57 protein-coding genes and 1 tRNA gene (2 of these 58 running past the window's edge) are annotated in these 55,474 nt (G+C 71.3%); 37 read left to right on the top strand and 21 right to left on the bottom strand.

All coding sequences use genetic code 11. From position 1 onward, the window contains the following. The 3 genes from mfd to ACFC1W_RS00560 form a co-directional block, all read left to right on the top strand. Window positions 1-1,039: the final stretch of a transcription-repair coupling factor gene (mfd, locus tag ACFC1W_RS00570; protein WP_375987450.1), read on the top strand. Its footprint begins 2,585 nt before the window's first position; only the last 1,039 of its 3,624 coding nucleotides appear in the window; its start codon lies beyond the left edge, outside the window; its stop codon occupies window positions 1,037-1,039. A gap of 96 nt (window positions 1,040-1,135) precedes the next feature. Then, the gene (locus tag ACFC1W_RS00565; protein ID WP_375987448.1) at window positions 1,136-2,827 is read left to right on the top strand and encodes an MFS transporter; all 1,692 of its coding nucleotides are present in this window, start codon (window positions 1,136-1,138) and stop codon (window positions 2,825-2,827) included. A gap of 46 nt (window positions 2,828-2,873) precedes the next feature. After that, window positions 2,874-3,581 (top strand): DUF2652 domain-containing protein, encoded by a 708-nt coding sequence (locus tag ACFC1W_RS00560; protein ID WP_375987446.1) that lies wholly within the window; start codon window positions 2,874-2,876, stop codon window positions 3,579-3,581. Between the two features lie 55 nt (window positions 3,582-3,636). Here the strand turns inward: ACFC1W_RS00560 and gdhA are convergent, their stop codons facing one another. After that, on the bottom strand, window positions 3,637-4,995 hold the full coding sequence (gdhA, locus tag ACFC1W_RS00555) for an NADP-specific glutamate dehydrogenase (RefSeq protein WP_375987444.1): 1,359 nt from the start codon (window positions 4,993-4,995) through the stop codon (window positions 3,637-3,639). A 221-nt stretch (window positions 4,996-5,216) separates the two neighbouring features. Between gdhA and ACFC1W_RS00550 the strand changes: the two genes are divergently transcribed. Further along, window positions 5,217-5,816 (top strand): gamma carbonic anhydrase family protein, encoded by a 600-nt coding sequence (locus tag ACFC1W_RS00550; protein WP_241113225.1) that lies wholly within the window; start codon window positions 5,217-5,219, stop codon window positions 5,814-5,816. A 60-nt stretch (window positions 5,817-5,876) separates the two neighbouring features. Here ACFC1W_RS00550 and ACFC1W_RS00545 read toward each other — a convergent pair whose 3' ends face one another. Together ACFC1W_RS00545 and ACFC1W_RS00540 are read right to left on the bottom strand one after the other, a co-directional pair. Next, window positions 5,877-6,047, bottom strand: coding sequence for a hypothetical protein (locus ACFC1W_RS00545; protein WP_375987442.1), 171 nt, complete (start codon window positions 6,045-6,047; stop codon window positions 5,877-5,879). 49 nt (window positions 6,048-6,096) lie between these two features. Next, window positions 6,097-8,769, bottom strand: a complete 2,673-nt coding sequence (locus ACFC1W_RS00540) for a phosphoenolpyruvate carboxylase (protein WP_375987440.1) — start codon at window positions 8,767-8,769, stop codon at window positions 6,097-6,099. Between the two features lie 163 nt (window positions 8,770-8,932). Here ACFC1W_RS00540 and ACFC1W_RS00535 point away from each other — a divergent pair, with 163 nt between their 5' ends. From ACFC1W_RS00535 to hisS, 3 genes are all read left to right on the top strand, one after another. Next, window positions 8,933-10,126: a Na+/H+ antiporter NhaA gene (locus ACFC1W_RS00535; protein ID WP_375987439.1), complete on the top strand. Its 1,194-nt coding sequence runs from the start codon at window positions 8,933-8,935 to the stop codon at window positions 10,124-10,126. Further along, window positions 10,123-10,776, top strand: coding sequence for a MazG family protein (locus ACFC1W_RS00530; RefSeq protein ID WP_375987437.1), 654 nt, complete (start codon window positions 10,123-10,125; stop codon window positions 10,774-10,776). The genes ACFC1W_RS00535 and ACFC1W_RS00530 overlap by 4 nt, the downstream gene beginning before the upstream one ends. 186 nt (window positions 10,777-10,962) lie before the next feature. Further along, window positions 10,963-12,234, top strand: a complete 1,272-nt coding sequence (gene hisS, locus ACFC1W_RS00525) for a histidine--tRNA ligase (protein ID WP_375991347.1) — start codon at window positions 10,963-10,965, stop codon at window positions 12,232-12,234. Here hisS and ACFC1W_RS00520 read toward each other — a convergent pair. Both ACFC1W_RS00520 and ACFC1W_RS00515 read right to left on the bottom strand, forming a co-directional pair. Continuing rightward, window positions 12,218-13,471 (bottom strand): APC family permease, encoded by a 1,254-nt coding sequence (locus ACFC1W_RS00520; RefSeq protein WP_375987435.1) that lies wholly within the window; start codon window positions 13,469-13,471, stop codon window positions 12,218-12,220. The genes hisS and ACFC1W_RS00520 overlap by 17 nt on opposite strands. 40 nt (window positions 13,472-13,511) lie before the next feature. Continuing rightward, complete coding sequence (locus ACFC1W_RS00515; RefSeq protein ID WP_375987433.1) at window positions 13,512-13,985, bottom strand: DUF4442 domain-containing protein; 474 nt, start codon at window positions 13,983-13,985, stop codon at window positions 13,512-13,514. A gap of 109 nt (window positions 13,986-14,094) precedes the next feature. On the opposite strand from ACFC1W_RS00515, the gene ACFC1W_RS00510 reads away from it, so the two are divergent. The 14 genes from ACFC1W_RS00510 to ACFC1W_RS00445 all read left to right on the top strand — a co-directional run bounded on the left by ACFC1W_RS00510 (window position 14,095) and on the right by ACFC1W_RS00445 (window position 26,883). After that, window positions 14,095-14,442: a GntR family transcriptional regulator gene (locus ACFC1W_RS00510; protein ID WP_375987431.1), complete on the top strand. Its 348-nt coding sequence runs from the start codon at window positions 14,095-14,097 to the stop codon at window positions 14,440-14,442. Then, window positions 14,439-15,461: a DUF1648 domain-containing protein gene (locus tag ACFC1W_RS00505; RefSeq protein WP_375987429.1), complete on the top strand. Its 1,023-nt coding sequence runs from the start codon at window positions 14,439-14,441 to the stop codon at window positions 15,459-15,461. Before ACFC1W_RS00510 ends, ACFC1W_RS00505 begins: the two co-directional genes overlap by 4 nt. A gap of 32 nt (window positions 15,462-15,493) precedes the next feature. Further along, window positions 15,494-16,162 (top strand): O-methyltransferase, encoded by a 669-nt coding sequence (locus ACFC1W_RS00500; protein WP_375987427.1) that lies wholly within the window; start codon window positions 15,494-15,496, stop codon window positions 16,160-16,162. A 123-nt stretch (window positions 16,163-16,285) separates the two neighbouring features. Beyond that, complete coding sequence (eno, locus tag ACFC1W_RS00495) at window positions 16,286-17,566, top strand: phosphopyruvate hydratase (RefSeq protein WP_375987425.1); 1,281 nt, start codon at window positions 16,286-16,288, stop codon at window positions 17,564-17,566. 22 nt (window positions 17,567-17,588) lie between these two features. After that, complete coding sequence (locus tag ACFC1W_RS00490) at window positions 17,589-18,125, top strand: septum formation initiator family protein (protein WP_375987423.1); 537 nt, start codon at window positions 17,589-17,591, stop codon at window positions 18,123-18,125. 86 nt (window positions 18,126-18,211) lie between these two features. Beyond that, the gene (locus tag ACFC1W_RS00485; RefSeq protein ID WP_375987421.1) at window positions 18,212-18,730 is read left to right on the top strand and encodes a DUF501 domain-containing protein; all 519 of its coding nucleotides are present in this window, start codon (window positions 18,212-18,214) and stop codon (window positions 18,728-18,730) included. After that, the gene (locus ACFC1W_RS00480) at window positions 18,727-20,010 is read left to right on the top strand and encodes a S8 family serine peptidase (protein WP_375987419.1); all 1,284 of its coding nucleotides are present in this window, start codon (window positions 18,727-18,729) and stop codon (window positions 20,008-20,010) included. Before ACFC1W_RS00485 ends, ACFC1W_RS00480 begins: the two co-directional genes overlap by 4 nt. A gap of 32 nt (window positions 20,011-20,042) precedes the next feature. After that, window positions 20,043-21,494, top strand: a complete 1,452-nt coding sequence (locus tag ACFC1W_RS00475; RefSeq protein ID WP_375991344.1) for an NAD(P)/FAD-dependent oxidoreductase — start codon at window positions 20,043-20,045, stop codon at window positions 21,492-21,494. 53 nt (window positions 21,495-21,547) lie between these two features. Next, window positions 21,548-21,621, top strand: a tRNA-Leu gene (locus ACFC1W_RS00470). 1 nt (window position 21,622) lies between these two features. Further along, window positions 21,623-22,480 carry a serine hydrolase gene (locus ACFC1W_RS00465; protein WP_375987417.1) on the top strand — a complete coding sequence of 286 codons (858 nt, stop codon included), beginning with the start codon at window positions 21,623-21,625 and terminating at the stop codon, window positions 22,478-22,480. A 36-nt stretch (window positions 22,481-22,516) separates the two neighbouring features. Further along, window positions 22,517-23,746 (top strand): alanine racemase, encoded by a 1,230-nt coding sequence (locus ACFC1W_RS00460; RefSeq protein ID WP_375991342.1) that lies wholly within the window; start codon window positions 22,517-22,519, stop codon window positions 23,744-23,746. Further along, window positions 23,743-25,056, top strand: a complete 1,314-nt coding sequence (locus ACFC1W_RS00455; protein WP_375987415.1) for a D-arabinono-1,4-lactone oxidase — start codon at window positions 23,743-23,745, stop codon at window positions 25,054-25,056. The genes ACFC1W_RS00460 and ACFC1W_RS00455 overlap by 4 nt, the downstream gene beginning before the upstream one ends. Window positions 25,057-25,139: 83 nt before the next feature. Beyond that, the gene (locus ACFC1W_RS00450; protein ID WP_191767297.1) at window positions 25,140-25,709 is read left to right on the top strand and encodes a LemA family protein; all 570 of its coding nucleotides are present in this window, start codon (window positions 25,140-25,142) and stop codon (window positions 25,707-25,709) included. Between the two features lie 76 nt (window positions 25,710-25,785). Further along, window positions 25,786-26,883: a DNA glycosylase AlkZ-like family protein gene (locus tag ACFC1W_RS00445; RefSeq protein ID WP_375987413.1), complete on the top strand. Its 1,098-nt coding sequence runs from the start codon at window positions 25,786-25,788 to the stop codon at window positions 26,881-26,883. Here ACFC1W_RS00445 and ACFC1W_RS00440 read toward each other — a convergent pair whose 3' ends face one another. Both ACFC1W_RS00440 and ACFC1W_RS00435 read right to left on the bottom strand, forming a co-directional pair. Further along, entirely contained in the window at window positions 26,884-27,819 is a 936-nt protein-coding gene (locus ACFC1W_RS00440; protein WP_375987411.1) for a hypothetical protein, read from the bottom strand. Window positions 27,820-27,828: 9 nt separating this feature from the next. Continuing rightward, window positions 27,829-29,106: a winged helix-turn-helix domain-containing protein gene (locus tag ACFC1W_RS00435; RefSeq protein ID WP_375987409.1), complete on the bottom strand. Its 1,278-nt coding sequence runs from the start codon at window positions 29,104-29,106 to the stop codon at window positions 27,829-27,831. A gap of 104 nt (window positions 29,107-29,210) precedes the next feature. On the opposite strand from ACFC1W_RS00435, the gene ACFC1W_RS00430 reads away from it, so the two are divergent. Together ACFC1W_RS00430 and ilvA are read left to right on the top strand one after the other, a co-directional pair. Next, complete coding sequence (locus ACFC1W_RS00430) at window positions 29,211-30,401, top strand: AI-2E family transporter (RefSeq protein WP_241113206.1); 1,191 nt, start codon at window positions 29,211-29,213, stop codon at window positions 30,399-30,401. Between the two features lie 26 nt (window positions 30,402-30,427). Then, the gene (ilvA, locus tag ACFC1W_RS00425) at window positions 30,428-31,654 is read left to right on the top strand and encodes a threonine ammonia-lyase (protein ID WP_375991339.1); all 1,227 of its coding nucleotides are present in this window, start codon (window positions 30,428-30,430) and stop codon (window positions 31,652-31,654) included. Between the two features lie 8 nt (window positions 31,655-31,662). Here ilvA and greA read toward each other — a convergent pair whose 3' ends face one another. Together greA and ACFC1W_RS00415 are read right to left on the bottom strand one after the other, a co-directional pair. Next, entirely contained in the window at window positions 31,663-32,154 is a 492-nt protein-coding gene (greA, locus tag ACFC1W_RS00420; RefSeq protein ID WP_375987406.1) for a transcription elongation factor GreA, read from the bottom strand. 89 nt (window positions 32,155-32,243) lie between these two features. Further along, window positions 32,244-32,636: a DUF4307 domain-containing protein gene (locus tag ACFC1W_RS00415; RefSeq protein ID WP_375987404.1), complete on the bottom strand. Its 393-nt coding sequence runs from the start codon at window positions 32,634-32,636 to the stop codon at window positions 32,244-32,246. Between the two features lie 104 nt (window positions 32,637-32,740). Here ACFC1W_RS00415 and ACFC1W_RS00410 point away from each other — a divergent pair, with 104 nt between their 5' ends. Continuing rightward, window positions 32,741-33,046 carry a hypothetical protein gene (locus tag ACFC1W_RS00410; protein ID WP_375987402.1) on the top strand — a complete coding sequence of 102 codons (306 nt, stop codon included), beginning with the start codon at window positions 32,741-32,743 and terminating at the stop codon, window positions 33,044-33,046. 55 nt (window positions 33,047-33,101) lie between these two features. Here ACFC1W_RS00410 and ACFC1W_RS00405 read toward each other — a convergent pair whose 3' ends face one another. After that, a complete protein-coding gene (locus tag ACFC1W_RS00405) occupies window positions 33,102-33,845 on the bottom strand; it encodes a hemolysin III family protein (RefSeq protein WP_375987401.1) in 744 nt (247 codons plus the stop codon). Window positions 33,846-33,957: 112 nt separating this feature from the next. Here ACFC1W_RS00405 and ACFC1W_RS00400 point away from each other — a divergent pair, with 112 nt between their 5' ends. The 4 genes from ACFC1W_RS00400 (at window position 33,958) to ACFC1W_RS00385 (ending at window position 38,430) form a co-directional block, all read left to right on the top strand. Beyond that, window positions 33,958-34,743, top strand: a complete 786-nt coding sequence (locus ACFC1W_RS00400; protein WP_375987399.1) for an isoprenyl transferase — start codon at window positions 33,958-33,960, stop codon at window positions 34,741-34,743. Window positions 34,744-34,799: 56 nt separating this feature from the next. Further along, window positions 34,800-35,921 (top strand): aminotransferase class V-fold PLP-dependent enzyme, encoded by a 1,122-nt coding sequence (locus ACFC1W_RS00395; RefSeq protein ID WP_375987397.1) that lies wholly within the window; start codon window positions 34,800-34,802, stop codon window positions 35,919-35,921. Window positions 35,922-36,124: 203 nt separating this feature from the next. Next, window positions 36,125-37,480, top strand: a complete 1,356-nt coding sequence (locus tag ACFC1W_RS00390; protein ID WP_375987395.1) for a PhoH family protein — start codon at window positions 36,125-36,127, stop codon at window positions 37,478-37,480. A gap of 170 nt (window positions 37,481-37,650) precedes the next feature. After that, window positions 37,651-38,430, top strand: a complete 780-nt coding sequence (locus ACFC1W_RS00385) for a hypothetical protein (RefSeq protein ID WP_375987393.1) — start codon at window positions 37,651-37,653, stop codon at window positions 38,428-38,430. A 78-nt stretch (window positions 38,431-38,508) separates the two neighbouring features. Here the strand turns inward: ACFC1W_RS00385 and ACFC1W_RS00380 are convergent, their stop codons facing one another. From ACFC1W_RS00380 to xseA, 7 genes are read right to left on the bottom strand one after another with little or no spacing between them, the layout of a single operon-like run. Beyond that, a complete protein-coding gene (locus tag ACFC1W_RS00380; RefSeq protein ID WP_375987391.1) occupies window positions 38,509-39,165 on the bottom strand; it encodes a response regulator transcription factor in 657 nt (218 codons plus the stop codon). Continuing rightward, window positions 39,162-40,682 carry an ATP-binding protein gene (locus tag ACFC1W_RS00375; RefSeq protein ID WP_375987390.1) on the bottom strand — a complete coding sequence of 507 codons (1,521 nt, stop codon included), beginning with the start codon at window positions 40,680-40,682 and terminating at the stop codon, window positions 39,162-39,164. The genes ACFC1W_RS00380 and ACFC1W_RS00375 overlap by 4 nt, the downstream gene beginning before the upstream one ends. A gap of 47 nt (window positions 40,683-40,729) precedes the next feature. Continuing rightward, a complete protein-coding gene (locus tag ACFC1W_RS00370) occupies window positions 40,730-42,124 on the bottom strand; it encodes a class II fumarate hydratase (protein ID WP_375987388.1) in 1,395 nt (464 codons plus the stop codon). A gap of 32 nt (window positions 42,125-42,156) precedes the next feature. Continuing rightward, window positions 42,157-42,771: a carbonic anhydrase gene (locus tag ACFC1W_RS00365; RefSeq protein ID WP_375991337.1), complete on the bottom strand. Its 615-nt coding sequence runs from the start codon at window positions 42,769-42,771 to the stop codon at window positions 42,157-42,159. Between the two features lie 32 nt (window positions 42,772-42,803). Next, on the bottom strand, window positions 42,804-43,439 hold the full coding sequence (locus ACFC1W_RS00360; RefSeq protein WP_375987387.1) for a DUF4245 family protein: 636 nt from the start codon (window positions 43,437-43,439) through the stop codon (window positions 42,804-42,806). Next, window positions 43,439-43,681, bottom strand: a complete 243-nt coding sequence (locus ACFC1W_RS00355) for an exodeoxyribonuclease VII small subunit (RefSeq protein WP_375987385.1) — start codon at window positions 43,679-43,681, stop codon at window positions 43,439-43,441. Before ACFC1W_RS00355 ends, ACFC1W_RS00360 begins: the two co-directional genes overlap by 1 nt. Before the next feature lie 10 nt (window positions 43,682-43,691). Then, a complete protein-coding gene (gene xseA / locus ACFC1W_RS00350; protein ID WP_375987383.1) occupies window positions 43,692-45,017 on the bottom strand; it encodes an exodeoxyribonuclease VII large subunit in 1,326 nt (441 codons plus the stop codon). 105 nt (window positions 45,018-45,122) lie between these two features. On the opposite strand from xseA, the gene ACFC1W_RS00345 reads away from it, so the two are divergent. The 4 genes from ACFC1W_RS00345 to ACFC1W_RS00330 all read left to right on the top strand — a co-directional run bounded on the left by ACFC1W_RS00345 (window position 45,123) and on the right by ACFC1W_RS00330 (window position 48,034). After that, window positions 45,123-46,163 (top strand): 4-hydroxy-3-methylbut-2-enyl diphosphate reductase, encoded by a 1,041-nt coding sequence (locus ACFC1W_RS00345; RefSeq protein WP_375991334.1) that lies wholly within the window; start codon window positions 45,123-45,125, stop codon window positions 46,161-46,163. Continuing rightward, a complete protein-coding gene (locus ACFC1W_RS00340; protein ID WP_375987381.1) occupies window positions 46,160-46,735 on the top strand; it encodes a DUF6264 family protein in 576 nt (191 codons plus the stop codon). Before ACFC1W_RS00345 ends, ACFC1W_RS00340 begins: the two co-directional genes overlap by 4 nt. 67 nt (window positions 46,736-46,802) lie before the next feature. Further along, window positions 46,803-47,309, top strand: a complete 507-nt coding sequence (locus tag ACFC1W_RS00335) for a sigma-70 family RNA polymerase sigma factor (RefSeq protein ID WP_375987379.1) — start codon at window positions 46,803-46,805, stop codon at window positions 47,307-47,309. Further along, window positions 47,306-48,034 (top strand): anti-sigma factor family protein, encoded by a 729-nt coding sequence (locus ACFC1W_RS00330; RefSeq protein WP_375987377.1) that lies wholly within the window; start codon window positions 47,306-47,308, stop codon window positions 48,032-48,034. The genes ACFC1W_RS00335 and ACFC1W_RS00330 overlap by 4 nt, the downstream gene beginning before the upstream one ends. Window positions 48,035-48,115: 81 nt before the next feature. Here the strand turns inward: ACFC1W_RS00330 and fbaA are convergent, their stop codons facing one another. Then, on the bottom strand, window positions 48,116-49,147 hold the full coding sequence (fbaA, locus tag ACFC1W_RS00325) for a class II fructose-bisphosphate aldolase (RefSeq protein WP_241113188.1): 1,032 nt from the start codon (window positions 49,145-49,147) through the stop codon (window positions 48,116-48,118). 189 nt (window positions 49,148-49,336) lie between these two features. Here fbaA and glpX point away from each other — a divergent pair, with 189 nt between their 5' ends. Both glpX and ACFC1W_RS00315 read left to right on the top strand, forming a co-directional pair. Further along, window positions 49,337-50,326, top strand: coding sequence for a class II fructose-bisphosphatase (glpX, locus tag ACFC1W_RS00320; RefSeq protein ID WP_375987374.1), 990 nt, complete (start codon window positions 49,337-49,339; stop codon window positions 50,324-50,326). A gap of 143 nt (window positions 50,327-50,469) precedes the next feature. Further along, complete coding sequence (locus ACFC1W_RS00315) at window positions 50,470-50,691, top strand: UDP-N-acetylmuramyl pentapeptide phosphotransferase (protein ID WP_375987372.1); 222 nt, start codon at window positions 50,470-50,472, stop codon at window positions 50,689-50,691. Window positions 50,692-50,697: 6 nt separating this feature from the next. Here ACFC1W_RS00315 and ACFC1W_RS00310 read toward each other — a convergent pair whose 3' ends face one another. Then, window positions 50,698-52,023, bottom strand: coding sequence for a DNA recombination protein RmuC (locus ACFC1W_RS00310; protein WP_375987370.1), 1,326 nt, complete (start codon window positions 52,021-52,023; stop codon window positions 50,698-50,700). 48 nt (window positions 52,024-52,071) lie between these two features. After that, window positions 52,072-52,674, bottom strand: coding sequence for a 3'-5' exonuclease (locus ACFC1W_RS00305; protein ID WP_375987368.1), 603 nt, complete (start codon window positions 52,672-52,674; stop codon window positions 52,072-52,074). An 82-nt stretch (window positions 52,675-52,756) separates the two neighbouring features. Here ACFC1W_RS00305 and ACFC1W_RS00300 point away from each other — a divergent pair, with 82 nt between their 5' ends. Both ACFC1W_RS00300 and ACFC1W_RS00295 read left to right on the top strand, forming a co-directional pair. Next, window positions 52,757-53,524, top strand: a complete 768-nt coding sequence (locus ACFC1W_RS00300) for a class I SAM-dependent methyltransferase (RefSeq protein ID WP_375987366.1) — start codon at window positions 52,757-52,759, stop codon at window positions 53,522-53,524. A gap of 51 nt (window positions 53,525-53,575) precedes the next feature. Next, window positions 53,576-54,214 (top strand): dihydrofolate reductase family protein, encoded by a 639-nt coding sequence (locus ACFC1W_RS00295; RefSeq protein WP_375987364.1) that lies wholly within the window; start codon window positions 53,576-53,578, stop codon window positions 54,212-54,214. A 47-nt stretch (window positions 54,215-54,261) separates the two neighbouring features. Here ACFC1W_RS00295 and ACFC1W_RS00290 read toward each other — a convergent pair whose 3' ends face one another. Continuing rightward, entirely contained in the window at window positions 54,262-54,918 is a 657-nt protein-coding gene (locus tag ACFC1W_RS00290) for an SAM-dependent methyltransferase (protein ID WP_375987362.1), read from the bottom strand. Between the two features lie 92 nt (window positions 54,919-55,010). On the opposite strand from ACFC1W_RS00290, the gene ychF reads away from it, so the two are divergent. Continuing rightward, window positions 55,011-55,474, top strand: the 5' portion of a protein-coding gene (ychF, locus tag ACFC1W_RS00285) for a redox-regulated ATPase YchF (RefSeq protein WP_375987360.1). Its footprint extends 610 nt past the window's final position; only the first 464 of its 1,074 coding nucleotides appear in the window; it begins with the start codon at window positions 55,011-55,013; its stop codon lies off the right edge, out of view.

Raw genomic sequence — 55,474 nt, 5'->3', positions numbered from 1 at the left:
CCACAATCGCGTGCAGTCGATCCAGCGGGTGGCGTCCGAGCTCGCCGAGCTCGTGCCCGAGGCGCGCATCGCCGTGGCGCACGGTCAGATGGGCGAGCACGCACTGGAAGAGGTGGTCGACGCCTTCTGGGAGCGGCGGTTCGACGTGCTCGTGTGCACCACGATCGTCGAGACCGGTCTCGACATCTCCAACGCGAACACGATCATCATCGACCGCGCCGACAAGTACGGACTGTCGCAGCTCCACCAGCTGCGGGGCCGGGTGGGCCGGGCGCGCGAGCGCGCGTACGCGTACTTCCTGTACGACGAGCTCAAGCCGCTGTCCGAGACGGCGGCCGACCGGCTCGAGACGATCGCCGTGAACAACGACCTCGGCAGCGGCATGCAGGTGGCGCTGAAAGACCTCGAGATCCGCGGCGCCGGCAACCTGCTGGGCGCGGAGCAGGCCGGCCACATCGCCGGGGTGGGCTTCGATCTGTACCTGCGGATGATCGGCGAGGCGGTCTCCGCATTCCGCGGCGATGACGTCGAGGGCCCCGCCGAGCTCCGGCTCGAGCTGCCGGTGCAGGCTCGCATCCCCGAGTCGTACATCGACAGCGAGCGGCTGCGCCTCGAGGCGTACCAGAAGCTGTCGGCCGCGGCATCCCTCTCCGCCAAAGACGACGCGATCGACCTCGTCGTCGAAGAGCTCACCGACCGCTACGGTGAGCCGCCCGCCGACGTCGAAGGACTCCTCGCCGTCGCGCGTCTGCGGCGCCGCGCCGCGCGGGCCGGTCTCGCCGACGTCGTCGCGATGGGTCCCAACCTGCGGATCGCGCCGGCGAACCTGCCCGACTCGATGCGTGTACGGCTCCAGCGGCTCCACCCGAAGGCCAAGCTCCTGCAGGGCGGCGAGGCACTGGTCGTGCCCCTGCCGACCGCCGGAGGGGAGCGTGTCGCCGACGCCGACCTCATCGCGTGGGTGGGCCGGCTGCTCGACCAGCTGTGGCCGGTGCCGCAGGCGGCCGAGACGTCCGCCGCGGCGGAGGCATCCGGCTGACGCGGCTGCCCGCGTGCCCGCGGTTCGCGGCGGTGGCCGTCGGGGTGCCATGGATCCCTCCTGTGAGGGATGGGCTGCAGGCCCTATAGTCGCCGCATGGGTCCTGGGGCAGGCCGAACCAGGCTCGGTGAGGCCGCCGCGGCCTTCTCGAGCAATTGGCGCAACCCGAACCTGCGCCGCGCCCAGTTGAGCTTCCTCGGCGCATGGACGGCGGAATGGGCGTTCACCGTCGCACTCGGGGTCGTCGCGTACGACCATGGCGGCGCTCTCGCGCTGGGCCTCGTCGGGCTGCTGCGGATGCTGCCGTCCGCGCTGCTCGCGCCGCTGCTGTCCCCGTTCGCCGACCGCGGGCGGCGGGAGCGGGTGCTCGTGGTGGTGTCCACGGTGCGCGGCATCGCCACCGCCGTCGCGGCGGTGATGGTCGCGCTGTCGGGCCCGGTCATCGTCGTGTACGTGCTCGCGGCGCTCTCGACGATCGCCGCGACCCTCTTCCGGCCCGCGCACTCCGCGCTGCTGCCCACGCTGTGCCGCACCGGCCACGAACTGGCCAGCGCCAACGTGGTCCGGGGACTGCTCGATTCCGTCGCCACGCTCGTGGGGCCGCTCCTGGCCGCCGTGCTGCTCGCGGTCGCTGACGTGTCCGTCGTGTTCACCGTCGCGGCGGCCGCCTCGTTCTGGGCGGCGCTGCTGCTCGCGCGTGTCCGGTATGCCGCTCCGCCGCGGCCCGCGGCGCGACCGCGTCCCGATCTGATGAAGGAGGCGGTCGAGGGCATCCGCGCCGTCATGCAGAGTCGCGATCTGCTGCTCATCCTGGGGCTGGCGGCTGCCCAGTCCCTGACCCGCGGGGCGCTGACGGTGTTCTCGGTGGTGGTGGCCATCGAGCTGCTCGGCACCGGCGATCCCGGGGTCGGGGCGCTCATGGCGGCGGTGGGCGTGGGCGCGGTCCTGGGGTCGCTGGGCGCGTCGTTCCTCGTCGGGACCGGTCGGCTGGGGGGATGGTTCGCCGTCGGGGTCGCCCTGTGGGGGCTGCCCATCGCGCTCATCGGAGTCTTCCCGCAGGAGGCTGCAGCGCTGGGCCTGCTCGCGTTCGTGGGCGTCGGCAACGCGCTGATCGACGTGGCCGGGTTCACGCTGATCGCCCGGCTGGCTCCCGACGCGGTCCTGGCGCGTGTCTTCGGGGTGCTGGAGAGTCTCGTCGCCGTCTCCATCGGCGTCGGAGCGATCCTCGCATCGGCCGTGATCGCGTGGTTCGGCGTCGAGGTCGCGCTCGTGTCCATCGGGCTGCTCTGCCCGATCCTCGCTCTGGCGTCGTGGTGGCGGCTTCGGCGGATGGACGGTGCCGTCGGCGCACTGGATGACGAGGTGGCGCTGCTGCGTCGCGTCCCGATGTTCCGCCCCTTGCCGCTTCCCACGATCGAGCAGCTGGCCCGCGGCCTGGAACCCGTCTCGGTGCCCGCCGGCGAGACCGTGGTCGCCCAGGGAGACATCGGCGACCACTACTACGTGATCGAGTCCGGCCAGGCCGAGGTGCTCGGCGACGGCAGGATCGTCGCAGAGCTCGGGCCGGGCGACGGCTTCGGCGAGATCGCGCTGCTGCGCCGCACGCGGCGCACAGCGACCGTGCTCGCACGGAGTGCGCTCCGGTTGCAGGCGCTCGGCGCGGACCGCTTCGTCTCGATCGTCCTCGGGTACCTGCCGAGCGCGGAGGCTGCGGCGGCGGGCGTGGACGATCAGCTCGGGCGCTTCGCGCCCCGTGAGCCGTCCGATGAGCCGCCGGCCTCATCGTGACAGCCCCGGTCGTTGAGATGCGCAGGCCCGGATGGGAGGGTGAGGCATGACCTCCGCCCGTGCCGCTCTGCTGATCGCCGACATCGGCGGCTACACCGCCTACATGAGCTCGCATCGCATGACCCTGGCGCATGCCGAGGTCAATACGGCCAGGATGCTCGACAGGATGATCAGCGCCGCGCCGGGGTTCGACCTCGTCGAGATCGAGGGGGATGCCGCGTTCCTGTCGCGCAGGGTCGACGGGCGCGACCCCGATACGACGGTGACGGATGTGCTGCGCACGGCGGCCGCGATGCACCGCGCATTCCACGTCGAGCGCCACTATGTCGCGACGAACCTCTGTCCGTGCGGTGGCTGCAAGCAGGTGGGGGAGCTGAAGCTCAAGTTCGTGGCGCACGTGGGGGAGGTGGCGACGCAGACGATCCGCGGGAGGGACAAGCTCGTCGGCATCGACGTGATCCTGGTGCACCGCTTGCTGAAGAACTCGGTCCCGATCCCCGAGTACGTCCTGATGTCGGAGGCTCTGTATCTGACGGATGCGGGGGCACTGCCGGATTCGCTGGGCGAGATCACCCCCGACCTGGAGGGGATCGGGACGGTCCGCGCCTACTTCGCCGATATGGCGCAGCTCGACGGGGAGCTGCCGCCCCTGCCGGACCCCTCATGGCGCGGTCGCCTGGGCAGCACGCTCACCGCGGTGCGCGAGGGACTCCCGTACATGCTCGGCCGCAAGAAGCCGCGACGGCAGCGGTGAGCCGCTCGCGCGGCGGCGCGCACGGGCGGCGGCGCGCACGGGCGAACGCAGCGCGTCAGATGACGCCCTGGGCGAGCATCGCATGCGCGACGCGCGTGAATCCCGCCGCGTTCGCGCCCACGACGTAGTCACCGGGGCGGTCATAGCGCTCCGAGGCGGCGAACGCAGCGTCGTGCACGTCGGCCATGATCGAGCGCAGCTTCTCCTCGCTGTGCGCGAAGCTCCAGCGCTGCCGCGCCGCGTTCTGGCTCATCTCGAGCGCCGACGTCGCCACACCGCCGGCGTTCGCGGCCTTTCCGGGACCGAACAGCACCCCCGACTCCCGGAACGCCGCAACGGCGCCGGGGGTCGACGGCATGTTCGCGCCCTCCGCGACGGCGCGCACGCCGTTGCCGATGAGTGCCGAGGCATCGAGCTCATCGAGCTCGTTCTGGGTGGCCGAGGGCAGGGCGACGTCCATCGGGACCTCCCACGGCCGAGCGCCCTCGACGAATCGTGCGGTCGCGCGGCGTGCCGCGTACTCGGCGATGCGGCCGCGCTCGATCTCCTTGACCTCACGGAGCAGGTCGACGTCGATCCCGGCGTCGTCGACGACGTAGCCGGACGAGTCCGACGCCGTGACCGGGATGCCGCCGAGCTGGTGGACCTTGTCGATCGCGTAGATCGCGACGTTGCCCGAGCCCGACACTCCCACGCGACGGCCGGCGAGCTGCTCGCCGTGCACCGCCAGCATGTTCTGCACGAAGAACACCGCGCCGTAGCCGGTGGCCTCGGTGCGCACCTCCGCACCGCCCCACTGGACGCCCTTGCCGGTGAACATGCCCGACTCGTGGCGGTTCGTGATCTTGCGGTACTGGCCGAAGAGGTACCCGATCTCGCGCGCGCCGACGCCGATGTCACCGGCGGGCACATCGGTGTGCTCGCCGAGGTGACGGTAGAGCTCGTTCATGAACGACTGGCAGAAGCGCATGATCTCGCCGTCGGAGCGGCCATGAGGGTCGAAGTCGCTGCCGCCCTTGGCGCCGCCGATGCCCTGGCCGGTGAGCGCGTTCTTGAAGATCTGCTCGAACCCGAGGAACTTGATGATCGACAGGTTCACGGTCGGGTGGAAGCGCAGGCCGCCCTTGTACGGACCGAGCACCGACGAGAACTGCACGCGGAACCCACGGTTGACCTGGAGCGTGCCCTGGTCGTCGATCCACGGGACGCGGAACATGATCTGCCGCTCCGGCTCGACCAGGCGCTCCACGATGCCGCCGGAGACGAACTCCGGATGCCGCTCCAGCACCGGCACGATCGAGTCGAGCACCTCGTGCACGGCCTGCTGGAACTCGGGCTCGTGGGGGTTGCGGGCCTGCACGGTGTCGAACACGGTGCGGACGGCGGACGGCAGGGCGACGAGAGTGTCGGTCACGGGTGGAGCTTTCTTCGGGACTGATCGGGGGCCGCGTCGCCGTAGGGGCCGTGCCCGCGGGTGAGCGGGCATCCGGGCGATCCGCGGGGTGACACGGGACGCCGGGGCGGGCGCGGGAGAGCGCGCCGGAGACGGGCGGTTCCAGCCTACGCCCGCTGGAGCGCCGGGTCTCGGCGTGTGACGTTCCGGGCCGCTACGCTGGCACCGATCGAGGAGGAACGATGCGGTTCGAGCACCTCGGGGCACAGCCCCGCATCCATCCCGACGCCGTGATCGCGGCGACCGCGGTGATCAGCGGAGACGTCGAGATCGGCGCCGACTGCCAGGTGCTGCACGGCGCCGTCATCACCGCGGAAGGCGGTGCGATCACGCTCGGCACGAACGTCATCGTCATGGAGAACGCCCTGATCCGTGCCACCTCGACGAATCCGGTGCACATCGCCGACCACGTCCTCGTGGGGCCGATGGCCAGTGTCTCGGGAGCGGTCGTCGAGGACGAGGTCTTCCTCGCCACCGGCACGCGCGTGTTCAACGGCGCGCGCATCGGAGCGCGCAGCGAGGTGCGGATCAACGGCGTCGTGCACCTGCGCACGACCCTGCCGGCGGAATCGACCGTGCCCATCGGCTGGGTCGCGATCGGGGACCCGGTGCAGATCCTCCCGCCGGACCGTCACGAGGAGATCTGGGCGGCGCAGCGCGAGCTCGACTTCCCCGGCTATGTCTTCGGCCTCGATCGCGAGACGCCCGACCTCATGGTGCAGCTCACCGAGCGCTACGGGCGCAGCCTCGCCCGGCACGTCGACGACCGCCGGCTCGACTGAGTCGCGCAGACGTCGGAGGTTCGGGATGCCGCGGCCGCGGCATCCCTCCCTGACCGCTCTTCAGTCCCAGACCAGGCGGCAGTCGCGGCACTCGAACTCGAGGCGCTCCACCCAGCCGTCATCGAGGTCGCCGCGTCGATCGAGCTCGACGCGGAACCACCGCGGCTCGCTCGCGCGCACATCGAGCGACCCGCAGTCGGGACATACTTCGGCGACGACGATCCGTGCCATGCGGCCACGGTAGCCCCGCGTCTCCGGATGCACGGAAGCGACGCGCGTGTCAGCCGGTGTTCTGCAGGCCGGCCGCGACACCGCTGACCGAGAGCAGCAGCAGTCGCTGCTGCTCGGGGTCGACGGGCGCGCCCTCGGGCGCGTCGCGCAAGGCGCGCAGCGCGCGCAGCTGCAGCAGCGACAGCGCGTCGACGTACGGGCTGCGCATCTTCACTGCTCGCTGCAGCACGGGCTTGTTGCCGAGCAGCTCCGTGCCGCCGGTGACGCGGATGACCCACGACCGGGTGAGCGCCATCTCCTCGCGAACAAGGGCCGCGAGATCGTCGCGGTCGCCCAGCTCGAGATAGTGACGCGCGATGCGATCGTCGGCCTTGGCGAGACTCATCGCGACGTTGTCGATCAGCGTGCGCAGCAGCGGCCACTCGTCGTACGCCCGTTGCAGCAGCTGCTCGTCGCCGACGGCCTCCAGCGCGGTGCCGAGCCCGAACCAGCCCGCGAGATTGATGCGCGCCTGCGTCCACGCGAAGACCCACGGGATGGCGCGCAGGTCCTCGAGCGACTCGACCGACAGGCCGCGTCGCGCCGGGCGCGAGCCGAGGGCGAGCAGGCCCACCTCCTCCATCGGTGTCACCCGGGCGAACCACGGCGCGAAGCCGGGCGCCTTCACGAGCGAGAAGAAGCGTGCCCGGGATGCCTCGTCCAGCGTCGCCGCGACCGAGGCGTAGCGCTCTGCCGCGGCGCGGTTGCGCTCCTCGTTCGAGGGGGACGACGCGAGCAGGATGGCAGCGGCGACCTGGTCGATGTGCCGCATTGCGATGGCGGGGTCGCCGTAGCGGGCGAAGATGACCTCGCCCTGCTCGGTGAGCTTGAACCTGCCGTCGACGGAGTGCGGCGGCTGGGCGAGGATCGCCGAGTTCGCCGGTCCACCGCCGCGGCCGAGGGCGCCGCCGCGCCCGTGGAAGAGCGTCAGCTCGATGCCCTGCTCCTGCGCCCAGGCGGCGATCGCGGCCTGCGCCTCGTACAGCGCGAGGTTAGCGGCGACCGGTCCGACGTCCTTCGACGAGTCGGAGTAGCCGAGCATGACCTCGAGCCGGCGGCCGGTCGCCGCGAGGCGCTCGGCGAAGGCGGGGTGCTGCACGATCTCGGCGAGGATGCGCGGCGCCGCCTGCAGGTCGGCGAACGTCTCGAACAGCGGGACCACGTCGAGCACCGGCACGTCGCCGTCGGGTCCGGCCGCGTATCGCGCGAGACGATGGACCGCGGCGAGGTCGTCCGCGGACTGCGTGAACGACACGACGTAGCGCCCGGCTGCGCGGGGTCCGTAGCGCTCCTGCAGGAAGGCGATGGACCGGAAGACGTCGAGCACCTCCTCGGTCTGCTCGGAGCGGGGTCCGCCGGCGTCGAGCTCGGCGAGCACCTTGGCGTGCACCGCGGAGTGCTGCCGCACCTCGAGCTCGGTCAGGTGGAAGCCGTAGGTCTCGACCTGCCACAGGAGCTGCTGCAGGTGGCCGTACGCCTGCCGGGCCGCCCCGGCCTGCACCAGCGAGTCCTGCACGATGCGCAGGTCGGCGAGGAACTGCTCGGGGTCTCGGTAGGCGAGGTCGGCGTCGCGCTCGCGTGTGGCCGTCAGCTTGCGCGCGAGCAGAAGCATGATGCGGCGGTGCGGCTCGTTGGGGGAGCGCTTCGCGATCTCGGCCGCGGCCTCGTCGTCGGCCGCCGCGAGCCGCTGCCAGAGCGCCACGAGCGCGGCGCTGGGTGGGGTGGTGGTCGCGTCGAGGGTGAGTGTGCGGCCGATCCGGCTCGCCGCGCGCTCCAGTCCCAGCAGCACGTGCTCGCTGGCGATCTTCGCCGCGGTGCGGGTGACGGATGCCGTCACGAACGGGTTGCCGTCGCGGTCGCCGCCGACCCATGACCCCACCCGCACGAACGGGCGCACCACAGGAGCCCGGCCGCCGGCCGCCGGGCCCTGGAGCGCGTCGTCGACGCGCCGGTACACGTGCGGGATGGCGGTGAACAGCGTGTCGTCGAACACCGCCATGACGGCCCGCACCTCGTCGGTCGGTGACGGCTTCTCGGGCCGCAGCGGCGCCGTGCGCCACAGGGCGTCGATCTCTTCGAGCATGCGCCGCTCGGCGCGTCGCTGGTCGGCGCCGTTGCGCAGCGAGGCGTCGTGGTCTTCGAGGAGCGCGGCGAGGCGCCGGATGCTCGTCGACACCGCGCGGCGGCGGGCCTCGGTCGGGTGCGCCGTGAACACGGGGTGGAATCGCAGCGCCTGCAGTCGCGCGAGGGCGGTGTCGTCACCCACCTCGGCGGCCAGTCGCATGAAGGCGGCGGCGACGGAGTCGGTCGCGCGCTCGCGGTCGGGGCGACCGTCGCGCTCGCGGAGGACGCGGACGCGCTGGTGCTCCTCGGCGAGATTCACGAGGTGGAAGTACGCCGTGAAGGCGCGGGCGACTTCGTCGGCCCGCTCGACCGTGAAGGAGTCCGCGATGGCGGCGGCCCGTGCGAACGCCTCGGGAGTCTCGTCCGTGTACGCCTGGATCGTCGCGATGCGCAGTCGTTCGACGTCGTCGTAGAGGCCCGGCGACCCGCTCTCGCGCAGCACCTGGCCGAGGAGCGATCCGAGCATGCGCACATCCGCGCGCATCTGCTCCGGGATCTCCTGCTCGGCCTCGAAGCGCCCCACGAGGTCGATCGCTTCGGTCTGGGTGAGTTCGCGCATCCGTCCACGCTACTGGCGTCGGGCCGGGGCTCCGTCCGCGAGGGCGTTGTGTGACGTCCGCGGCAGCGTGGCGTGCCGCCGATAGACTGGCCAACGGTGTGCCGGGAAGTCTGGTCGGCGATGCGCCGCCGCGCCGACCGACCACTCCGACGAAAGGACCCGCGTGTCCCTGCTCCGCTCCGCCCGTTTTCCGGCGATCGTGCTCCTGGCCTCGGCGATCCTCGCCCTCGTACTGGCGAACTCGCCTCTCGGCCCCGCGATCGCGGAGGTGAAGGGCGCCTACGTCGGCATCCCGGGCGTCTTCGAGATGTCGGTGGGCCACTGGGTGCAGGACGGCCTGCTCGCGATCTTCTTCTTCATCGTCGCCGTCGAACTGCAGTTCGAGCTCACCAACGGCGAATTGAACTCCGCGCGCAAGGCGATGCAGCCCGCGATCGCCGCGGCCGGCGGTGTGGTCGTGCCGATCGCGGTGTTCCTGCTGTTCGCCGGCGGGTCGGAAGTGGTCGACGGCTGGCCGATCCCGACGGCGACCGACATCGCCTTCGCCCTGGGCGTGCTCGCCGTCTTCGGCAAGGGGCTGCCGTCCGGCATCCGGATCTTCCTCCTCGCCCTCGCGATCCTCGACGACATCGTCGGCATCATCTTCATCGCGGTGCTGTTCACCGACGACGTGAATGTGGGGCTGCTCGCGCTCGCGGTGGTGGCCGTGGCGATCTTCGGGGTCCTCAGCCGCCAGCTCAACCGTCGCAACCGGCTGCCGATCGCCATCGTCCTGGTGCTCCTGGCCGTCACGACCTGGGTGCTCGTGTATCTGTCCGGCGTGCACGCGACGATCGCGGGCGTCGCGCTCGGCCTCGCGATGGCGCAGCGGCCCGCACTGCACGTGCGCCACGCGCTGGAGCCGTGGGTGAACGGTGTCGTCCTGCCGCTGTTCGCGTTCTCCGCCGCCTTCGTCGTGATTCCGTCGGTGACGCCGTCGCAGCTGTCGCCGGCGTTCTGGGGTGTGCTCGTCGCGCTGCCCGTGGGCAAGATCATCGGCATCTCCGTCGCCGGCTGGATCTCGCTTCGCGTCGGCAATCGCGGCGCCGCGCCGCACCTGTCGTTGCTCGATCTCATCGCCGCCGGCGCCTTGGGCGGCATCGGCTTCACCGTGTCGCTGCTGCTGTCGGAGCTCGCGTTCGCGGACGACCCGCTCGTGAGAGACGAGGCCACACTCGGTGTGCTCGGCGGCTCGATGATCTCGATCGTGCTGGCGGCGATCCTGGTGGCGCAGCGCGCACGTCACTATCGCCGCGCGGCGCCGACCGCCGACGACGAGCTGCCGCCGCCCTCCAGCCACGAAGGACAGATCGCATGACCGACGCGACGCCCCCGGCCGATCCGCTGCGGGAGGCGGCCGATACGATGCGCGCGGTGCGCGACCGCTGCGTCTGGACGCAGCGGATCGATCACCGTGCGCTGGTGCCGTACCTGGTCGAGGAGAGCGCCGAGCTGATCGACGCCGTCGAGGAGGACGACCGCGCCGAGCTCCGCGAGGAGCTGGGCGACCTGCTGTGGCAGGTGCTCTTCCACGCCGAGATCGCCTCGCGCGATCCCGCCGACCCGTTCGACATCGACGACGTCGCGCGCGGTCTGACCGAGAAGATGGTGCGGCGGCATCCGCACGTCTTCGGCGACGCCGTCGCGAACACGCCCGAAGAAGTGCTCGTGCACTGGAACGCCGCGAAGGCCGCCGAGAAGAGCGCGCGCACCAGCGTGCTCGACGGGGTGAGTGAGCGGATGCCGAGCCTGGCGCTCGCGCAGAAGCTCCTGGGCAAGGCGGCCCAGGTCGATGTCGCGCCGCCCGTGCCGATCGCCGGGGGAGCCCCGTCGTCCGAACCCGCGCTCGGCGACGCGCTGCTCGCCCTCGTGGCGACGGCGCGCTCGAACGGCTGGGACGCCGAGCGGGCCCTGCGCGAGCGCCTGCGCGCGCTGTCGTCCGCCATCCGCGACGCCGAGACCGCCTGACTCCCCCCGCCGGCCCTGGTCGCCTTCGGTCGCGAGACATCACTTCCGCGCTGAAACGACGCATCCGGCACGCCGTCTCGTCGCACACACGACGTCTGGTGGGCGGACCCCGCGGAGTGCGGGGCGAGCCCGGCAGCGCCGACCTGGAAAGATAGAGCCGTGGCATCCGTGAACCCGCCGCGCGGCATGCGCGACTTCCTCCCCGCCGACAAGGCCCGCCGCGAGCGCGTGCTCGCCGTCATCCGCGACCGCTACCGGGTGCACGGGTTCGATGAGATCGAGACCCCCGTGATGGAGGAGTACGCCCGCCTCCACGCCGGCATCGGCGGCGACAACGAGAAGCTCGCGTACAACGTGCTCAAGCGCGGCCTCGACGCCGACGCCGTCCGCGCGGCCGCCGACGACCCGTCGCAGCTCACCGACCTGGGCCTGCGCTACGACCTCACGGTGCCTCTCGCGCGCTTCTACGCGAGCCACCGCGGCGAGCTGCCCACGGTGTTCCGCTCGATCCAGATCGCGCCGGTGTGGCGTGCCGAGCGCCCGCAGAAGGGCCGCTACCGGCAGTTCATGCAGTGCGACATCGACATCATGGGGGATGCCTCGGCCCGCGCCGAGGCGGAGCTCATCGTCGCCACCCTCGACACCCTCGACGCCCTGGGCCTCGAGGGCGGCAGCGTGCGCATCAACGACCGCCGGGTGCTCGACTGGATGCTCGACACCTTCGGCTTCGCTCCCGGCGAGCGTCCCGGCGTGCTCATCACGATCGACAAGCTCGACAAGATCGGCCCGGCCGGCGTGGCCGCCGAGCTGCGCGAGCGCGGGACCACGGCATCCGCCGTCGACGCGTTCGAGGCCTTTCTCGGCCGACCGATGACGCTCGAGTACAACCCGTTCGGCGAGCGTCAGATCCGCAAGCTCCTGCCCGCCGACGCGCCGGACGACGTGGTCGCGCACCTGGTGGGCATCGGAGACGCGGTCGCGGCAGCGCGGGGGGCGTCCACGACCGACGCGGCCGACATCCCGCTCGTGTTCGACCCGTTCCTGGTGCGCGGGATGGGGTACTACACCGGCACCATCTTCGAGCTCGCGCACCCGTCGGTCGACTACTCCCTCGGCGGTGGCGGGCGCTACGACGGCATGATCGGCCGCTTCCTCGGCCAGGACGTGCCGGCAGTCGGCTTCTCGATCGGCTTCGAGCGCATCGTCGACCTCGTCGACGCAGCGGCCGACGACCCCCGGCCCGCCGTCGTGCTCGTGCACGACCGCGATGTACCCGAGGCGGAGCTCCTCGCGCACAAGGCCGCGCTGATCGCGTCGGGCTCGCGGGTGCGTCTGGAGCACCGTACGAAGAACCTCAAGGCGCTGCTCGAGCGCGCGACGGGCGACGGCTACACGGCGTTCGCGACGGTGTCGGCCGGGGCCGCGCCGGGATCGCTCGAGCTCAAGCCGCTCGGCTGAACCGCAGACGCAGCATCCGGTAGACGACTCCGGCGATCACGACGACGGCGCCGGCCACCACGCTCTGCCACGGCAGCGTGACACCGAGGATGACGCACCCGGCGGCGCCGACCACCTGCAGCGCGCGAGGGTACCGCCGCGCCTTCGCGCCCTGGCGGAACGCGGCGAGGTTGGCGACCAGGTAGTACAGCAGCACGCCGAACGACGAGAACCCGATCGCGCCGCGGAGGTCGACGAGCGCGACCGCGACGATCACGACGGCGGCGAGAATCGCTTCGGCTCGGTGGGGCACATGCCAGCGGGGGTGGACCGCAGAGAGGAACCGGGGGAGGTCGCCTTCGCGCGCCATGGCGAACGCGGTGCGTCCGATGCCCGCGATGAGGGCGAGGAGAGCGCCGAGGGATGCCGCGGCCGCCCCCACCCGCACGACCGGCGCCGCCCATGCCCAGCCCGACGCTGCTGCGGCCGCAGCGACCGGCTCGCTCGACCCGGCCGTGGCGACGGGACCGAGCGTCGAGAGCACGGTCACCGCGACGAGCGCGTAGACGACCAGAGCGCCCGCGAAGGCGAGCACGATCGCGCGAGGGATGGTCTTGGCGGGATCGCGCACCTCCTCGCCCATCGTGGCGATGCGGGCGTAGCCGGCGAAGGCGAAGAACAGGAGTCCGGCGGACTGCAGGATCCCGTAGGCGCCGTCCGCCCACAGTGCCTCGGGGCTGAGCCAGTCCGCGCTGTCGGGCGCCGCGCCGCCCGCGGCGACCGCCACGGCCAGCGCGAGCAGAACCACGATGACGATGGCGCGCGTCGCCTGCGCCGTGCGCGTGACGCCGAACCAGTTCACCGTCGCGAGGGCGACGACGGCGGCGATCGCGATCGGCCGCTCCCATCCGGGCGGTGCGGCGTACGCCGCGAACGTCAGCGCCATGGCGGCGCAGCTGGCGGTCTTGCCGATGACGAATCCCCACCCGGCGATGAACCCCCACCACGGCCCGAGCTCCGCGCGCCCGTAGGCGTACGTGCCGCCCGAGGTCGGGTGCACGGCGGCCAGCTGCGCCGACGACGTCGCGTTGCCGAAGGCGACGACGGCGGCGATCGCGAGCCCGACCAGAAGGCCGCTCCCGGCGGCCGCCGCCGCCGGTGCGAAGGCGGCGAAGACCCCGGCGCCGACCATCGACCCGAGGCCGATGAACACGGCGTCGCCGAGACCCAGGCGGCGCTGCAGGGACGGGCTGGTCACGCGGGCACCCTAGCGCACGCCCGTGAACCCGCGGCCCGCCTCAGCGGGCGGCCTGTGCGGTGATGCGCTTCTTCTCGCGCACGTAGACCTCGCGCCGGACGCGCGCGACGACGTCGCCCGAGGCATCCGTGATGTCCGTCTCGAACCACTCGAGCACCTTCGCACCTCCGCGGGCTCGTTCGCGCAGCTCGTCGGCCTTCTCGCGCGGCACCTCGAACCGGGCGGTGAGCACGCCGCGACCGGGCTTGACGAACTCGATCTCGCCGCGCGTGTCCCACACGACGTAGTCGCGTCCGAGCTGGTGCATCACGAGCATGAAGAAGTACGGGTCCGTCATCGCCGACATCGAGCCGCCGAACGCCGTCTTGACATAGTTGCGGGTGAGGAGGTTCACGTGGAGTTCGACGGTGGCGCTGGTCCAGTCGTCGGCGAACCCCTTCACGCGGATGCCGCTCCAGAGGTTCGGGGCCCACAGGCTCATGCCGAGGGCGAGGCGACGAGGAGTGATGCGCATGCGGGCCATGGTGCCAAAGCCTCCGCAGGGATGCGGCATCCGTTGTCGCCCGGCGACAAACTCCACCGCGGGTCGAATGTCACTGTTCTACTTGTTATAGAATAGTCGCGTGCTCATCCGAATCGATCCCAGCAGCGACGAGCCCATCTTCGCGCAGGTGGCCGCCTCCGTCCGGGCGGATGCCGCCACCGGACGGGTCCGTCCCGGCGACCGGCTGCCGTCGGCGCGCGATGTGGCCGATGCGCTCGGAGTCAATCTGCACACCGTGCTGCGCGCCTACCAGGATCTGCGCGACGAGGGCCTGGTCGACATGCGTCGCGGAAGAGGGGCTGTGGTGACGGATGCCGCGACCCCGCTCGCCCAGCTGTACGACGACATCGCCGCCCTCGCGCGCCGCGCCCGCGCCCTCGGGCTCTCGCCCGACACCCTCGCCTCTCTCGTGAAGGAACACCGATGACCCCTCCCGCCGCCTCGAGCGATGTCCGCCGGGCCCGCCGCACCTACGCCGTCGTCGCGGTCTGGGTTCCCGTCCTTCTGACGACCGTGGCGGTGATCCTCCTGCTGACCTGGCTGCCTCAGGTGCCGGCGACGGTCGCGACCCACTGGGGCCGCGGCGGCGAGCCCGACGGGTTCGCCCCCGCGTGGTCGGTGCCGCTCCTGACGGCCGCGGTCGGCTACGGGCTCGCCGCGCTGTTCGGCGTGATCGCGCTCGGCACGCGCAGGTCGGGCGAGTGGGGGCCGACGCTGCGGTTCCTCGGCGCGCTGTCGTGCGGCACCTCCGCCTTCCTGCTCGTACTGGCGACCGTGTCGTTCGCGATGCAGCGCGGCCTCGCCGACGCGCACGAGGCTCCGAGCATCGGAGTGCCGCTGGTCGCCGGGCTGATCTCCGGTGCGATCGCCGGTGCGGCGGCATGGTTCACCCAGCCCGCGGTCACCGTGAGCGGCGGCTCCGTCGAAGCCACCGCCTCAGCCGTCGCCCTGGCCGAGGGGGAGCGGGCCGCGTGGCTGCGCACCACGACGATGTCGCGCCCGGCGATGACCGCGATCGCGGGAGTCACCCTGCTGATGGCCGTCCTCGCCGTCGTGTTCGGCGTCTCCGGGGGAGAGCTGTGGTGGCTGTTCGCGGCGCTCGCACTCCTGTTCGCCGTGCTGGCCGCGACGACCTTCGTCTTCCGGGTGAGCGTGACCGAGTCGGGCCTGCGTGTGCGCTCCCTCGTCGGTGTGCCCCGATTCTCCGTTCCGCTGGCCGAGATCCGGTCGGTCTCGGTCGTGCGCGTCGACCCCGCCGCGGAGTTCGGCGGCTGGGGCTTCCGGCTGGGGCTCGACGGTCGATTCGGCATCGTCCTCCACGCCGGCGAAGCCATCCAGGTCGAGCGGCGAAACGGTCGTCCGCTCGTCGTGTCGGTGGATGACGCACAGACCGGCGCGGGACTGCTGGCTGCGCTCACCACCCGCGCTCAGGCCACGCGCCCTTGACGCATGCCCCCGACCGCTTGTTGGCTGGGGCCATGAGCGACCCGACCCCCGAGCTGTGGCGCCGCGTCGACGCCTATCTGACCGACACCCTCGTCGGGCACGATCCTGGCCTCGAGCACGCGGTCGCCGACCAGCGCGCGGCCGGCCTTCCTCCCATCGAGGTGGCGCCGGTCAACGGCAAGTTCCTCCATCTGATCGCTCGCATCAGCGGGGCCCGACGCGTGCTCGAGATCGGCACGCTCGGCGCGTACTCGACGATCTGGATGGCGCGGGGCATCCCGTCGGACGGCAAGGTCGTCACGATCGAGGCCGAGCCCCGCATCGCGGAGGTCGCGCGCGCGAACCTCGAGCGCGCCGGCGTGGCGGAGAAAGTCGAGGTGCGACTCGGTCGGGCCGCTGACGTGCTGCCGACCCTCGCGGGCGCTGAGCCGTTCGATCTGGTGTTCATCGACGCCGACAAGGAGTCCAACACGATCTACCTCGACTGGGCGGCGCGGCTCGGACGGCCCGGCACGGTCGTCGTGGTCGACAACACCGTGCGCGGGGGAGAGGTGGCCAATCCCGCCACCGAGAACCCCCAGATCATCGGCGTGCAGCGCGGCCTCGAGATGCTCGGCCGTGACCCCCGCTTCGACGCCACGGCGCTGCAGACCCTCGACCTCAAGGGATACGACGGGGTGGCGCTCGCCGTCGTGGTGTAGCCACCCGGGGTAGAACGGCGCCCCATGACGCCGGCGCCTGTGGCGCGGCATCCCGGTCACTAGACTCGGACGCGGACCGACGACGCTCCGAAGAACCACCCTCCACAAGCAAGGAGTCCCCCTGTGGCACTTATCGAGGCTGTAGGCGCGCGCGAGATCCTCGACTCGCGCGGTAACCCGACCGTCGAAGTGGAGGTGCTCCTCGACGACGGAATCGTCCAGCGTGCAGCCGTCCCCTCCGGCGCGTCCACCGGTGCCTTCGAGGCATACGAGCTGCGTGACGGCGACAAGAGCCGCTATGGCGGCAAGGGCGTGCTGAAGGCCGTCGCCGCCGTCATCGACGAGCTCGGCCCCGCGATCGAGGGCGTCGATGCGAGCGAGCAGCGCATCATCGACGAGATCCTCATCGAGGTCGACGGCACCGACAACAAGTCGCGCGTCGGCGCGAACGCCATCCTCGGCGTCTCGCTCGCCGTCGCCAAGGCCGCGGCCGATTCGGCCGACCTGCCCCTGTTCCGCTACCTCGGCGGACCGAACGCGCACATCCTGCCCGTTCCGCTGTTCAACGTCATCAACGGCGGCGAGCACGCCGACAACGGCATCGACATGCAGGAGTTCTTCCTCGCGCCCATCGGCGCCGAGACGTTCTCCGAGTCGCTGCGCTGGGGCACCGAGGTCTACCACGTGCTGAAGGGCGAGCTGAAGGCCGCCGGCTTCGCGACGGGCCTCGGCGACGAGGGCGGCTTCGCCCCCGACCTGCCCAGCAACCGGGAGGGCCTGGACTTCCTGGTCAAGGCGATCGAGAAGGCCGGCTTCACGCCGGGCTCCGACATCGCGCTCGGCCTGGACGTCGCCGCCACCGAGTTCTTCAACGACGGCGTGTACCGCCTGGACAACAAGGACTGGACGGCCGCCGAGCTCACCGAGTACTACGTCGGTCTGGTGAACGACTACCCGATCGTCACGATCGAGGATGCTCTCGCCGAGGACGACTGGGACAACTGGAAGGCCCTCACCGAGGCGCTCGGAACCAAGACCCAGCTCGTCGGCGACGACCTGTTCGTCACCAACCCGGCGCGCCTCGCCGATGGAATCACGCGCGGCGTCGCGAACTCGCTGCTCGTCAAGGTCAACCAGATCGGCACGCTCTCCGAGACGCTCGACGCGGTCGACATGGCGCACCGCGCCGGTTACACGGCGATGCTCTCGCACCGCTCGGGTGAGACCGAAGACACCACCATCGCCGACCTCGTCGTGGCGACGGGTGCGGGTCAGATCAAGAGCGGCGCGCCCGCCCGCAGCGAGCGCGTCGCGAAATACAATCAGCTTCTGCGCATCGAGGAGGAGCTGGGCGACGCGGCGACGTTCATCGGCCGCGCAGCCTTCCCGCGCTTCCAGGGCTGACACGCTGACGAGAGGGGGAGCCGTGGCGAAGACGACGGCTCCCCCTTCCCGTCCCCCGCGGCGCCGCCCCGATCGCGGCCCGGTCGACGTGCGGCAGTGGCTGGGCGGCATCCGCCTGTCCGGCTTCATGGTCATCATGCTCGGCCTCGTCGTCCTGGCGGCCTTCGTGCTCGTGCCGACGATCGGCACCTATGTCGACCAGCGCCAGCAGATCGCGGCGCTCGAAGAGGCCGTCGAGGTGAGCCGTCAGGAGGTCGCCGACCTCGAGGCGCAGCGTGACCGCTGGGCCGATCCGGCGTACATCACGACCCAAGCGCGAGAGCGGCTGTACTACGTGCGTCCCGGCGAGGTCGTCTACCTCGTCGACAACGACCTCCCCGCCGAGCTCGTGCCGCAGGAAGAGGACCCGGTGAGCGACCAAGTGGAGCAGACGCGCACCGACTGGATGTCGCAGCTCGTGCGCTCGGTGACGTCGGCCGGACTCGCCCAGACGGTGAAGGCGCCCACCGTGGGCGTGCCCGACGAGCAGCCGGCCCCGACGCCGACCGGCACGCCCTGACGCCGATCGGGCCCCTCCGCCCCGGGCAGCCTCGTCGCTGGCATCCCGATCAGCGCCTTGCCAGGAGCCCCCGCTAGCCTGTCGACGTGACGACCTCGCCGTACCCCCCTGCCACCGATGCCGACCTCGCCGTCCTGCAGGAGCAGCTCGGCCGGCCGGCCCGTGGCGTCGTGGGCATCGCTGCGCGGTGCGTGTGCGGCAACCCGACCGTCGTCGCCACGTCGCCACGGCTGCCCGACGGCACGCCGTTCCCCACGTTCTACTACCTGACCCACCCCGCGGCCACCGTCGCCATGTCGGTGCTCGAGGCCGAGCACACGATGCGCGAGCTGAACGACGCGCTCGTCGAGGACGAGGAACTCGCGGCCGGCTACGCGCGCGCGCACGAGGCCTACCTGCGCGATCGTGCCGCCTACGGCGAGGTCGAGGAGATCGCGGGCATCTCGGCCGGCGGCATGCCGACCCGCGTCAAGTGCCTGCACGCCCTCGCCGGTCACGCCCTCGCCGCCGGACCCGGTGTCAACCCCATCGGCGACCGCGCCCTCGCCCTCTCGTCGTGGTCGCCCGAGCGCTGCGTCTGCGCCCAGCCCGGGGCGGCCGGATGAGGCGTCGCCTCCTCGCGGCGGTGACCGCGGCCGCCGCCGCGCTGACGCTCGTCACCGCCGCGCCCGCGGCCGCCGCCGTCACGCCCGAGGTGCCGGAGGAGGATCCGGTGCGCGCCGCGGAGTACTGGCTCGAGGACTACGGCATCGACCAGGCGTGGGAGAAGACCCGCGGCCGGGGCGTCACGATCGCCATCATCGACACCGGCATCGGCAAGGGGCCGGTCGAGTTCGAGGGCGCGGTCGTCGACGGGACCGACGTCTCGGGGGTCGGAACGCCCGACGGACGCACGCCGGTGGGCGCGGTCGACTCCAACCACGGCTCCTGGGTGGCGTCACTCGCGGCCGGGCGCGGCACGGGCGAAGACACCGGCATGATCGGCGTCGCACCCGAGGCGGAGCTGCTCTCGGTCTCGGTCGGGTTCGGGTCGTCGGCGACGAAGTCGTTCACCGAGCAGATCGCCGAGGCCATCCGCTGGTCCGTGGACCACGGGGCCGATGTCATCAACATGTCGCTCACCACGAACGTGCCCGACTGGGACGAGAGCTGGGACGACGCCTTCCTCTACGCGTTCCAGAACGACGTCGTGGTGGTGGTCGCAGCCGGCAACCGGGGGAGTGGCACCACCCGGGTGGGTGCCCCGGCCACCATCCCCGGCGTGCTGACGGTGGGCGGCGTCGACCCCGACGGCAAGGCCAGCGTCGACGCCTCGACCCAGGGGATCACGATCGGCGTCTCGGCGCCGAGCGAGGAGCTCGTCGGTGTCTCGGCCGACGGCCGTCTCGTGCTGTGGAACGGCACCAGCGGCGCCGCGCCCATCGTGGCGGGAATCGCCGCTCTGGTGCGGGCGGCCCACCCCGACCTCGACGCGAACAACGTCATCAACCGCATCGTCGAGACCGCCCGTCCGCCGGCCGGTTCGACCGCGATCCACGATCCGCTGTACGGCTATGGGCTGGTGGATGCCGCGGCCGCCGTGTCGGCGAAGGTGCCGTCCGTCGACGCGAACCCCATGGGCAGCCTCTCCGAGTGGATTCGCCTGTACCGCCGGGCGCAGAGCGATCCCGTCCCGCAGCAACCCGTCGAGCCCGTCACCGTGCCGCCGCTGCCGCGTCCGGACAGCGCTGAGCGCGCCGCATCCCCCCTTCTGCCGTCGGGTCAGACCCTGCTCTACGGGACCCTCCCGCTCTCGGTGGCCACGGCGGCGGCTATACTGGTGGCGCTCGGCGTCACCGCAGCTGTCCGACGCATCCGATTAACGTCCCGCGCGCCGAGCCGCTGACCCAGGAGGAGCCTCCAAACGTGACCAACACCGTGCCCAAGATCCTCATCGTCGGTGGCGGATACGCAGGCTTCTACACGGCCTGGAAGCTCGAGAAGCACCTGCGCAAGGGTGAAGCAGAGGTGACGATCGTCGACCCGCTGCCCTACATGACCTACCAGCCGTTCCTCCCGGAGGTCGCGGCCGGCTCGATCGAGGCCCGCCACTCGGTGGTGGCTCTGCGCCGTCACCTCAAGAAGACCACCGTGGTCGCTGCGAAGGTCACCGGCATCAACCACGCGAACAAGGTCGCCACGATCACACCGATCGCGGGCGACCCGTACGAGTTCGAGTACGACCAGATCGTCGTGACCGCCGGCGCCGTCTCGCGCACGTTCCCGATCCCGGGCATCGCCGACAACGCCATCGGCCTCAAGACGATCGAAGAGGCCGTCGCGATCCGCGACCGCCTGATGTCGAACTTCGACAAGGCCTCGGTCCTGCCCCCCGGGCCGGAGCGCGACCGCCTGCTCACGGTCGTCGTGGTCGGCGGCGGCTTCGCCGGCATCGAGGTGTTCGCCGAGCTGCGCTCGCTCGCCTCGTCGCTGGTCAAGAGCTACCCGCAGCTCACCTTCGACGACACGCACTTCCACCTCATCGAGGCGATGGGCCGCATCATGCCCGAGGTGTCGCTGAAGACGAGCGAGTGGGTGCTGAAGGACCTCGCCAAGCGCGGTGCGTACGTGCACCTCGACACGCAGGTCACCGGCGCCGTCGACGGCAACATCGAGCTGTCGACCGGCGAGACGATCCCGAGCGACCTCATCATCTGGACCGCGGGCGTCATGGCGAACCCGACGGTCGTGCGTGGCGGCGACCTTCCCATCGAGGAGCGCGGCCGCATCCGCACCCGCGCCGACCTTCGCGTCGGCTCCGACGACGAGATCGTCGAGGGTGCCTGGGCGGCGGGCGACGTGTCGGCCGTCCCTGACCTGTCGGGCGGCGGCGTGGGCGGCTACTGCGTACCCAACGCGCAGCACGCGGTGCGTCAGGCGAAGCTCCTCGCGAAGAACATCGTCGCGGTCCTCCGCGGAGAGGTTCCCCGCGAGTACTTCCACAAGAACCTCGGCGCCGTGGCCGGCCTCGGCCTCTACAACGGTGTCTTCCAGTCGGGCAACCTCGCCCTCAAGGGCATCATCGCGTGGGTCGCCCACCGCGGCTACCACGGCCTGGCGATGCCGACCTGGGAGCGCAAGTGGCGCGTGCTGTGGGGCTGGTGGAACAACCTCTGGCTCCGCCGCGACCTGGTCAACCTGTCGACGGTGCAGAACCCGCGCTACGTGTTCGAGGAGTTCGCCGCGCGCCCGCGCCCGCCGCAGCCTGCCGTCACGCCGCCGGCTGAGCCGCGCGAGCAGGGGAAGCGGACCGACCAGCCCGCGAAGGTGACGGCCGACAAGGCCGCCGCCGAGAAGGCGACCGCCGAGAAGGCGACCGCCACCCGCTGACGCCGCGCCCGGCACTGCCGGGCGGTAGCGTGGAGGCGTTCGCTCCGGCGGGCGCCCCCGTAGCCCAATCGGCAGAGGCAGGCGACTTAAAATCGCTTCAGTCTGGGTTCGAGTCCCAGCGGGGGTACGTGCTGCTCGACGCGTTGACCGACGACCCCTCGATCGGACTGCGCTGGTCGGCCTGCGTCCTCGACGCCGGTTCGGGCGAGCTGCTCGCCGCACATCGATCCGACCGCGTCCTGTCGACGGCGAGCATCGGAAAGGTGCTGCTGCTGCTCGAGCTGTCCCGCCGCTTCCACGCCGGTGAGCTCGACCCGTCGGCTCCTGTCCGCCGCGGCGGGGAGACGGTCGCCGACTCCGGGCTGTGGCACGTGATGGATGTCTCCTCCCTCGCGGCCGTGGACGCCGCTCGGCTCGTCGGCGCGGTGAGCGACAACCTCGCGACCAACGTGCTGCTCGACGTCGTCGGGCTGGACGCCGTCGCCGACCTCGCCGGGACGCTCGGGCTCCGTCGGACCGCATTGCTCGACCGGGTCCGCGATGAGCGCGGGCCGCAGCATCCGTCCGCACTCTCGCACGGCTCAGCCGTCGAGCTCGCCTCCCTCGTCGCGGCGATCGATCGCGGGGAGGCCGTCGCTCCCGATGTGAGTGCCCAGGTGCGGGGCTGGCTGTCGCTGGGCACCGACCTGTCGATGGTCGCCTCGGCGTTCGGGCTCGATCCGCTCGCACACCGCGACGTCGACCGCGGAGTCGCGCTGTGGAACAAGACCGGCACCGACAGCGGCGTCCGCGCGGACGTGGGCGCGGTGCGATCGGAGGACCGCGCGATCGCGTACGCCGTGCTCGCCGAGTGGCAGTCCGGCGCAGACCCGTCGGTGCGCGACACCGTCCTCGACGCGATGCGCGAGATCGGACGGCGCCTGCGGTCGGATCTGGAGCGCGACACATCCACAGGGCGTCCGGCGGAGGCACGCCCCGGGCCCTAGGCTGGTGCGCATGTGCGCGCACCCGAAGCGGGCCGTATGAGCCTCGACCTGCTGTCCTCAGCCACTGCGACGGAGCCGTGGAAGGAACCCGCGTCCTTCTGGGGCGGCCTGTCGCATGCCGTCCGCGACGTCTCCGGTCCGGTCGCGACGCTCAGCCTGCCGGCCCTCCGCTACAACGCGCTCGACATGGTCGTGCGCGCCGGTGGCGTGCCGATCCGAGTGGCGAGCAAGTCCGTGCGCGTGCGCGAGGCGATCGACGCGACGCTCGCGATGGCGGGCTACCAGGGGATCCTGGCGTTCACCCTGCCGGAGGCGCTCTGGCTGGCAGAGGCGCACGACGACGTGGTGGTGGGATATCCGACCGCCGACCGGGCCGCCATCGCCTCCCTCGCCGCCGACGAGCGGGCAGCGCGTCGCGTGACGCTGATGGTCGACGACCTCGCGCAGCTCGATCTCATCGACGCCGTCGCCGCACCGGGAACGCGCCCCGAGCTGCGCGTCGCGATCGATGCCGACGCGTCGTGGCGGGCTCCGGGACTCGGCCACATCGGCGTCTTCCGGTCACCCGTGCATGAACCCGGAGAGGTTGCCGCGCTCGGTCGCGCCATCGCCGCCCGTCCGGGGTTCCGGCTCGTCGGGCTCATGATGTACGAGGCGCAGATCGCCGGCCAGGGCGACGACACCGGCTCGGGCGACGGTGTGATCCGCTGGATGCAGCGTCGCTCGTCCCGTGAGCTGCTCGAGCGACGGGCCGAGATCGTGGCGGCACTGCGCGACGTCGCCCCGCTCGAGTTCGTCAACGGCGGCGGCACCGGCTCGCTCGAGTTCACGGCATCCGATCAGTCCGTCACCGAGCTCACCGCCGGCAGCGGACTGCTCGCGGGCCACCTCTTCGACGGCTACCGGTCGTTCGAGCTCGCGCCGGCCGCCGCGTTCGCGCTCGAGGTCGTGCGCAAGCCCGCGCCCGACGTCGCGACCGTGCTCGGCGGCGGCTGGATCGCCTCCGGCCCGCCCGTCGCCTCGCGGCAGCCGCTGCCGGTGTGGCCGCAGGGCCTCACGACCCTGCCGCGCGAGGGCGCAGGCGAGGTGCAGACGCCGCTCAAGGGCGCCGCCGCCCGCGATCTGCGCGTGGGCGATCGCGTGTGGTTCCGTCACTCCAAGAGCGGCGAACTGGCAGAGCGGATCGATCGGTATCACGTCGTCGACGGAGAGCACCTCATCGGCGAGGTGCCCACGTATCGCGGCGAGGGAAAGGCATTCCTGTGACGCGTCCAGGCGGCAAGTGGCAGAACTGGGGCCGCTCCGAGTCGGTGCGCCCGCGCCGGGTGGAGTTCCCCCGCACATCCGACGCGGTGCAGCGTGCGGTTGCGGCGGCGGCACGGCAGAGGCTGCCCGTCAAGGCGGTCGGCGCCGGTCACAGCTTCACCGGAATCGCCGTCGCGCCCGGCGTGCTGCTCGACCTCGCCGACCTGAGCGGCATCGTGGCGGTCGATGTGGACCGGTCCCGGGTCACGTTCCACGCAGGCACGCGCCTGCACCACATCCCGGAGCTCCTCGCCCCGTACGGCCTCGCAATGGAGAACCTGGGCGACATCGACCGCCAGTCGATCTCAGGTGCCATCTCCACCGGAACGCACGGCACCGGCGCGCGCTTCGGCGGGATCGCGGCCCAGATCGTCGGCGCCACCCTGGTGACGGCATCCGGCGATCTGCTGGTGGTCAGCGACATCGAGAACGCCGATCTGCTGCCGGCGGTGGCCCTCGGCCTCGGGGCGCTCGGCATCCTGGTCGACGTGACCGTGCAGTGCGTGCCGGCGTTCGTGCTGCACGCCGTTGAACAGCCCGAGGATCTCGAGGTCGTGCTGAACGAGCTCGACACGCGCGTGGCCGAGGCCGACCACTTCGAGTTCTACTGGTTCCCGCACACCGATCGAGCCATGACCAAGACGAACACGCGCCTGCCCGCGAGCGCTCCGCGGCACCCGCTCCCGGCGGTGGGCAAGTGGGTCGACGACACACTCGTCGGCAGCGGGCTGCACCAGGTGGCCTGCAGCGTCGCGCGGGCCATCCCTGCGACGATTCCGCCGATCAATCGCCTGTCGGTGAAACTGTGGGGGGATCGCGAGTTCACGGATGCCTCGTCCCGCGTCTTCGCGACCTCCCGGTCGGTGCGCTTCCGTGAGATGGAGTACGCGCTGCCCGTCGCGAATGTGCGACCGGCGTTCGACGCCCTCCGCGCGCTGTTCGACGAGCGCGGCTGGCGCATCTCCTTCCCGGTGGAGGTGCGCTTCGCCGCGGCGGACGACCGGTGGATGTCGACCGCGCACGGCCGGGCGTCGGGCTACATCGCCGTCCACCGCTACTGGCGCGAGGATCCGACGGAGTACTTCGAGGCCGTCGAGCAGATCATGCTGGGCTTCGGCGGTCGTCCGCACTGGGGCAAGATGCACACACTGGATGCCGCGATCCTGAAGGACCGCTACCCGCACTTCGGCGACTTCGTGGCACTGCGCGATCGCCTCGACCCGGAGCGCGTGTTCGCCAACCCCTACCTCCAGCGCGTCCTCGGTGAGTAACGGCTGAGAGTCCGGGGAACCGGGACAGACGGCGACGGTCGCCCTCGCTAGGATGAGGGAAACCTCGAACGGAGTATCCGGCTATGTGGGAATGGCTGATCCCGGTCCTGATCGTTGTGGCTCTCGCCGCGATCGTCGGGATCTACCTGTGGGCCACGTACAACTCGCTCGTTCAACTGAACGTGCGGGTCGATGAGGCGTGGAGCGACATCACCGTCCAGCTCAAGCGCCGCGCCGACCTGCTGCCGAACCTCATCGAGGCGGTGAAGGGCTACGCGGCGCACGAGAAGGCGGTCTTCGAGAACGTCACCCGTGCGCGGGCCGAGACGCTCTCGGCCGGCGGACCCGCCGAGGCGGGCGTGGCCGAGGGCCACATGCAGCAGGCGCTCAAGTCGCTGTTCGCGGTCGCCGAGGCATATCCGCAGCTGCAGGCGAGCCAGAACTTCCTGCACCTGCAGCAGTCGATCGTCGACACCGAAGACAAGATCCAGGCCTCACGCCGGTTCTACAACGGGGGCGTGCGGGAGCTGAACACCAAGATCAAGGTGTTCCCGAACAACCTCTTCGCCCGCAACCTCGGCTTCCACGAGCGCGAGTTCTTCGAGGTCGTCGACGGCGCCGCGATCTCCGAGCCGCCGCGCGTCCAGTTCTGACGCGGCGCGGATCAATGTCGCGAAGCGACGTTGATGCGGGCCGCGGAGCGTCCCCGACCCGCGCTAGCGTCTCCTCATGACGCACCGGCTGACGCGCGAGCAGGCACGGCGCGTGGCTGTGCGCGCACAGCTGCTGTCGGCGGATCGGCCCGCCGGGATCGTCGAGACGATCGACGCGCTGACGGTCGTGAACATCGAGCCGACAGCGGCGATCGCCCCGAGCGCCGACCTCATCCTGTGGTCGCGGCTCGGCTGGCCGTACCAGCCGGCCGACCTGGTGCGCCTCGTCGAGGAGGACCGCGCCGTCTTCGAATGGGGCGGCTTCTATCGCACCATGGCCGACCTGCCGCTGCTGCGACCCGAGATGGCGAAGCGCCCGCAATCGCGCGAGGCGAGGGAGTGGCTCGCTGCCAACGACGTGTTCCGGCGCGAGGTGATGGCGAAGCTGCGGGCAGAGGGCCCGCTCCGTCCGGCCGAGATCGCCGACACCGCGCAGGTGTCCTGGCGCTCGTCCGGGTGGACGAACAACCGCAACACGCTGCAGCTGCTCGAGATGCTCGTGCTCCGGGGCGACGTCGCCGTCTCGTCGCGTGATTCCGGAGGCCGGCTGTTCGACCTCGCCGAGCGCGTGTATCCGGCCGATCTTCCGGTGCTCTCACCCGAGGACGCGGCGCGGGAACGTGCGGAGCGACGCCTCGCGTCGTACGGCGTCGCGCGCGCGAAGAGCCTGTCGCAGCCGATCGAGCCGATCGACGTCGGCGGTGTCGGCGAAGAGGCCGTGATCGATGACACCGCGGGCACGTGGCGACTCGCTCCCGATGCGCTCGGCGCACTCGAGGACTTCGCGCCGCGCACGGCGCTGCTGTCGCCGTTCGACCGGCTCGTCTTCGACCGCAAGCGGCTGGAGGAGATCTTCGGCTACGAGTACCTGCTCGAGATGTACAAGCCCGCGGCGAAGCGACGCTGGGGGTACTTCGCGCTGCCGATCCTCCACGGCGACCGGTTCGTCGGCAAGCTCGATGCCAAGGCCGACCGCAAGGCCGGTGTGCTGCGGATCTTCGCTGTGCACGAGGACACGCCGTTCGACGCCGCGACCACCGACGCGGTTCACCGCGAGATCCACGACCTCGCCCAGTGGCTCGGCCTCGAGGTGCAGGGCCTGCGCGAGGCGTGATCAGCGCACGGCGAGGATCATGTCATCGCCCGAGAAGCGGATCGATCCGCGCAGCGCCCAGTCGTCGGCGCGATAGGTGAAGCTCGCTGTCTCGCCCCCGCGGGTCGTGCCGGAGGCGGTCGCGACGATCACGCCGCCGGTCGCGTCGAAGCCGGCCGCATCGTCGTGCAGGGAGAGGACCGGGCGCTCGTCGATCCGGAACGCGATCGAGTCGAGGGCGGCGAGGTCTGCCGCCCATGGCACCCGCAGACCGCAGTTGTCGGGGACGCTCGCCGTCGCGGCCGCACACGCATCCGCATACGCATCGACCTGGGTCTGCGCGAGCGCGGTCGCCTCGGGGGACAGCGCGGCGTCGATCGTGACGGCGACCGGCTCCTCGGTGCCCACCGTGGCCGTCGCCGTTCCTGCCAGGATGCCGCGCGGTGCCGCCTGCACCTCGTAGACGGCAGGCAGCAGCCTCAGCTCCGTGGCCGCGGGGGCGAGGGCCCCACCGACCCACACCGAGTCGCCGGCGGGCGCGGAGGTCAGAATCGCCTCGGCCTGGAGCACACCCAGGTGGTCACCGGTGAGCTCCCACCCGTCGCCGCTGTCGCGCATCGTGAAGTTCAGCGTGTGCCGGTCGTCGCCGAGCAGCGCTTCCGCGTGCACCGCGGCGATGCCGTCATCGTCGACGCGAACCTCGAGAATCTCCGGGTCGGAGACATAGGAGGCCGCCCCCGCGAAGGCGTCCTGGAGGAGGGACTCCGCGTCGGCGCCGAGATCGTCGCCCCGCAGGCCGGCGATCACCGCGAAGTCACCGGTCTCGAGGGCGCGCAGGTAGGACTCTGCGGCGGCCTGAGCCGTGGGCGGGCGGCTGGTGAACCACCACACCCCGGCCGCTGCGAGCGCGAGCACCGCAATGCCGCCGACGATGCCGACGACCGCTCCGCGTTTCACCTCTCCACGCTAGCCCCCGGGCTCGTCAGCGGCGAGCGCGACAGGCTCGGCGGGCCCCGCGACGTGGCGCTCGGCCTCGGGCACCACATCGGCGAGGTCGTCGACGGCGTCGCCCCACCGCGAGATCGAGATGTGCTCCAGCGACTGCCAGCGCGCGGCTGCCCGCAGTTCGTCGGCGACGCGGGCCGCGGCATCCGGCGGCCTTCCGTGCTCCCACCACGCCGATTGCACGCGCAGCGTCGATGCGGCTCGATCGGCCTTGAGGTCGATGCGGCCGACGAGGTCGTCGCCGACGAGGAGGGGCAGGGAGTAGTAGCCGTACCGGCGCTTCGGCGCGGGCGTGTAGATCTCGATGCGGTACTCGAAGTCGAACAGTCGCTCGGCGCGGTCGCGGAACCACACCACGGGATCGAAGGGCGTCAGCAGCGCCGTCGCGTCGACGCGGCGGGGGAGGGCTGCGTCGCGGTGCACCCAGGCCTTGGCCGGTCGTCCGGCGGTCGTCCACCCCTCGACGGTCACCGGGAGCAGCTCGCCCGTGTCGGTGAGATCGGCGATCGCATCCAGGATCGCGGGGCGGTCGGCGATCCGCCAGTAGTCGGCGAGATCGGCGGCCGTCGCCACTCCGTAGGCGGTCGCCGCACGGCGCACGAGTTCGCGGATCGCGTCTTGGCGCGGGACCGGCGCAGCGAGCACCTCGGCAGGGATCACATCGGTCGCCAGACCGTACCGGCGCTCGAAACCGCGCCGACCGGCGATCGCGACATCACCGAACATGAACAGGTACTCCAGCGCGTTCTTCACGTCGTCCCAGTCCCACCACTGACCCCGGGCGCCCGTCGGCGCGTCGCGCTCGATCTGCGCCGGGCGCAGGGGGCCGCGGTCGACCAGCTCGGCGCGCACCCAGTCCACCGTCTTGCGGTGGGTCTGGAACCAGCCGTCGGGCTTCGTGCCGTACTTGGCCCGCAGATCGTCCATGCGGAAGCGGAACAGTGACCAGTCGGCAGCGGGGATGAACGCCGCGACGTGGGCCCAGTACTCCACGTACGGCGGGCGTCGGGCGAAGAGCAGGCGGTCGAGCGCCGCAGGATCATAGGGACCCAGCCGGGAGAAGAGCGGCATGTAGTGCGAGCGCGCGAAGACGTTGACCGAGTCGATCTGCAGCGTCGCCATGCGCGCCAGAGCGAGGTTGAGCTGCCGCGTTCCCGCCCCCGCCGGCCGCGGCCGCGCGAAGCCCTGGGCTGCCAGGGCGATGCGGCGCGCCTCCGCCGCACTGAGGGTCGACTTCACGCGCGAAAGCCTAGCCAGGAGTACGGACACCGGCGTCGTCGCAGCATCGCTCACCGACGGGGGCACATGACTCGCGCGGCATGCGACGCGCCTAGACTGGCGGGATGAGCGGCTCCGACGACAAGCCACGCGGCTCGCTGTTCGACGCGTTCCGCGACCGGAACCGGGTCGTCTCGACCGAGCTGTCGGGGACGATCCCGCGCGGTCTGCGCATCGCCACCGCCTACTCGTGGCGCTTCCTCGTCGTCGCGGCCGCCATCGGCGTCGCCGTGTGGCTCGTGATCCAGCTGAAGCTGCTGGTGATCCCGCTCCTGGTCGGCATCCTGGTGACCGCACTGCTGTGGCCGGTCTTCAGCTGGATGCTGCGGCATCGGGTCCCTCGATGGCTTGCGATCGTCATCTCGGTCGTCGGCACGCTCGCTGTGGTGGGCGGCCTGCTGTGGCTGGTCGCCTGGCAGATCACCCGCCAGTGGTCGGATGTGCAGGCGAGCACCGTCGAGGCCGTCGACAACTTCCGCACCTACCTGGTCCAGGGGCCGATGCACCTCACCGAGGAGCAGATCGACGGCCTGCTCGCGCAGGGGTGGGGCTTCCTGCAGGAGCAGGCGGAGCTGGTCTGGTCGGGCGCGCTCGCCCTCGGCAGCACCCTGGGTCACGTGCTCACCGGCGGCATCCTGGCGTTCTTCATCCTGCTGTGCCTGCTCGCCGACGGCGCCGGCATCTGGCGGTGGACGCTGCGGCTCTTCCCGCGCAAGGCGCGCCGCGCCGCCGACGGCGCCGGACGTGCGGGCTGGGTGACGGTCGTCAACTACGCGCGCACGCAGCTCCTCGTCGCCACGATCGATGCGGTCGGCATCGGCCTGGGCGCGTTCCTCCTCGGCGTTCCGCTGGCGATCCCGGTCGCCGTCCTCGTCTTCCTGGGCGCGTTCGTTCCGATCGTCGGTGCCGTCGTCACGGGCGCCATCGCCGTCTTCCTCGCCCTCGTCTACAACGGTCCCTGGATCGCGCTGTGGATGCTGATCGTCGTGCTCGGAGTCCAGCAGCTCGAAGGCCATGTCCTTCAGCCGCTCCTGATGGGCTCGGCCGTCAAGGTCCACCCGCTCGCCGTCGTCCTGGTGGTGGCCGGCGGCGCCATGATCGCCGGCATCCCCGGCGCCCTGTTCGCGGTTCCCCTCGCGGCGTTCGTGAACGTCGTGGCGGTCTACATCGGCCAGCGGTCCTGGGAGACGGGGGTCAGACCCACGGGCGACCTCATCTGGAGCACCGTCCCGCGCCCGAGCAGGAGACCTACGTGAGCACGACCTCGCACGCTGCGCGCCACCTGGCCGCACCGACCCTCGCCGATTTCGCGGATGCGGCGGCCACGCTCGACGGCGTGATCGCGCACACGCCGCTCGACGAGTCGCTGCACCTCTCCGAGCTCATGGGCGTTCCGGTGCACCTCAAGCTCGAGAACCTCCAGCGCACCGGATCGTTCAAGATCCGCGGCGCGACCTATCGCCTGTCGCGCCTGACCGAGAAGGAGCGTGCGCGCGGCGTCGTCGCCGCCTCCGCGGGCAACCATGCGCAGGGCGTCGCTCTCGCCGCGAAGTCGCTCGGCATCCCCGCGACGATCTTCATGCCGCTGGGCGTTCCGGTGCCCAAGCTGCTCGCCACCCGTGGCTATGGGGCGGACGTCGTGCTCGAGGGAGCCACCGTCGAGACGCCGCTGCGCCTGGCCGCGGAGTTCGCCGAGCGCACCGGCGCGGTGTTCATCCACCCGTTCGATCATCCCGACGTGATCGCGGGTCAGGGCACGCTCGGGCTCGAGCTCATGGACGAACTCCCCGACCTCGACACGATCGTGCTGGGAATCGGCGGGGGCGGCCTGATCGCCGGCGTCGCGGCGGCCGTCAAGGCCCGCGCCGCCGCAGAGGGACGCACGGTGCGGGTGATCGGCGTCCAGGCCGAGAACTCGGCGGCCTACCCCGAGTCGCTCGCGGCGGGGCATCCGGTCGACGTCGCGACCCGCCCCACGATCGCCGACGGCATCGCGGTCGCCCGCCCGGGCGACCTGCCGTTCGCGATCATCCGCGACCTCGTGGACGACGTCGTCACCGTGTCGGAGGACGACATCGCGCGCGCCCTCCTGGTGCTGCTGGAGCGGGCGAAGCAGGTCGTCGAGCCCGCCGGCGCGGTCGGCGTCGCCGCGATCCTCGCCGGGAAGGTGCAGGCCGCCGGACCCGTCGTCAGCGTGCTGTCGGGAGGCAACATCGACCCCCTGCTGCTGCAACGGGTCGTCGCACACGGGCTGTCCGCCTCGGGTCGCTACATGACGCTGCAGATCCCGCTGCCCGACCGCCCGGGCCAACTCGCCCGAGTCTCGGAGCTGCTCGCGCAGGCGGGCGCCAACGTGATCGAGGTGCTCCACACCCGCCACGGGCAGGGGCTGCAGATCAGCGAGGTCATCCTGCAGCTGAGTGTCGAGACGCGCGGCGAAGAGCATCGAGCCCACGTGATCTCGGTGCTCGAGCAGGCCGGCTATCTGCCGACCGTCATGCCGGACTGACCGGACGGCTACTGGCCGGCGTAGGTCTCGACCTTGACGATCTCGACCGTGATCTCGCGGCCGTTGGGCGCCGTGTAGGACGTCGTCTCGCCTTCCTTGCGCCCGAGGATCGCGGCCCCGAGGGGAGAGGCTTCGCTGTAGACGTCGAGCTCGGATCCCACCGCGATCTCGCGGTTGCCGAGCAGGAAGACCTCCTCGCCGCCGGCGACGATCGCCGTGATGACGGTGCCGGGCTCGACGACGCCGGTCGACTCAGGCGCCTCCGACACGGTGGCGGTCTTCAGCAGGTGCTGGAGGGTGCGGATGCGCGCCTCCTGCTTCCCCTGCTCGTCCTTCGCCGCGTGGTAGCCGCCGTTCTCCTTGAGGTCGCCCTCCTCGCGCGCTGCTTCGATGCGCTTCGCGATCTCCTCCCGGCCGGTGGTCGAGAGGTGCTCGAGTTCGGCGGCGAGGCGGTCGTAGGCATCCTGTGTGAGGAAGGTCACCGGGGCATCGCTGGACACGTCTGACTCCTTCGGTCTGCGGGGGAGGGTCGATATGTCAAACGCCCCGGCTCTCGGCCAGGGCGCGTATCGACTGCGGTCGGCCCAGACTACGTCACCCAGCAGGAGTTGACAAAACCTGTCGTCGCCTCCGCCGTCGTGCGGATGACCTCGCGCAGCGCCTGGGAGTGGCTCTCTCCGGCCGGGATCTCGACGACGCGCCACCCCACGACGCCGTGCTCCTGGTCCTGCGCCTCGATCGCGCAGGCGACCGAGCGCCCGGGGGGAGCGGTGATCTGGAAGCTGAGCACCACGGAATGCGCGTCGACGACCTCGAACCCGGTCGCGTCGGAGTCGACGGCGTCGAGCGACCCCGAGACGGTCATCCAGCCGAAGAGCGCGACAAGTGCGACGGCCACGGCGATGCCGGCGCCGACGATCCAGCGCCGCGCGGGGGAGCGTGTGCGCCCGTAGCGCTCATCGAGCATCTGCTGTGTCGTCATGGCCGGTCCGTCGGGAAGATTAGGCTGGACTTCCAGGCTATGCGCTTCCGAGCGCGGTCGCGGCCACCCGCACCGCCCGATCGGGGCAGAACGAGGAAATCCCCATGCACGACGCACTCGGCGCCCTCGCACTCGCGGCGGCGACCGCGACCCCGACGCCCACGCCGTCGATGATCGACCCCGCCAAGGTGACGCCGGGCGCCTGGGGCTTCGTGATCACGGCGTTGGTGGCGGTCATCACGATCGTTCTGGTGTGGGACATGATCCGTCGCATCCGGCGTGGTCGCGTGCGGGCCGACCTCCTCGACGAACTCGAGGCCGAGCGTCAGGCGGACGGTGCGGTCGCGGCGACCGAGACCGACGACGCGAGCGTCGACCCCGACGAGCCGACCGGCGGCGCGCAGCGCTGAGTCCGGCATCCCACCGTCCGATCGGTTCGGGATGCCGCGCCCCGGCCCGCTCGGGTCAGCCGGGCAGCCCGAGTGAAGGCGAGAACGGGTCGACGGCGATGATGAGGCACGCCGCCCAGTGGCAGAGGAACGCCAGGACCGTGCACACGTGGAAGATCTCGTGGAAGCCGAAGTGACCGGGCCACGGGTTCGGGCGCTTCATCGCGTAGACGACCGCGCCGCCGGTGTAGAGCAGGCCGCCGACGGCGACGAGGATCATCATCGTCACGTTGGCTCGCAGCAGGTCGGGCAGGTACATCACCGCCGCCCAGCCGAGCGCGAGGTAGAGCGCGACATAGAGCCAGCGCGGAGCGTTGATCCAGAAGACCCGGAACAGGATGCCCAGCAGGGCCCCTGACCATACGACGATCAGCAGGATCGACCCCTGCTGCGGCGGGAGCGCGAGCACGGCGATCGGCGCGTACGTGCCCGCGATGAGGAGCACGATGTTCGCGTGGTCGATGCGCTTGAGCACCGCCTTGGTCGTCGGGCTCCAGTTGAAGCGGTGGTACAGCGCGGAGTTGCCGAACAGCAGCAGCGACGTCGCCATGAAGACCGCGCACGCCCATTTCGCCGGACCGCCCTGGGCGACCGCGATGAGGATGATCCCCGCGACGATGGCCACAGGGAAGGTGGCGGCGTGGATCCATCCGCGCCAGGAGGGGTTGATCTCGGGGTTCGCGGCGTCGACGGCCGCGGCGTCCATCAGCGGGAGCTCGGGGACCTCTGGGCCCCGGGGGAGGCGGCTGCGACGGCTCATCCATCAAGATTAGGGCGCGCGGCATTCCGTGAGGGGAACATACGCGGTCTCGCGGCGCCCGGCACCGAGTGCCACGCTAGGGCGGCGTCCGGGTGGAAGGTAGCGTAGGCGTGTGGCGCGCACACGGTCGAACGAGGGCAGGGGGCCTCTCTACCGTCTCTACATCAACCGCCTGCGCCGCCGGCTCGAACCCGGCTCGGTGCCGCGTCACGTCGCGATGATGATCGACGGCAACCGGCGCTGGGCGAAGCAGCTCGGCTTCGACTCCGCCGCCCACGGCCATCGCGCCGGCGCCGCGAAGATGCACGAGTTCCTCGGGTGGTGCGACGACGTCGGCGTCAAGGTCGTGTCGCTGTACCTGCTGTCGACCGACAACCTGCGCAAGCGGGACTCGCGCGAACTCGCCGATCTCATCGAGATCATCGCAGAGCTCGCGCACGAGCTGTCGCTCGAGCCCGACTGGCGCGTCCAGCCCGTCGGGCGCCTGGATCTCCTGCCTGCCGAGCTCGCCCGCGTGCTCGCCGAGGCCGACGAGCGCACGAGGGACCACACCGGCCTCCACGTCAATCTCGCCGTCGGGTACGGCGGCCGCAGCGAGATCGTCGACGCCGTGCGCAGCATCATCGCCCAGCACGACGGGGAAGGCGGCTCGCTCGAGGAACTCGCGGCGAGCCTCACACCGGAGCAGATCGGCGAGCACCTCTACACCGGCGGTCAGCCCGACCCCGACCTCGTCATCCGCACCTCGGGGGAGCAGCGGCTGAGCGACTTCCTGCTGTGGCAGTCCGCGCACTCCGAGTTCTATTTCGTCGAGGCGCTCGGCCCCGACCTCCGCGAGGTCGATTTCCTGCGGGCCATCCGCGACTACTCCAGCCGCGACCGCCGGTACGGCAGCTGATCCCGCGAGCACCGGAGCGACCCCCGCGTGCGGGCACCGCGTGCCATGATGTGTCAGTGACGGATCTGGATACGTATCTAGCGTCGTTCGATGGGGAACCGGGGTATCTCGACTGGGCTGCGTTCGGACCGCTCTCTCCGGTCGTGCGCGCGGAAGCGCAAGCCGACACCGAGCTCCTCGGTTCGGGTCGCCGCACCAGCATCCAGCTGGTGAACGACCACGCGCGCGAGGCGCAGGAGCTCGTCGCGGGTCTGATCGGCACGGATGCCTCGCAGGTGGTGCTGCAGCCGTCGACCACCTACGGCCTGATGCAGGCCATCTACGGCCTCGCCGGCGGACTCATGGTCGGACGCGGCGAGTTCCCCAGCCTCACCGTCGCCGCCACGCGGGCCGCTGCTTCCCTCGGCTCGATCGCCGTGCAATGGCTCGAGCCCGTCGACGGCTGCATCACGCCCGACCTCGTGCGCTCGTCGCTCAGCGACGACACGCGTGCGCTCGCCGTGAGCCTGATCGATTTCCGCACCGGCTATCGTGCCGATCTGCCCGCCCTCCGCGACGTTCTCGGCGACCGGCTGCTCATCGTCGACGCGATCCAGGGCTTCGGCACGATCGACGTCGACTACACGGCGGCCGATGTCGTCTGCGCGAACGGGTACAAGTGGCTGCGCGCAGGGCGGGGCACCGGCTTCGCGTGGTTCGGCGAGCGGGCGCTCGAGCGCATCGCACCGGTCCTCTCGGGGTTCGCGGGGATCGACGGCGACCTGCCGCTCGACGTCGTGCCGCCGCCGTCGGCCTCCGCGCGGGCATTCAGCGTCAGCGGGATCGACACGCTGGCCGCGGCCCGCCTCGCCACGTCGCTGCAGGAGCTGACCGAGGTCGGGGTCGCGACCGTCGAGGCCGAGCTCACGGAACGCACGCGCACCGTCATGTACTACGCCGACCGCTACGAGGTGCCCGTGATCACGCCGCGCGAGCCCGAGCGCCGCGGCGGGATCGTCACCCTCGCGCCCGCGCCGCAGGACGCGGCTCCTCTCGCGGCGTCGCTCGCCAACCACGGCCTCACCGTCACGGTGCGCTCCGGGCTCGTCCGCGTCTCGCCGCACGTCGGCACCGGCGCCGACACGCTGCGACTGTTCGGCGACGCGCTGGCCGCGTTCTCGTCCGCCCGCGTCTGGTGATGCCGGGATGCCGCGGCGCGGCATCCGGAAATTAACCTGCTCGACACGTTCGTGCGCGTGTCGTGCACGGGTCCGGACATGGCGCGGACGTACGTTCATCACATCGGGCAAGGCGCCCGTTCGAGTCGGCCTTTCGGACCACGACTCGTGACCCATGGTCGACTCGTGACTGCCGGGTTCTCCACCCGGGGCGGGAGTGGGTTGTGACCACACGAGCACCACACGAGCAGCACCGTCAGGACGTCGCACAGGCCGCGGATCTGGAACAGGATCTCCGCACCTATGTGCTCGACACCTCCGTGCTGCTGAGCGATCCGCGGGCGTTCTTCCGCTTCGCCGAGCACAACGTCGTGATCCCCGTGGTGGTGATCACCGAGCTCGAGGGCAAGCGGCACGATCCAGAGATCGGGTACTTCGCGCGCCAGGCGCTCCGTCACCTCGACGAGCTGCGTGTCGAGCACGGTCGCCTCGACTTCCCCGTTCCCGTCGGTGAGGGCGGCACGCTGCGCGTGGAGCTCAACAACACCGACGCCGGCGTCCTGCCCTCGGGCATGCGCCTCGGAGACAACGACAGTCGCATCCTCGCCGTCGCGATGCACCTCGCGTCCGACGGGCAGGAGGTGACGGTCGTCTCGAAGGACCTCCCGATGCGCGTCAAGGCCGCATCGCTCGGCGTGACCGCCGAGGAGTACCTCGCCGAGCAGGCGGTGGACTCGGGCTGGACCGGCATCGCGACGATCGACGTCTCGGGCGACGACATCAGCGATCTGTACGAGAGCGAGGTCGCCAGCAGCGACCAGGTCCGCGGGCTGCCCGTCAACACCGGTCTCATCATCCACTCCGAGCGCGGATCAGCGCTCGGCCGGGTCACGAGCGCGGGGGCGTACAAACTGGTGCGCGGCGACCGCGAGGTGTTCGGCCTGCACGGCCGTTCGGCCGAGCAGCGGATCGCCATCGATCTGCTGACCGACCCTGAGGTGGGGATCGTCTCGCTCGGCGGTCGCGCCGGCACCGGCAAGTCGGCCCTCGCCCTGTGCGCGGGGCTCGAGGCGGTGCTCGAACGGCAGCAGCAGCGCAAGATCATCGTCTTCCGGCCGCTCTTCGCGGTGGGCGGGCAGGAGCTCGGCTACCTGCCCGGCGACCAGCAGGAGAAGATGAACCCGTGGGGCCAGGCGGTCTTCGACACCCTCGGCTCGGTCGTCTCGTCGAACGTGCTGGAGGAGGTCGTCGAGCGCGGGCTGCTCGAGGTGCTCCCGCTCACGCACATCCGCGGGCGGTCGCTGCACGACGCGTTCGTGATCGTCGACGAGGCGCAGTCGCTCGAGCGCAACGTGCTGCTCACCGTGCTCAGTCGCATCGGCCAGAACTCGCGGGTCGTGCTCACCCACGACGTCGGACAGCGCGACAACCTCCGGGTCGGCCGCCACGACGGCGTCGCATCGGTCATCGAGACGCTCAAGGGGCACGGCCTGTTCGGCCACGTCACCCTCGTGCGATCGGAGCGCTCGGCCATCGCGGCCCTGGTGACCGACCTGCTCGAAGCGGGTGAACTCGCCTGACGATTCGGAAGGGGCCGGGATGCTGCATCCCGGCCCCTTCCGCATGCCCGGGCCGGTTGGACCTGCCTTCCCATCATGAGAAGAGTCTCATTCCCCACGTGGATCCTGCGCGGGGCGTTCTGTCAGCATGGAAGAGGTGCATTCGTGGCACCGGGAGGGAAGGCGCACACGTGGAGAGTCGGACGCGGCTGGCTGTCGGCGGAATGACCGTCGTCGCTGCGAGCGTCGCCGTGATCTGCACCGTCGCCCTCACCCACAGTGTGGCGCTCTCCGACGCCGCCGGTTCGACGATCGACGCGGCTCCCGTGGTGGTCCCGGCCTCGACCGGCAATTCTGAGCGCGCGGGCGAGGGCGAAGAGCCCGCGCCGGCCGCCACGACCGATCCCGTCGCCGAGACCCGCAGCGCGCGCGTCGCCGAGGTCGTGCCTGCGCCGGCGCCCGAGGTGGTGCCGGCCGCTCCTCCGGCTTCGACGCCCCAGCCGACGGACTCCGCTCTACCCACGCCGCCGCCGACCGAAGACGAGGTGGTCGCCGAGGCCGAGGCATCGCGCTCATGGGACGCAGCCCGCAAGTGGGCCGAGCGACTCGGCTGGTCGCAGGCGCGCATCGACGCCTGGATCGACCGGCTCGAGAAGGCCCGTGGCCCGCTGTCCGGAGGCCGCGCCCCGGGCGGACAGGGTGATGCCCGACCCGGCGGCGACGAATCGACCGACGGTGGGCGTGAGGGCCTGGTCGGCTCCGGCAGTTCCGTCGGCCAGGTCGGGGGTCCCGGTCATGGCCACGGCGCCGTGAAGGGCGACGGACACAGCTCGAAGGACCGGCACGCCGAGGCCGGGTCTTCCCCCAAGCGCCCCGCGCACGCGGGAGCGAACGCCGACGACCGGTCGACGAATCCCGGTGTCGGCGCGAAGAAGCATCGATCGCGCGATTCCCCAGACCGACGCGATTGATTACGGCCGGATCCCCCAGTCCGGCCTTCCCAGCCCCCGGCGCCCCCCAGCGCCGGGGGCTTCTTCGCGCGCCCGGAGTCACTCCCAGCGGTAGCCTGCGCCGCGCACCGTGATGATGTGGTCGGGCCCGAGTTTGCCGCGCAGGTAGCGCACGTACACGTCGACGACGTTCGAGCCGGGATCGAAGTCGAGGCCCCACACGCGGCTCAGCAGCAGCTCCCGGCTGAGCACGCGGCCCGGGTTGCGCAGGAACTGCTCGGCGAGGGCGAACTCGCGCGCCGAGAGGTCGACGTCGCGTCCGCCGACGGTCGCGCGCCGGGCCAGGATGTCGAGCACGACGTCGCCGTGCGATACCGCGACCCCGACCTGGGGCGTGGTCTCGCGCAGGCGCGAGCGGACGCGCGCGAGCAGCTCTTCGAAGGTGAACGGCTTCGGCACGTAGTCGTTGGCGCCGGCATCCAGCCCTTCGACCGTGTCTCGGGTACTGGAGCGGGCGGTGAGCATGATCACCGGCACGACCGATCCCCGGGACCGCAGCTCGCGAAGGACCTCGAAGCCGTCCATCGTGGGCAGGCCCACGTCGAGCAGCACGAGGTCGGCGTCGCCGCGGAGCGCGACCGTGAGAGCTTCCGCGCCGTCCTCGACGACGGTCGTCTCGTAGCCCGCAGACTCGAGACCGCGGCTGACGAACGACGCGATGCGCGGCTCGTCCTCGACGATGAGGATCCGTGTCATGCCGATGTCTCCCGCTGCAGAACGTCGCCCGCCCGCACCGGCGCCGGAAGCTCGGCGGCGGCGGGAGGAAGGTGGATGGTGAAGGTGGCGCCGCCACCGGGGGTGTCGGTCACCGCGCAGGAGCCGCCGTGGCCCTTCGTGATCGCGTCGACGATCGCGAGGCCGAGTCCCGAGCCGCCTACGGTGCGCTTGCCGTGGGCGCGGTCGAAGCGCCGGAAGATGCGGCTGCGTGACGCCGGGGGGATGCCCGCTCCGTGATCGCGGACCCACAGACGAGCCCCGGTGTCATCGAGCGAGCTGCCGATCTCGATGGACGTGCCCGCGGGGGTGTACTTCGCGGCGTTGTCGGCGAGTTGGAGCCACGCCTGGAGGAGGCGGTCCTGGTCGCCGTGCACGACACCCTCGGCGTGCGCCTCGATCGTCCAGGCGTGCTGGGGGATCACGGCGACGAGCTCGCCCACGCGTGCGGTGAGGGCGGAGAGGTCGACGTCGCGCATGACGTACGAGTCGCCCTCTGCGGCGGCGAGCAGGTCGATGTCCTCGACGAGGCGGGCGAGGCGGTCGAGCTCGGCGATGCCGATCTCGCGGGCCGCCGCGGCGTCCCCGGCGTCGCCGGGGTTCATGAGCTCGAGGTGCCCGCGCACGATGGTGATGGGGGTCTTCAGCTCGTGGCGCACGTCGTCGAGCAGCTGACGCTGCACGTCGACGGATCCTTCGATGCGGTCGAGCATCGAGTTGACGGTGCGTGAGAGGTCGGAGATGTCGTCGTTGCCCTGCGTCGACAGCCGCGGGGACAGGTCGGCGATCGTGATCGCGTCGGCGGTCTCGCGCATGAGGCGGATCGGGGAGAGCAGGCGGCCGGTGACGAACCAGCCGACGACGCCGATCGCAGCCAGCACCGCGAGAGCCGCGATCACGTAGGTCCCCATCGCCGCGGTGACGGGCTCGAGTTCGGCGCCCATGTCGACCGCCCGGATGTACAGGCCCTCGCCATCGTCCCCCGCCATCGTCACAGGGATGGCGATGTACCGCAGCGAGCTGTCCGCGGTGGCGATGGTGCCGGTCTTGGTGTCTCCGTCGGAGGTCTCCGCGATGGCCCGATCGATGAGCTCGGTGTTCCTGGAGATGTCGAAGCCCGAGAATGTGCCCGGCCGATACCGTGCGACACCGTCGATCACCGCGACCGATCCCTCGTTGCGAGCGGGCACGAAGCTGGCCACGACATCTCGGAGGTAGGGGTCGATCGAGGTGTACTCGCGGATGTCGAAGATCTCACTCGCGGTGGTCGCACCGTCGTCCGATGCCGGCTCGTCATCCTGGTCTGCCGGCGGGTTCGCCAGTGTCCGCAGACCGGACACCTGTGCTTGGAGCCGGTGGTCCACCTCCTGGACGACGCGCTCGCGCTGCACGAAGAAGGTGACGCTCCCGACGACGGCCAGTCCGACACAGGCCACGGCGAGGATCGCGGCGAGGATCCTCACACGGGCCGGGATCGGCCTGGGCGTCGAGCGGGTCACCCCCTGATTATCGCCCGCGGGAGGCTCCAGCGGCACGAATCGGATGCTCAGCCCGGGTGCGTCATCGACAGCAGGTCGAGCTTCTCGTCGAGCTGCTCCAGCGTGAGCTCTCCCCGCTCGACGTAGCCGAGGTCGATGACGGCCTCGCGGACGGTGATGCCCTTGGCGACGGAGTGCTTGGCGATCTTCGCTGCGGCCTCGTAGCCGATGAGCTTGTTGAGCGGCGTCACGATCGACGGCGACATCCCCGCGTAGGCGGTCGCGCGGTCGACGTTGGCCTCGAGGCCGTCGATGGTCTTGTCGGCGAGCAGGCGCGAGGCGTTGGCGAGCAGGCTGATCGACTCGAGCACCGCGGTGCCCATGACGGGGATCGCGACGTTGAGCTCGAACGAGCCGGAGGCGCCTGCCCAGGCGACGGTCGCGTCATTGCCGATCACGCGTGCGCACACCATGAGCGTCGCCTCGGGGACCACCGGGTTGACCTTGCCGGGCATGATCGACGATCCGGGCTGCAGATCGGGGATGTGCAGCTCGCCGAGTCCGGTGTTCGGCCCTGAGCCCATCCACCGGATGTCGTTGTTGATCTTGGTGAGCGACACGGCGATGGTGCGGAGGGCTCCGGATGCCTCGACCAGCCCGTCGCGGTTCGCCTGAGCCTCGAAGTGGTCCTTCGCCTCGGTGATCGGCAGCTCGGTGTCGGCGACGATGAGCTCGATCACCTTCTGCGGGAAGCCGAGCGGCGTGTTGATGCCCGTGCCGACCGCGGTGCCGCCGAGCGGAACCTCCGCGACGCGGGGGAGAACGGCCTGCACACGCTCGATGCCGAGGCGCATCTGACGGGCGTAGCCGCCGAACTCCTGGCCGAGGGTGACGGGCGTCGCGTCCATCAGGTGGGTGCGGCCCGACTTCACGACGGACTTCCAGGCCTCGGCTTTGGTCTCGAGCGCGACCGCCAGGTGGTCGAGGGCCGGGATGAGGTCGTCGATGAGCTCCTGGGTGACGGCGATGTGCACCGAGGTGGGGAACACGTCGTTCGAGGACTGCGACGCGTTGACATGGTCGTTGGGGTGCACGGCCGAGCCGAGGTCCTGCGTCGCGAGGTTCGCGAGGACCTCGTTCATGTTCATGTTCGACGAGGTGCCGCTGCCCGTCTGGTAGACGTCGATCGGGAACTGGTCGGCGTACTCGCCGGAGATGATGCGGTCGGCGGCGCGCGCGATCGCATCGGCGATCGCGCCGTCGAGCGTGCCGAGCTCCTTGTTCGCGAGCGCGGCCGCCTTCTTGATACGGGCGAGCGCCACGATCTGCGCGGGTTCGAGCGGGTCGCCTGAGATGGGGAAGTTCTCGACCGCGCGCTGGGTCTGCGCGGCGTAGAGGGCGTCCTTGGGGACGCGAACCTCGCCCATGGTGTCGTGCTCGATGCGATATTCGATGTCGGTCACTTCGTCGTTCCTCCGTTGGTGGCGAAAGTGCGTCAGGCTTCCTCGTCGACGCGCCCGACGATGACGTCGGGGACGGCGGTGCCTTCGGCGAGTCGGTAGTTGGCGCCCACGATGGCCAGGCGGCCCTCGGCGACGGCGTCGCTGATGAGCTCGGATGAGTGCAGCAGTTCGCCGCACGTGTCGCGAAGGTGCTCGCGACCGACCTGCTCGGCGTCGATGGCCGTGGGCGGGACGCCGTCGACGGTGCCCGCGCGCACGACGCGGTGGACCGCGGGGACGATGGGGGCGATCTGGCGCCAGATGTGCGGCGGGAGCTCGGGGGCGTCCGGCCGGGTGCTGTCGATGGCCGCGCCCACGGCGCCGCACTCGTCGTGCCCGAGCACGATGATGAGCGGCACCTCGAGGACGGCGACGGCGTACTCGAGGCTGCCGACGACCGAGTCGGAGATGACCTGGCCGGCGTTGCGGACGACGAACAGGTCGCCCAGCCCCTTGTCGAAGATGATCTCGGCGGCGAGACGCGAGTCGGAGCATCCGAAGAGCGCCGCGCGCGGACGCTGTCCGGCGGCGAGATCGTGCCGCCGCTCGACATCCTGGCGGGGATGGCGTGGCTCGCCCGCGACGAAGCGGTCGTTGCCGCGCCGCATCTCGTTCCAGACCTTGCTCGGCGACGGTTCGCTCACTCGGTTTCCTCCTGCAACTCGCGGACCTCGGGGGAGACGGCGGCCGCGACCTCTTCGAGCGTCGCGTCGTCCGCCTTGCCGTAGATCAGGACGGTGTCGGGGCCGGCCTGCGTCGACAGCGCGCCCGTGATGTTCCCGGCGCGCGAGGGGTCGGCGATGTCGTAGCGGTCCCACGTCACACCGTCGACCTCGACCGTGCCGTCGGGGCTCGCCCCGGACAGAACGCGCGCGGGCCAGGCCGGGTCTGCGTCGAGACCCTGCGCCACCCGCACGAACCACGTCTCGTCGACGTAGACGATCGTCCACGCGCGCGGAACGTCGCCCTCGATGGACGCGGCGTTGACCTGCCACGAGCGAGGTGCGTCAGGGGCGATCAGGGTGCGGCCCTCGGCGGTCCCGACGCGCTCGGCCACGGCCGACACATCGATGGGCTCGCGTGCCGGCGGCTCACCGCGGGGGACCGCCAGCACGATGACGAGCACGATGCCGATGGTGACGATGAGCGCCGCGATCAGATTGCGGGTGTTCTGCGCCTCGCGGTGGACGCGCGAGGACTCGGCCTTGCGGGCGGCGGTCTCATCGGGCGTCTCGGGGCGGCCGAGCTCGGCGACGATGCGTGGTCCCTTCGCCATCACGCACGCTCCGATGCGGCGGACTCGGCCGACGAGCGTGCCGCGTCGAGGCGGCGCTTGGCGCCCAGGAGCCACTCGTCGCACCGGGCGGCAAGGGCTTCGCCGCGCTCCCACAGGGCGAGCGAGTGCTCGAGCGTCGGGGCGCCCTGCTCGAGTTCGGCGACCACGCGCACGAGTTCGTCGCGGGCCTGCTCGAAGGAGAGGGAGGCGACGTCGGACGGTGCGCCGGTCGACTCGGTCATGCGTTCCATCCTAGTTCGGCGCCGGACCGTCTCCTGCGGCGGCCGGATCCGACGGCGCACCCGCCGACTCGGCGACCTCGCCGTCGGACCTCGCCGCGAACGAGCCTCGGCCGACGGTGACCACGACGGGGGTGGATGCCGGCGCCTGGGACGCGTCGCGCACGATGACGCCGTCGGCCAGGTGCGCGATGGCATAGCCCCGCGCGAGGGTGGATGCCGGCGACAGGGCGCGCAGCGTGGCCCGGAGCTCGGCGGTGCGGCGCGCGTGCGACTCGAGGGCGCGGTCGACCCGATCGCGGCCGCGCGCCGCGAGCAGCTCGACCTCCTGCGCGCGCGACGCGATCATCGACTCTGGGGAGCGAAGCACCGGCCGGGAGCGCAGCTGCTCGAGCTGAGCGATGTCGTGAGACACGCGCTGAGTCAGCCGGGACGTCAGTCGCGAGCGCAGCTGCGCGACGAGCGCACGCTGCTCCGCGACATCCGGCACCACCCGCTTGGCCGCGTCGGTGGGCGTCGACGCCCGCAGATCGGCGACGTCGTCGAGGAGCGGATGGTCGTTCTCGTGACCGATGGCGCTGACGACGGGAGTGGATGCCGAGGCCACGGCGCGCACGAGGCGCTCGTCGCTGAAGCCGAGCAGCGTCTGCGGGTCGCCCCCGCCGCGCGCGATGATGATGACGTCGACGTCGGGGGCGGCGTCGAGCGCCTTGAGCGCCGCGATCGTCTCGGGCACACAGCGCTCGCCCTGCGACGCGGCGTACTTCGTGCGGAAGCGCACCTGCGGCCAGCGCAGCTCGGCGTTGCGGTGGACGTCTTTCTCGGCGTCCGAGTTCTCGCCCGTGATGAGGCCGATCGTCTGGGGGAGGAAGGGGAGCGGCTTGCGGCGCGACGGGTCGAACAGGCCCTCGGCCCGCAGCTGAGCCCGCAGGCGCTCCAGCCGCTCGAGCTGGTCGCCGAGCCCGACGTGGCGCATCGCCGACACGCTGAAGCTGAAGTCACCCGACTTGGCGAAGAAGTCGGCCTTCACGCACGTGACGACGTGGTCGCCGACCTTGAGGTCGTCGGGAAGGCGCTCGCGCGTCGACGACCAGATGCGGAACGAGATCGTCGCGTCGGCGGCGTTGTCTTTGAGGCGGCCGAACACGTTGCCGCCGCGTACGTTCCACGACGTGATCTCGCCCTCGACCCACACCGAGCCCCACGTCTGGATGAAGCCGCGGATCGTCTCGTTGAGCCGCGACACCGAAGTCGGCGCCTGCGGCGTGGAGTCCTTCGGGCGCACCGAGTCGGGAGGCGGCGCCTCGCCCGCGACGGGCTCGGGCTGGAAGGTCGTCATGCGGTCCTCTCGTGCGGCGGGCGGGTCGCTCTTCGGCCCGCGCACAGGGGCCGCCCATAGAATCGAGGGGTGAGCACCAGCACCGTGGGCAGTACCCCTGTGAGCATGCCCGTCCCCCGCGTCCCGCGGCGGCGCGAACGCCTTCAGGATATCCCCGTGCAAGGACAGAAGCGGGTGCTGCTGGCGTCGCCCCGCGGCTACTGCGCCGGCGTCGACCGTGCCGTGATCGCCGTCGAGAAGGCGCTCGACCGCTTCGGCGCCCCGGTCTACGTGCGCAAGCAGATCGTCCACAACATCCACGTGGTCACCGAGCTCGAGGCCAAGGGTGCGATCTTCGTCGAGGAGGTCGACGAAGTGCCCGAGGGCGCCCACGTCGTGTTCAGCGCGCATGGAGTGTCGCCGGCCGTGGTGAACGCGGCATCCGATCGCGGTCTTCTCGCCATCGACGCCACGTGCCCGCTCGTCACCAAGGTGCACCGCGAGGCGGTGCGCTTCGCGCGCGACGACTTCGAGATCCTGCTCATCGGCCACCAGGGCCACGAAGAGGTCGAGGGCACCGCGGGCGAGGCGCCCGACCATGTCACGATCGTGAACTCGCCCGACGAGGCCGACACCATCGAGGTGCGCGACCCGTCGAAGGTCGTGTGGTTGTCGCAGACGACCCTCTCCGTCGACGAGACGATGGAGACCGTGCGGCGACTGCGCACGCGGTTCCCGCAGCTGCAGGACCCGCCCTCGGACGACATCTGCTACGCCACCCAGAACCGCCAGGTCGCGATCAAGAAGGTCGCGAAGGACGCCGACCTCGTGATCGTCGTGGGGTCGGCGAACTCGTCCAACAGCGTGCGGCTCGTCGAGGTCGCGCTCGAGTACGGCGCGAAGGCGGCGTACCGGGTCGACTACGCCGACGAGGTCGAGCAGGCGTGGCTGGAGGGTGTCGAGACCGTCGGCGTCACGAGCGGTGCGTCGGTGCCCGAGGTGCTCGTGCAGCAGGTGCTCGAAGACCTCGCCGGTGCCGGCTACCGCGACGTCGAAGAGGTGCGCACGGCCGAGGAGGACCTGCAGTTCTCGCTGCCGAAGGAGCTCCGCACGAACGCTGCGGGCACGCGCGACGACCGCGCGCTCGGCGGCCGGAGCCGCGCGTGACCGAGGCCGGCGACGCCGTCCCGGCGCCCGACCCGCGACCGCGGCCGCAGTTCGGCGAGTACGCCACCCCCGAGGAGCAGCGGGCGCGAATCGCGCAGCCCGACGCGAGCCTGGTGTACGAGCCGGCGCCTGTGGCCGAATCCGCCCCGGTCGTCGCGCCGCAGCCGGCGGGTGCGCCTGCCGCCACCGCGCGGACCCGCACCCGGCCGGTCGACCGGATCGTGACGTTCGCCCTGCTGGCGTACGGGCTCATCAACGTCATCGCCACCTTCCCGGCGCTCGCCGACTTCAGCGACTACGCGCAGCGCATGTTCGACCTGCTGGGCGTCGATGCGACGCTCACGGATCCCGCCGCAGGACGGCCGTGGGGCGTCGCCGCCGCGATCGTGCTCGCGGTGGGATGGCTGATCACCGCGGCGCTGTCCTGGGTCAGCGTGCGGCGCGGACGCCTCTCGTGGTGGATCCCACTCGTCGGAGGCATCGTGTTCACGTTCGCGTCGGCGACGCTGGTGCTTGTTCCCCTGATGAACGACCCCGCGGTGTGGGAGGCGATGGTCAGCAGCCTGCGCTGACCGGCTCCGGCGCGGGTGCCGGTGAACCTGGGCCTGCGACATTTCGTGACTCCTACGGGAGGTGAGGATGCCGGACGACGACGCCACGCGACTGGCCGCGCTCTACGACGCCCATGCGGCGCCGGTGTGGCGCTACGTCGTGCACCTCACCGGCGATCGGGCCGGTGCGGACGACGTCGTGCAGGAGACCCTCCTGCGCGCGTGGCGCACCCCGCGGATCATGGCGCAGGCCCCGGAGTCCACGCGCTCGTGGATGTTCACCGTCGCACGGCATCTGGTGGTCGACGACGTGCGCTCCGCGCGCCGCCGGCGCGAGATCGGGGTCGCCGAACCACCCGAGACCGCGAGCCCCGACGCCACGGACGCCCTCTTCGAGGCGATTCTCATCGAGGAGGCGCTCGCCGCGCTGTCGGCCGACCATCGGGCCGTCGTGATCCGCGCGTACTTCGGCGCGCTGACGGTGGCCGAGATCGCCGACGAGCTCGACATCCCGCAGGGCACGGTCAAATCGCGCCTGCACTACGGCCTGCGCGCTCTGCGACTCGCGCTGCAGGAGAAGGGAGTGACGCGATGAGTCCCGACCACGCGCGCTTCGCCGAATGGGACGCCGCGTACGTCCTCGGTGCGCTCGGCCCGGCCGACCGCCGGCTTTTCGAGGAGCACATCGAGCGCTGCGAGGTCTGCCGTGCCGCGCTCGCCGACCTCGCATCGACGCCGGGCCTGCTCTCTCGCGTGCCGCCTGACCGCGCGATGTCGCTCCTCGCGGCTGCGGCGGGAGAGGCGGGGCCGGATGCCGCGTCCCGCATGCGCCTGATCGAGAGAGGGACCCGCGAGGCGCAGCGCCGCCGCCGGTCATGGTGGGCGGGCGGGCTCGCCGCAGCCGCGGCGATCCTCATCGCGGTGGTCCTCGCCGTGACGACGGCGATCGGACCGGCGCTGCGCGGCATCCAGGTCATCGCCCTCGAGCCGCTCGTGGACCTGCCCCTCTCGGCGACGGTCGAGCTCGCGGATGCGCCGTGGGGAACTCGGATCGAGATGACCTGCCGCTACGCCGAACCGGCCGGCGACGACGCCCCCGCAGAGGGCTGGCCGTACTCGCTGGTGCTGACCGGCGTCGACGGCACGACGAGCGAGGTCTCCACGTGGCGAGCCGTGCCGGGTTCGACGGCGCGCCTCGGCGCCTCGACGGCGCTCGACGTCGACGAGATTGCGGCCGTCGAGATCCGCTCGCTCCGGACGGGCAAGGTGCTGATGCGCACCGAGCTCGATCCGCCGGACGCGGAGGCGGCCCCGCGATGACGGCCCGGGAACGCCGGATGCCCCGGACCCGCCCCGGCGAAGGGGTGGGGCCGAGGCATCCGCTTGTCTGTCTTGGGCGCCTCAGGCGGCGAGGCTCTTGCCGGCCGACCCCAGCTGCTGCGTGGCGCTGACGACGCGGGCCGCCATCGCCGACTCGGCGATCTTGCCCCACGCGCGCGGGTCGTAGGCCTTCTTGTTGCCCACCTCGCCGTCGACCTTGAGGACGCCGTCGTAGTTCTGGAACATGAAGCCGGCGACCGAGCGCGTGAACGCGTACTGGGTGTCGGTGTCGATGTTCATCTTGACGACGCCGTTGGCGACCGCCTCGGCGATCTCGGCGTCGGTCGAGCCGCTGCCGCCGTGGAAGACCAGATCGAGCGGCTTCGGGCCCGTGCCGAACTTCGCGGCGATGCCCTCCTGGATCTCGCCGAGCAGTTCGGGCTTGAGCTTGACGTTGCCCGGCTTGTACACGCCGTGGACGTTGCCGAAGGTGAGGGCCGAGATGTAGCGGCCGTTCTCGCCGAGGCCGAGCGCCTCGACTGCCTTGGTCACGTCGGCGACCGTCGTGTAGAGCGCGTCGTTCGAGCCCTCGTGCTGCACGCCGTCCTCTTCGCCGCCCACGACGCCGATCTCGACCTCGAGGATCGCGTTGATGTTGCGGAGGCGGGGGAGGAGGTCCTTCGCGATCTCGATGTTCTCGTCGAGCGGCACGGCCGAGCCGTCCCACATGTGCGACTGGAAGATCGGGTTCCGGCCCGCCTTGACCTCTTCCTCGGAGGCCTCGATGAGCGGCAGCACGAAGTCGGCCAGGGCGGGCTTCGGGCAGTGGTCGGTGTGCAGTGCGACCGTGATCGGGTAGGCCTTGGCGACCTCGGTGGCGAACTTCGCGAATGCCAGTGCACCGGCCGCACGGGCCTTGACGGTGTGGCCGGCGAAGTAGTCCGCGCCGCCCGTGGTGACCTGGATGATGCCGTCGGAGCCGGCCTCGGTGAGACCCTGCAGCACGGCGTTGATCGACTGCGAGCTGGCGACGTTGATGGCGGGATACGCGAAGCCACCGGCCTTCGCGCGGTCCAGCATGTCGGCGTATTGCTCCGGGGTGGCGACGGGCATGGGTGCTCCTTGGTCGGTTGGGGGCGTCCCTCGACTTTAGCGCCGAGAGATCGGGAGGGTGGATGCCGCACCCCTCCGTGACGGCGGCACGGAGGTGTTCTGAGCCAGTGTGAAAGAATCACGATTCCTTCGTCGTTCCCGGTGTGAGATTCTGCGGTTCACGCGACCACGCTGGCTACGCTGGGCGTCATGGTGAGTCTGACCGCTGACATGAGCCCGCTCCACCCCGACCGCAACCTTGCACTCGAATTGGTACGTGCCACCGAGGCGGCGGCGATCCGGGCGGTGCCGTTCATCGGTCGCGGAGCGAAGGAGGACGCCGACGGCGCCGCAGTCGACGCCATGCGGGCGTTCTTCACCACCGTGAACTTCGACGGCACGATCGTCATCGGCGAGGGCGAGAAGGACGAAGCCCCCATGCTCTACAACGGCGAGCGTGTCGGCAACGGCCGAGGACCGAAGGCCGACGTCGCCGTGGACCCGATCGACGGCACGTCGCTCACCGCCGCCGGTCGCAACAACGCGCTCTCGGTCATCGCCGTCTCCGATCAGGGCACGATGCTCGACGCCTCGAGCGTCTTCTACATGGACAAGCTGGTGACGGGTCCGGCCGGTGTCGGCGTGGTCGACATCCGCCTTCCGATCGGTGAGAACATCCGGCGGCTGGCGAAGGCGCTCGGCAAGCCGGTCGACGAGATCGTCGTCTCGGTGCTGCACCGCCCGCGCCACGACCAGCTCATCGACGAGATCCGCGCCGCCGGCGCCGGCACGCGCCTGATGAGCGACGGCGACGTCGCCGGCGGCATCAACGCCGCACGCCACGATGCCCGCACCGATATGTGCGTCGGCGTCGGCGGCAGCCCGGAGGGGATCGTCACGGCCTGCGCCATCAAGGCGCTCGGCGGACACATCCAGGGCCGGCTCTGGCCACGCGACGACGACGAGAAGCAGCGGGGCATCGACGCCGGGCTGAAGCTCGACGGCCACGTGTACGAGGCCGATGATCTCGTGAAGGGGAGCAACACGATCTTCGTCGCCACCGGCGTCACCGACGGCCAGCTCGTCGCCGGCGTGCGCCGCGAGGGCGGTTACGTCTACACCGAGAGCGTCGTGCTGCGCGGCGCCTCGGGAACCCTCCGCCGCATCAGCTCGGAGCACCTCGTCTCGAAGTGGCTGTAGGGACACGTCGCGCGAGATGACGTCTGTTACTGGAGTGACAGATGTGACGGGCGTGACGGGATCGTGACGTCATCCGAGGGGAACTCTGGCAGAATCGAACGTGGGTCGACGCCGACTCGTGTTTCCATGCGAGGGAGTTTTCGATGTCCGGACAGCTAGGCGGTCCATCGCCGCAGACCGGCGCACAGGCGGTTGTGGCCAACGCGGTGGCGAACACGGCCGATCCTTCACGTCGCCCCGACGTGCTCCTGCGCGTGCGCCGGGAAGAGGGCCATGAGGTCAGCGCGTGGTGGATGGTCGGCGCGTTCGTCGGTGTCTCCGCCGCGGTGATCGCACTCCTCAGCTTCGTGCCGGGCGGAGCCTGACCCGCATCAGTCCTGCCCGGGCGCGATCCGCGCCCGCAGGTCGCCCAGGTCGGCCGTCGACGCGTGGTCCGTGGCCTCACCGGCACCGCGGGCCCGCTCGAGGTCGAGCGTCGCGTCGAGGAGCTCGGGGGCCGTGAGACGCCGCGGCGACTTCTCGATCGTCGCCGGCTCGACGAGCGCGTCGAGCTTCGTCGCATCGATCCCGGGGAACCGGCGGGCGCTCACGAGCACGCGCGTCTCGAGGGATCCGGCGAACCGGTTGTAGCTGTCGACGGTGCGCTCGATCGCCCGGCGGAGATCGTCGGCGTGGCCGGCGAGTGAGCTGAGCCGCTCGTAGAGCTGGTTGCCGAGCTCGAACAGCGTGCGCGCCTCGGCCGAGACGTCCTGCTGCGTCCACGTGTAGGCGACGGTCTTCAGCACCGCCCACAGGTTCACGGGCGACGCGAGGGCCACGCGCTTGCCGAAGGCGTGGTCGAGCAGCGACGGGTCTTCTTCCAGGGCCGCAGCGAGCAGCGACTCGCTCGGCACGAAGCACACCACGAACTCCGGGCTCGACGGGAGGCCGGACCAGTAGGCCTTCTTGGCGAGGGCGTCGACATGCGCACGCACCGCCTTGACGTGCTTGTCGAGCAGCGTGCGCCGGCGCGCGGCCTCCGCACCCTGCGCCGTGAGCGGAATGGCGCTGGCCTCGAGGTAGGCGTCGAGCGGGACCTTCGCGTCGACGGCGATGGCCTTGTCGCCGGGGAGCCGGATGACCATGTCGGGTCGGCCGGCGCCGGCATCCGACCGGATCGACGCCTGCAGATCGAAGTCGACGTAGCGCGTGAGGCCCGCGGCCTCGACGACGCGGCGGAGCTGGGTCTCGCCCCACACGCCCCGGGTCGAGCCGGACCGCAGCGCGCTGGCGAGCGACTCGGTGGTCGCACGCAGGGCTTCGTCGGACTCGTGCGCGCGCCGCAGCTGCTCGGCGAGCGTGCCGAACTGGGTGTGCCGGTCGCGCTCGAGCTCTCCGACCTTGGCCTGCATGGCCGTGAGCGTCTCGTGCACCGGCGCGAGGGCGCGCAGCACGGTCTGCTCGCGACGCTCGCGCTCCTCGCGTGTCGCCTGGTCGTGGCGCGCCTGGCTCGCGAGCTCGCGGTAGAGCACCTGCTGGTGGTCGAGCTGGGCCTGCACGCCCTGTCGCGCGGCCTCGGCCGCGGCCAGGCGGGCCCGCAGCTCGGCGTGCTCGCGGGCGGCGCGCGCGGCGCCGCGGGCGAGGCCGGCGGTGAAGCCCGCGAGGGCCCCGACGAGCAGGGTCGCAACGGCGATCATCGAGACGAGGAGTGCGTCCATGGGCCCAGGATGACGGAGGCCCCCGACATCGTGGCGGGGACGCGCCCGCTACGCGACGGCGAAGGAGACCGCGGGCGCCTCGGCCACGGCGATCTGCGATACGCGCACCCCGCAGTACTCGGTCAGGAGGTCGATGTCGTCCGCGGCCAGGCGGCGCGCCGCATCGATCATGACGTGAGCGCACGCGAGCGCGTCGGCGGTGGCGTTGTGGTGGGCGAACTCGGAGAATCCGGCCTCCGCCGCGACGAAGGGCAGGCGGTACGACTCGAGCTGGTACACCTTGCGCGCAACCTGCAGGCTGCAGGCGTAGCGGTACGGCGGGCAGTCGTCGCCGGTCGCCTCGCACGCCCGCTTGATGACGGCCATGTCGAAGCCGGCGTTGTGCGCGACCAGCACGTCCCCGCCGATGAATGCGTCCATCGCCGCGAGCTGGCCGGTCCACGTCGGGGCGCCGATCACGTCTTCGGCGGTGATGCCGTGGATGCGCGTGTTGAGCTCGAAGAACCGGTCGTGCCCGGCGGGCGGCTGGATCAGCCACCCCGTCTGCGCGACGACCTGGCCGCCGCGCACCTTCACGAGCCCGACCGCGCAGGCCGAGGCATTGCTCGGATTCGCCGTCTCGAAGTCGATCGCGGTGAAGTCCAGGGCCACGTGCTCAGCCTCACCCCCGGTCCGCGGCGCCCGCGGCAGGCGCGCCGTGCTCAACCGGCATCGAGCGTCCTAGGCTCGGAGCATGGCCAGTCGCGATGAGATGTCCCGGTCGTTCGGAGCCGCAGCGAGCGCGTACGAATCGGGGCGGCCGGACTACCCTCGTGAGGCCGTCGAGTGGCTGCTCGCGCCGGTGCGGTCGGAGGGGCGCGCGCTGCGAGTCGCCGACGTCGGCGCCGGCACCGGCAAGCTCACCCGCACGATCGTCGAGGCCGGAGCCGATGTCGTCGCCATCGACCCCGACCCCGACATGCTCGCGACGCTGCGCGACAACGCGCACGGCGTTCCCACGTTCGTCGGGACGGCGGAGCGGATGCCGCTTCCCGACGCCTCCGTCGACGCGCTGCTGCTCGGTCAGGCGTGGCACTGGGTGGATCCCCCGGTCGCCGCGGCGGAGTGCGGCCGCGTGCTGCGATCGGGTGGCGTGCTCGGGCTGATCTGGAACGTTCGCGACGAGTCCGACGCCTTCGTCAGCGGCCTGACCGCGATCATGCACGCCTCGAGCGCCGAGCGCATGATCGCCGATGGCGGCCCGGTCGTGGGGGAGCCGATCGGCGACCTCGAGAAGCGCGTGTGGACCTGGACCCGCACCATCGGACGAGACGCTCTGCTCGACATGGTCGCGTCGCGCAGCTACGTCATCACCGCGCCGGCGGATGAGCGGGAGCGCATCCTCCGCCGCGTCGGCGAGCTCTTCGACGGTGCGAGCCGCATGACCGGCGACGGTGCCGAGGTCGTCGATCTCCCGTACCGGACCGAGGCGTTCCGCGGCATCCGCGGGATCGACCGCTGAGGAGCCGGCCGCCGAGTATCAGAACGCGTCCGACCCGGCTAGCGTGACGCCATGCGCACGCTGACCGTCTGCAACTTCGTCACCGTCGACGGCCGGTACGAGGACGACGACCACGACATCGCCTCCTTCTTCGAGCACCAGCACCCGGACTACGCGGGCGCCGACACGTTCGACCACTACACGACCGGGCTGCTGCGCGACGCCGGGACGCTCGTGCTGTCGGGTCGCCGGTCGGCGCTGGGAAATCTGGGCTATTGGACGGGGGTGATCCAGGATCCGGATGCCTCGGCCATCCGTCACGAGTTCGCCGAGCTGATCCTCGGGGTCGAGAAGCTCGTCGTGTCCGATACCATCACCGATGCCGACCTCGAGCCGTACGAGAACGTGCGGATCGTGCGGGTGGCGCAGGCGCGCGAGGCGGTCCGCGCGCTGAAGGAGGGCGAGGGGGCCGGCATCCTGATCCTGCTCGGACGGCGGATGTGGAACGACCTGATGCACGCGGGACTCGTGGACGAGCTGCATCTGGTGACGTTCCCGCTCATCGCGGGGTCGGGCGTGCCGCTGTTCGACGCCCGCCCGCCCGTGGCTCTGAAGCTGCTCGGCACCCACTCATGGGAGTCGTCGGGGAACGTGCTGATGCGCTGGCGCGTGGATGCGGTGGCGCGGGCCGAGGCATCCCGCCCCACGTAGACCCGGGGCCGGCCGCACTCCTCACCGGCGCACCCGTGCACCGCGGGTCACGCGCGGACGGCGCCCACGACGTGCCAGGGCCCGCTGCGCTCGCGGTAGCGGGGTGCCAGCCCGTGGTCGACCAGCACCGACTCCATCGCCCCGGAGTCGTGTGCGAAGGAGCGATACGGGTTCCCGGTGAGGCGGTACAGCGTGTTGATGGCGCGTGAGCCGATCCGGGTCCAGAGGGCGTCTCCCGGGTGGCTGAAGACGACGGCGCGCCGGCCGCGGTCGGCGGCCGCCCCGAGCAGCCCGCGGTAGTCGGGGTAGCAGCAGACGACGCGGTGGAGCACCACGATGTCGGCCGGCTCGATCGCCGCGGGGTCGCCGGCCACGTCGACGCCGAGCATCCGCGTGACTCGGCCGCGCAGTCCGGCCTCGTCCAGCAGACGTGCCGCCTCGGGTTCGTACGCCGCCGACAGCTCGACGTTCGTCGTGTGCGCGGCCCCACGCTTCAGCGCTTCGAGCTGGATGTCGCCGATGCCCCCGCCGATCTCGAGCACGGACGCCCCCTCGAGTCCGACCGAGGCGGCGAAGTCGAGGATCAGACGCGAGCTGGCGGTGAGACCGTCCCGGCGGTACCCGCGGGCGAGCCGCCGGGCGAAGCGGTCGTCGAACTCGCGGTCGTAGCCGCTCGGAGGGCCGGGGGTGCAGCACTCGTCCACGCGCTCAGTATCGTCCCGGGCGCAAGACCGGGCAATGCCACCGAGCACGCCCCGCGGGTCGAGGCATCCCGCCCCACGTAGACTGAACTCCCGTGGCTCTCACCATCGGAATCGTCGGACTGCCCAACGTCGGCAAGTCCACCCTCTTCAACGCCCTGACCAAGAATCAGGTTCTCGCGGCGAACTACCCGTTCGCGACGATCGAGCCGAACATCGGGGTCGTGAACCTGCCGGACCCGCGCCTGGAGAAGCTCGCCGAGATCTTCGGCTCGGAGCGGATCCTGCCCGCCGCCGTCTCGTTCGTCGACATCGCCGGAATCGTGCGCGGCGCATCGGAGGGCGAGGGACTCGGCAACAAGTTCCTCGCCAACATCCGCGAGGCGGACGCCATCGCGCAGGTCGTGCGGGGCTTCGCCGACGACGACGTCGTGCACGTCGAGGGCACCGTCGACCCGCAGAACGACATGGAGACCATCAACGCCGAACTGCAGCTCGCCGATCTCGAGACGCTCGAGAAGGCCATCACGCGGTACGAGAAGGAGGTCAAGGGCAAGAA

Origin of the sequence: Microbacterium sp. NPDC056003, assembly GCF_042274785.1 — a bacterium.
GTDB lineage: Bacteria > Actinomycetota > Actinomycetes > Actinomycetales > Microbacteriaceae > Microbacterium.
This window is presented reverse-complemented; position numbering and strand designations above follow the sequence as displayed.

Excerpts from the sequence above, each read along its gene's own strand:
- ACFC1W_RS00565 (WP_375987448.1), top strand. The coding sequence starts at position 1,136 with ATGGGTCCTGGGGCAGGCCGAACCAGGCTCGGTGAGGCCGCCGCGGCC.
- ACFC1W_RS00560 (WP_375987446.1), top strand. The coding sequence starts at position 2,874 with ATGACCTCCGCCCGTGCCGCTCTGCTGATCGCCGACATCGGCGGCTAC.
- ACFC1W_RS00550 (WP_241113225.1), top strand. The coding sequence starts at position 5,217 with ATGCGGTTCGAGCACCTCGGGGCACAGCCCCGCATCCATCCCGACGCC.
- ACFC1W_RS00545 (WP_375987442.1), bottom strand. The coding sequence starts at position 6,047 with ATGGCACGGATCGTCGTCGCCGAAGTATGTCCCGACTGCGGGTCGCTC.
- ACFC1W_RS00540 (WP_375987440.1), bottom strand. The coding sequence starts at position 8,769 with ATGCGCGAACTCACCCAGACCGAAGCGATCGACCTCGTGGGGCGCTTC.
- ACFC1W_RS00530 (WP_375987437.1), top strand. The coding sequence starts at position 10,123 with ATGACCGACGCGACGCCCCCGGCCGATCCGCTGCGGGAGGCGGCCGAT.
- hisS (WP_375991347.1), top strand. The coding sequence starts at position 10,963 with ATGCGCGACTTCCTCCCCGCCGACAAGGCCCGCCGCGAGCGCGTGCTC.
- ACFC1W_RS00515 (WP_375987433.1), bottom strand. The coding sequence starts at position 13,985 with ATGCGCATCACTCCTCGTCGCCTCGCCCTCGGCATGAGCCTGTGGGCC.
- ACFC1W_RS00505 (WP_375987429.1), top strand. The coding sequence starts at position 14,439 with ATGACCCCTCCCGCCGCCTCGAGCGATGTCCGCCGGGCCCGCCGCACC.
- ACFC1W_RS00500 (WP_375987427.1), top strand. The coding sequence starts at position 15,494 with ATGAGCGACCCGACCCCCGAGCTGTGGCGCCGCGTCGACGCCTATCTG.
- ACFC1W_RS00480 (WP_375987419.1), top strand. The coding sequence starts at position 18,727 with ATGAGGCGTCGCCTCCTCGCGGCGGTGACCGCGGCCGCCGCCGCGCTG.
- ACFC1W_RS00460 (WP_375991342.1), top strand. The coding sequence starts at position 22,517 with ATGAGCCTCGACCTGCTGTCCTCAGCCACTGCGACGGAGCCGTGGAAG.
- ACFC1W_RS00450 (WP_191767297.1), top strand. The coding sequence starts at position 25,140 with ATGTGGGAATGGCTGATCCCGGTCCTGATCGTTGTGGCTCTCGCCGCG.
- ACFC1W_RS00445 (WP_375987413.1), top strand. The coding sequence starts at position 25,786 with ATGACGCACCGGCTGACGCGCGAGCAGGCACGGCGCGTGGCTGTGCGC.
- ACFC1W_RS00430 (WP_241113206.1), top strand. The coding sequence starts at position 29,211 with ATGAGCGGCTCCGACGACAAGCCACGCGGCTCGCTGTTCGACGCGTTC.
- ACFC1W_RS00415 (WP_375987404.1), bottom strand. The coding sequence starts at position 32,636 with ATGACGACACAGCAGATGCTCGATGAGCGCTACGGGCGCACACGCTCC.
- ACFC1W_RS00410 (WP_375987402.1), top strand. The coding sequence starts at position 32,741 with ATGCACGACGCACTCGGCGCCCTCGCACTCGCGGCGGCGACCGCGACC.
- ACFC1W_RS00405 (WP_375987401.1), bottom strand. The coding sequence starts at position 33,845 with ATGAGCCGTCGCAGCCGCCTCCCCCGGGGCCCAGAGGTCCCCGAGCTC.
- ACFC1W_RS00380 (WP_375987391.1), bottom strand. The coding sequence starts at position 39,165 with ATGACACGGATCCTCATCGTCGAGGACGAGCCGCGCATCGCGTCGTTC.
- ACFC1W_RS00365 (WP_375991337.1), bottom strand. The coding sequence starts at position 42,771 with ATGCGGCGCGGCAACGACCGCTTCGTCGCGGGCGAGCCACGCCATCCC.
- ACFC1W_RS00360 (WP_375987387.1), bottom strand. The coding sequence starts at position 43,439 with ATGGCGAAGGGACCACGCATCGTCGCCGAGCTCGGCCGCCCCGAGACG.
- ACFC1W_RS00355 (WP_375987385.1), bottom strand. The coding sequence starts at position 43,681 with ATGACCGAGTCGACCGGCGCACCGTCCGACGTCGCCTCCCTCTCCTTC.
- xseA (WP_375987383.1), bottom strand. The coding sequence starts at position 45,017 with ATGACGACCTTCCAGCCCGAGCCCGTCGCGGGCGAGGCGCCGCCTCCC.
- ACFC1W_RS00345 (WP_375991334.1), top strand. The coding sequence starts at position 45,123 with ATGCCCGTCCCCCGCGTCCCGCGGCGGCGCGAACGCCTTCAGGATATC.
- ACFC1W_RS00335 (WP_375987379.1), top strand. The coding sequence starts at position 46,803 with ATGCCGGACGACGACGCCACGCGACTGGCCGCGCTCTACGACGCCCAT.
- ACFC1W_RS00330 (WP_375987377.1), top strand. The coding sequence starts at position 47,306 with ATGAGTCCCGACCACGCGCGCTTCGCCGAATGGGACGCCGCGTACGTC.
- fbaA (WP_241113188.1), bottom strand. The coding sequence starts at position 49,147 with ATGCCCGTCGCCACCCCGGAGCAATACGCCGACATGCTGGACCGCGCG.
- glpX (WP_375987374.1), top strand. The coding sequence starts at position 49,337 with ATGGTGAGTCTGACCGCTGACATGAGCCCGCTCCACCCCGACCGCAAC.
- ACFC1W_RS00315 (WP_375987372.1), top strand. The coding sequence starts at position 50,470 with ATGTCCGGACAGCTAGGCGGTCCATCGCCGCAGACCGGCGCACAGGCG.
- ACFC1W_RS00310 (WP_375987370.1), bottom strand. The coding sequence starts at position 52,023 with ATGGACGCACTCCTCGTCTCGATGATCGCCGTTGCGACCCTGCTCGTC.
- ACFC1W_RS00300 (WP_375987366.1), top strand. The coding sequence starts at position 52,757 with ATGGCCAGTCGCGATGAGATGTCCCGGTCGTTCGGAGCCGCAGCGAGC.
- ACFC1W_RS00295 (WP_375987364.1), top strand. The coding sequence starts at position 53,576 with ATGCGCACGCTGACCGTCTGCAACTTCGTCACCGTCGACGGCCGGTAC.